The sequence below is a fragment of the Citrobacter sp. MGH105 genome (assembly GCF_001037485.2).
GTDB classification, from domain to species: Bacteria; Pseudomonadota; Gammaproteobacteria; order Enterobacterales; family Enterobacteriaceae; genus Citrobacter; species Citrobacter portucalensis.
Genome location: NZ_CP073048.1, coordinates 913,889 through 970,660 on the forward strand (window position 1 = coordinate 913,889; position 56,772 = coordinate 970,660).

Consider the following 56,772-nt stretch of genomic DNA (forward strand, 5'->3'; position numbering starts at 1 on the left):
ATACTGTCGTTTGTGGGAAAAAATCTTCCGACTGATACTCAATCATTTATATCAATGTCTGAGTATGCTGAAGATAACCTCTTGAAAGATGGTAAAGAGATAAGTGCATTCCGAAGAGCCAAGGTTAAAGATATTAAAAATCGATACTTCCCTGATGGTACGAATTTATTCTTTATTGGTGATGGGAAGCATGAGAGAACATTGTTATCAAAACCTTTGGATTTAAACCTCGATATTTTTGTCGATACTTGTCGGCTTACTGAATGATTCCTTTAGTTAATAGCGAACGCACAAACTTGTGCGTTCGCTATTAATGCTATACATTTGATTTACCATATGTGATCTTGCAAGGAATCTTTCGCCGAGTATCATAGAGCCAGATAGGTAGGGGAACGACTATGATTTTTACAGCATTACAACTCTTCAAAAACCTCTCCGATGAAACCCGTTTGGGCATTGTGTTGCTGCTTAGAGAGATGGGAGAGCTGTGCGTGTGCGACCTTTGTACTGCGCTAGAACAGTCACAGCCCAAGATCTCCCGCCACCTGGCAATGCTCCGGGAAAGTGGTCTATTGCTGGACCGTAAACAGGGCAAGTGGGTTCACTACCGCTTATCCCCGCATATTCCTTCCTGGGCCGCTCAGGTGATTGAGCAGGCCTGGTTAAGCCAACAGGACGACGTACAGGCCATCGCCCGTAAGCTGGCATCGGCAAACTGCTCTGGTAGCGGTAAGACTGTTTGCATCTAAAAAATTTGCCTGAACATATATGATTTTACGAATGTGAGGTATTCAGAATGAAGACGTTAACGGTGTTTGACCCGGCAATGTGCTGCAGTACCGGCGTATGTGGCTCAGATGTCGATCAGGTTCTGGTTGATTTTTCTGCTGATGTGCAGTGGCTGAAAGGACGTGGTGTACAGGTTGAACGTTACAACCTGACGCAGCAGCCCATGAGCTTTGTTCAGAATGAGAAAGCGAAAGCATTCCTCGAAGCATCTGGAGCAGAAGGGCTTCCGTTACTGCTATTGGACGGTGAAACAGTGATGGCAGGGCGATACCCAAAACGCGCTGAGCTGGCTCGCTGGTTCGGTATTCCGCTGGAGAAGGTAGGGTTAGCTCCCACCAGCTGCTGTGGTGGTAATACTTCCTGTTGCTGAATATGTCAGGAGGACATATGAAATTCTTACAGAATATCCCGCCTTACCTGTTTTTTACCGGTAAGGGTGGTGTAGGAAAAACTTCTATTTCCTGCGCGACGGCTATCCGCCTTGCTGAACAGGGTAAGCGAGTTTTGCTGGTCAGTACTGACCCAGCCTCCAATGTCGGTCAGGTGTTCGATCAGGCTATCGGTAATACCATTCGCCCTGTGACAGCAGTTCCTGGGCTTTCTGCTCTGGAGATTGATCCGCAGGAAGCCGCCCAGCAATACCGCGCCAGAATCGTTGAGCCTATCAAAGGTCTTCTGCCTGATGACGTTGTTAACAGTATCAGCGAGCAGCTTTCAGGAGCCTGTACGACTGAGATTGCGGCGTTTGATGAGTTCACCGGCTTATTGACAGACGCTTCCCTGCTGACCCGTTTCGATCACATTATTTTTGATACAGCGCCGACGGGCCACACGATTCGCCTTCTCCAGCTTCCCGGTGCCTGGAGTAGCTTCATTGAAAGTAATCCAGATGGTGCTTCTTGTCTTGGCCCAATGGCCGGACTGGAAAAGCAGCGTGAGCAGTATGCTCATGCGGTAGAGGCGTTATCCGATCCTGAACGTACCCGCCTGGTTCTGGTTGCACGACTGCAAAAATCTACGCTGCAGGAAGTCGCCCGCACCCATGAAGAACTCGCCGCAATTGGCCTGAAAAACCAGTATCTGGTGATTAATGGTGTGCTGCCTAAAGCCGAAGCTGAACATGACGCCCTGGCCGCAGCGATATGGCAACGTGAGCAGGAGGCACTGGCGAATCTTCCTGCCGGTTTATCTGAGCTACCGACAGATACCCTATTACTACAGCCAGTCAATATGGTTGGTGTTTCAGCATTGAAGGGACTGCTGGATACCCATTCTGAGGCATTACCGCTCCCGGTAACGAACATCCTGTACACGCCTGAAAACTTATCGCTCTCTGGCCTGGTCAATGATATCGCTCGCAGTGAACACGGTTTGATTATGCTGATGGGCAAAGGTGGCGTAGGTAAAACCACGATGGCTGCAGCCATCGCTGTCAGGCTGGCGGATATGGGATTTGATGTCCATCTCACCACCTCAGATCCCGCTGCACATCTCAGTACAACGCTGAATGGCAGCCTCAAGAATCTGCAGGTCAGCCGAATCAACCCTCACGATGAAACTGAACGCTATCGTCAGCATGTTCTTGAGACGAAAGGCAGGGATCTGGATGAGGCCGGGAAACGGCTACTGGAAGAGGATTTACGTTCTCCCTGTACTGAAGAAATTGCTGTGTTTCAGGCCTTTTCCCGGGTGATTCGTGAAGCGGGTAAACGGTTTGTTGTCATGGATACCGCCCCTACGGGACACACGCTGTTACTGCTGGATGCGACCGGGGCTTACCACCGAGAGATTGCCAAAAAAATGGGGAGTAAAGGTCATTTTACTACCCCAATGATGCAGCTTCAGGACCCGGATAGAACCAAAGTTCTGCTTGTTACGCTTCCTGAAACCACACCGGTACTGGAAGCGGCAAACCTGCAGGCTGACCTTGAAAGAGCGGGGATTCATCCGTGGGGCTGGATTATCAATAACAGCCTTTCCATTGCGGATACGCGTTCTCCGTTGCTTTGCCAGCGTGCTCATCAGGAACTGCCTCAGATTGAGGCTGTTAAGAATCAGCACGCTGAGCGCATAGCGCTTGTTCCGGTGATGGCGTCAGAGCCCGCCGGTATTGAAAAGCTCAGAGAGTTGATGAGTTAATTTTTTTGCATATACAGGGCGGCAAAGTCGCCCTGTCAGGAGGTTTTATGTTACTGGCAGGCGCTATTTTTGTCCTGACCATTATTTTGGTTATCTGGCAGCCTAAGGGATTAGGGATCGGCTGGAGTGCAATGCTGGGCGCGGGACTGGCTCTGATATCTGGCGTTGTGCATGTGGGAGATATTCCGGTGGTGTGGAATATCGTCTGGAACGCGACGGCGACCTTTATTGCCGTAATTATTATCAGCCTGCTGCTCGATGAATCCGGTTTTTTCGAATGGGCAGCGCTGCACGTTTCCCGCTGGGGTAACGGTCATGGCCGTTTACTCTTTACGTATATCGTTCTGCTCGGTGCAGCGGTGGCGGCACTGTTTGCCAATGATGGTGCGGCACTTATTCTGACGCCGATAGTCATCGCCATGCTGCTGGCATTAGGGTTCAGCAAAGGCACCACGCTGGCATTTGTCATGGCCGCCGGATTTATTGCCGATACGGCCAGCCTGCCGCTTATCGTGTCGAACCTGGTTAACATCGTTTCTGCAGACTTCTTTGGTCTGGGCTTCACTGAGTATGCGTCGGTCATGGTGCCGGTGGATATTGCCGCTATTATCGCCACGCTGGTGATGCTGCATCTGTTCTTTCGCAAAGATATTCCACCGACTTACGACCTGGCTCTCCTGAAAGCACCGGCAAAGGCGATTAAAGATCTGGCAACCTTCAGAACCGGCTGGATTGTGTTGATCCTTCTTCTGGTAGGGTTCTTTGTCCTCGAGCCGCTCGGTATTCCAGTTAGCGCGATTGCGGCTGTTGGCGCTGTGATCCTGTTTGTGGTAGCTAAACGAGGCCATGCCATTAACACCGGTAAAGTGCTGCGTGGGGCACCCTGGCAGATCGTTATTTTCTCGCTGGGGATGTATCTGGTGGTCTACGGTCTGCGCAACGCCGGGCTAACCGAATACCTTTCTGGTGTGCTGAATGTACTGGCGGATAAAGGACTCTGGGCTGCGACGCTGGGTACTGGCTTCCTGACGGCTTTCCTGTCTTCCATAATGAACAACATGCCTACCGTGCTGGTTGGCGCTCTCTCTATTGATGGCAGCACCGCAACAGGCGTTATCAAAGAAGCGATGATTTATGCCAACGTGATTGGCTGCGATCTGGGACCTAAAATTACACCTATTGGTAGCCTGGCAACGCTGCTCTGGCTGCATGTCCTTTCACAGAAGAATATGACCATCACCTGGGGATACTATTTCCGCACCGGGATCGTCATGACTCTGCCTGTGCTGTTTGTAACGCTGGCAGCGCTGGCGCTACGTCTCTCTTTCACTTTGTAATGAGATACTGATATGAGCAATATCACCATTTATCACAACCCGGCCTGCGGCACGTCGCGTAATACGCTGGAGATGATCCGCAACAGCGGTAATGAACCGACCGTTATTCATTATCTTGAAAATCCACCGTCACGCGATGAACTGGTCAAACTTATCGCAGATATGGGGATTACAGTACGGGCGCTGCTGCGTAAAAACGTCGAGCCTTATGAAGAACTGGGGCTTGCGGAAGATAAGTTTACTGACGATCAGTTAATCGATTTTATGCTTCAGCATCCGATCCTGATTAACCGCCCTATTGTGGTGACACCGTTGGGAACGCGTCTGTGCCGCCCTTCCGAAGTGGTACTGGATATTCTTCCGGATGCGCAAAAAGGCGCATTTGCAAAGGAAGACGGCGAGAAAGTCGTTGATGAAACAGGTAAGCGATTGAAATAAACATAAAGGGGGCAGACGCCCCCTTATTCCTGCCTCAGAGCATAAGATCTGAATCTTCTGGCAGAGTACTATTCCCTTCACCAAGTTTCATTTGCAGCAAAACCGTGTCAAGCCAGCGGCCATGTTTGAAACCAATGTCCTTTAATGTGCCTATTTCAGTAAATCCTGCGCGGATATGAAGCGCTACAGAAGCGACGTTAGCGCTGTCACCCACAACAGCAATCATCTGGCGATAGCCTTCGGACTCGGCCCATTTTAATGCATGATCGAGCAGTGCTTTTCCGACGCCCTGTCGCTGATAAGCCGAATCAATATATATCGAATTTTCGACCGTATACCGATAGGCATGGCGTTCGCGGTAACGGGAAATATAACAGTAGCCGATGACCGTATCGCCATGCAGAGCGACATACCAAGGGAATCCCCGAGACTGAATGCTCCTCAGTCGGTTAAGCATTTCCTGCGTATCCGGAGGTTCGGTTTCGAAGCTACCTGTACCATGCAGAACATGGTGAGCATAGATATTGCGTATCGCGGTAATGTGCTGTTCTTCAGCATTAATAATGTGCATCGTGTTACTCCAGTAATGGTGTTTTACAAACTACCGGAATTCGCGACAGCAGGTTAAGTACTTAAACTTATAACCTGTATAAGCAAAAGTTTGGCTACAGAAGATGGGGCCGCAGCCCCATCTGTTAGCCTGCCATTTTTGCCAGCAGAGCCGTACCTACGGGTTCTTCATTTTGCAGTGCCGCTAATGCAATGCGCTTTGCATACTGCTCTGTAACGTCATTTATCAGCGGCAGTTCGCGACTGGCTCGGGTTACGAGGAACGGTGAGGACGGTTTTGCAGCAGCCAGACTGCTATTAATTACCCATGCCCATGGTTCAATTTCAGCCCGACGCAAATCCTGCTGCAGGTTTGCTGCTTCCAGTACCGGTGTCGTTTCGGCAAGCGTCACGATAATCACCTTCGTCTTTTCCGGGTCCTGCAATTGCATCATTGGCGTCATCACATGGTCATGTGTTTGCCCCATCTGACGCACCATTTCCCGGTGATAGGCTCCTGTTGCATCCAGTAGCAGAAGTGTGTGACCCGTTGGCGCGGTGTCCATAATAACAAAATGATCGTCTGCCTCTTTGATGATCCGCGAGAATGCCTGGAAGACGGCGATCTCTTCAGTACATGGCGAGCGGAGGTCTTCCTCCAGCACCGCCAGCCCTTCCGCATCTAACCCTTTCCCCTGATTTTCCAGTACAAAATGGCGATAACGTTCTGTCTCAACTTTCGGGTCGATACGGCTGACCTGAAGATTTGGCAGCGAGCCATCCAGCGTATAAGACAGATGTGCTGCCGGATCGGACGTGGTCAGATGGACTTTATGGCCGCGTTTTGCCAGAGATACCGCCACCGATGCCGCAACAGTCGTTTTGCCCACACCGCCTTTACCCATCGTCATGACCAGCCCTTTGCCTGTCTGGCTGAGTTCATCTACCAGAGAGGCAAGTTTCGGTAAATCCAAAGTATTCAGCGTGGTAGCAGGGAGCGGCAGCGAGGCTTTGTTCTCCGTAAATAACAGACGCAGGGCTTCCAGACCGACCAGATTAAATGGCTTCAGATACAGCTGCGAGCGGGGAAGGTTCGCCAGGTTCTCTGGCATTGCCTGTAATGCTTTTTCTTCTCGAGCCAGAATACTTTGCGCCAGTGGATCATTTTCACCCGCAAACGGCGGCAGCACGCCATTAATGGCAAGGTGTTGATGCTGCAAACCGATAGCAGAAAGCTCATCGTGCGTATGAGAGACTTCTTTCAGTGTTGAAGCTTGGGCTCGGGCAACCAGAACCAAGCGCGTGAGAGCTGCATCAGACAGCGCCTTAACCGCGTCTGAGTACTGGTGCTGTTGTTTCTGCAGCCCCACCAGCGGCCCGAGGTTAGCGGCGGCATCAGGGTTCGCTTCAAGATAACCGCTCCAGGCCCCCGGCAACTCAAGCATACGGATGGTATGACCGGTTGGCGCAGTATCAAATACGATATGGTCATACTTTTCCCGCAACTCATGGTTGGTAAGAAGACCAGTAAACTCATCAAATGCCGCGATTTCCGTAGTGCATGAACCGGAGAGCTGTTCTTCAATGCTGCTGACCACATCAGCTGGCATCAGCCCGCGAACCGGGTCGAGTACTCGGTCACGATATGCCTGTGCTGCAGCCATCGGATCAACTTCCATTGCGGCAAGATTTTCTACGGTACTGATATCTGTGATTCGGTGGCCGATAGTCTGGCTAAAGACTTGGCCGACATTGGAAGCCGGATCGGTACTCACCAGAAGCGTTCTCTTACCCTGATCGGCCAGCCATACCGCAGTAGCACAGGCCAGGGATGTTTTACCCACGCCACCTTTGTCAGTGAAAACGATGAACGGGGGAATGTCTTTTAAAAATGGCATATTCATCAGTGATTGCTCCTCTGGAATTAAGGCATACGTGGAATGCTGCAGCAGCGTGGTTGCGTGCTGTCTTCACTCCAGTCCTGACTAAGCGGAATACCTGCCCAACGGGCGATATCTTCACGAGTCGGGAGTTTGCCTGCCATCACGAGTTTGCCGTCGAGCAAGGTGAAAGGGAGAGACTCCATCCCTGATGTGTTCAGAAACTCTTTAATGACCGGTGAATTCAGGAACTGCTGCGGGTTATTCGCAAGGCTGTAGCGCTGTATATCAACGCCATTCTTTTTCGCCCATTCGGCGCTGGCGTTCCATTTGACGGCTTCGTCACTGACCACAACGCTACTGGTTGCGCAGCAGCCTGCAGCTTCAAAGATCTCAATTTTTGACATGGAGTGTTTACCTCAGTGTTTAGTCATTTGGCTTTACACTGAAGTAAACGAAGGTGGTGGGGAAAAGATGCGCGATTAATTCATTTTTTTGTGGCAGCAGACGGAAGACGTGTCATCCGCCTCGATCTGACAAAGTTCTGTCATCGTCTCTTTCAGGTGTTTTCTGGCCCGAAGTAGTCGGGATTTAAACGCCGTAAGCGTAATTCCCAGTTCATCGGCCAGGGACTGCTGGGGACGCCGGTTAAGGTCGGACTCTTCAATCAACCACCGCTCATCTTCGGGTAAAGCCTGTAATGTTTCAGGCAGGCATATACCCAGCATTGAGATTGCATCAGGGGATGCGTCTGTTAATAGGGCATCTTCTTCCAGCTCAACAAACTTCCTGGTGGTGCGGTACTCATCAATCAGCAGATTCCTCGCCGCCCGATATAGCCAGGCTCGCGGATTCTCCATCTCGCAGAAACTGTCTGAATGAGCGCGGGCACGCAGGAATAGCTCTTGCAGAAGGTCGGCTGCTTTTTCGCTATCACCTGTCTTCGATGTCAGGAAGCGAGAGAGTTCGGCTTCATGTTGCCGCCAGAACACGCTCATGCAGTTGTTGAATGCCGTTATATCACTCATACCAGCCCTCAGATTTTGCTCTGATTAACCCGCCGGGAAAGTTCTTCTGCTGACTCTTTTCGTTCGCTGTAGCGATCAACGAGATAGGCTGAGTTACCTCGGGTCAGCAGAGTAAATTTCACCAGTTCTTCCATCACATCCACGATCCGGTCGTAATAAGACGACGGCTTCATGCGTCCATCTTCATCAAACTCCTGCCAGGCTTTTGCGACAGAGGACTGATTCGGGATGGTGATCATCCGCATCCAGCGGCCAAGAATGCGCATCTGGTTTACTGCATTGAAAGACTGAGAGCCACCGCAGACCTGCATTACGGCCAGCGTCTTACCCTGCGAAGGGCGAACTGCACCTTCTGATAACGGTATCCAATCAATCTGGGCCTTCATGATGCCGGTCATCGCACCATGGCGTTCAGGGGAACACCACACCATCCCTTCGGACCAACGAACCAGCTCGCGCAGTTCCATGACTTTAGGATGCGAGTCAGGTGCATCATCAGGAAGAGGCAAGCCAGAAGGATTGAAGATCCGCACGTCTGCGCCCATTGCGGTCAGTAACCTTGCCGCTTCTTCCGTTGCCAGTCGGCTATAGGAACGTTCGCGCACAGAGCCGTACAACATGAGGATACGTGGAGGATGGGGAACGGCAGGAACACCGAATCTTGCCTCTGTGATTGAGGTGTCGAACAAACCCGAATCAACATTCTTAAGATCACCTGTCATTTTAGTTCTCCGTCTTCTGGGGCATGGTGAGGCAGTCGTCAGTTCCTGAGCAGCATTCTTCGGTCAGGAAGGCAATCAGAGCCTCAAGGTTTTCATATCGAGCATGGCAAAAGAGCGTTCTGCCCTGACGTTCCTGGCGTACCAGAGAGACTGATATCAGCGATGAGAGATGATGGCTCAGCGTAGAGGCAGGGATGTCGAGCCGCTTCTGCAGTTCGCCAACCGGTAACCCTTTATGTCCGGCTTTAACCAGCTCTCTGTACACGCTCAGTCGTGTAGGATGACCCAGCTCTTTCAGGGTGTCTGCTGCTTTTGAAAGCTCCATTTGCATTTTATTTCTATATTTCCGGAATTGTGGAAATAATAACTTATTTTCCCAGGAAACCATAGTCAACATGCCTGAGAGTCAAACTGGAGAAACGACTTAATCTGCAACGGAGGTTCCAGTGGTCACGATGCTTAACCTGAGTTGAAGGGCTGTTCCACTGCTGGTATCGGCAGAGTTAGCCCTTTGGCAGTAGAGCGATGAGGCTTTACTTAACTGCTCAAGCGCTCTCAAACGCCAGCCACGCCGCTCGGCATCACTACATCATCCAGCCAGGCTATCCCGGCAGACCCTAAGCCGGGTGATGTATAAACTGTATTCCGCCACCTTTACCACGATCGTGTTCTCTGGCTGTTTCATTTTTGATTTCCCTTGTTTGACAGGTATGAGAAATACCCGACAGGAGAGCTGCCGGGTATAAATGGAGTTGTGGATTTGCTGATTCACTGCGGTTGGAGCGACAAGCTTCAAGTGTGCTGGTCCGGTCACGACTGCGAGGACATTATTTGTCGCCGTAATAACGGGGTTTGTACAGGTTGCCGAGCCAGTTGCGTAGCCGTAGGATCAGGGGCCTGGCTTACGTGGACGCCCTGCCGCTGAGCGTGGAGGAACGTCATTACAGCCGTATGCACACAAACCTTCTTTTTGTTCTTCCTTAGCCAGATAGCTCAGAACATGACGGATATTGTTAATGCTTTCCGGATCGTTATACCGAACAGGTATATTGATATTTCCAGAATACTGCGGCCGATATTCACATCGGTGCGATACGCCGTCCCGGTGCGTTATTTCCTCCCAAAGTGTATTTGCTGTAAGGGCAAAGGGATAAGAGTGCTGTGTTTTTTGTCTGTCCAGCCAGAATACGACATGCGCATGGTATCTATGTCGTTCAGTCCATTCGACAACCCAGAAATAGCCCACCACACCTTTCTCTTTTGTCATTTTATCCATTAGTTCACGCAAGTCACGTTCAAGTGTTTGGTGATTGAAGCTTGAATACCGGGCACTGTCCTTTTGGTAGAAAAAATCCATACGTAATGCCAAAAGGCATGAGTATCTGTATATCATTTCATCGATGTGTGCATTGAGAAGTGAAGCCAGGAACCAGTCTTCATTAAAAGTTCTATCTGAATTTTTAAGCATGATTATTCCACTGCATATGATGAGAGAGGTCAGTACAAGCACTAATTTAATGATATTTCATGCAAGGCTTTTCTTTAAGCCAATACTGAACTGACACTTAAATTAATTATCACTTTAAAAAGATGATAGTGGTTGTTGAAATATTGTTTACGAGGGGGCTTGAACGGGCTTTGATAGTAAGCGATGAATATAGGAACAAATGAGAGTGAGTATAATTATATTAAAAACCTAAATTAAATTACGTAACCTTCCTGTGTAAAACACCAACATTAAAGGTTCTAACCTCGAGATGCTTGTATTCTATCCAGCATCCATTTTTCCACTTCGCTTTTTAGCCAGCGTGAGCTACGCCCCAGTTTAATTGGTGCAGGGAACGCATTTTCTGAAATTAATCGGTAGAACCATTTATCGGTCATGTTTGTATAGCCAGTGATGAATGTCATATCAACGAGCTGATCATTCAGTAAAGATGTGGTTGTTTGGGTACTGGATGATATCGGATGAGTTTTGTTTGTCATGGTAATGCTCCCGCGATTTAGTGTGAGTTCGGGAGAGGGCCAGTTGCCATCGATAGAGTAACGGGCATCCTTCTCATACCATCAGCTGATAAGTAGAAAATTACATCAGCTAGTTCTCACCAGCTAGTAGTGCTGTCAGGACACAACGTGTCCAGCCCTGTACCCTGATAATAAGAACAGAACTGACGTGAGCTACATTCGCGGTGCGCGTGACAATGTAAAACATAGTGAATGCCTGCCACAAATTTATGTATGCTGTACAAGTTTATGAATGTTCATTTTTACCTGGTAAATCGCCGGAACCCCCTTTATTTTAGAGGTTGGCGTCGATTTTACTCTTACAAAAAACTTACAATTTTCGAGCTATTTTCATTCAAAATAAAAACTTGTTTACTTCATAATCGATTCATTATACATACTGTTTATGGTGGATTTTACTACAGGAGGTAACGGTGAGTGATAGTGATAATGAGAATTATTATCCAAAATGGATTGGTAAACTGGGCGCTGAAGAATTAGCAAGGCCAGAAGAACCTCTCCTTGAGGGAGGGAGCCGCTTTACCAGTCCTGAGAGAGAATTTAGTATCGACTCTTGGCCAGAAGGTGAGTCTGCGCAGGCGGCCGAGGATTCTGATATTGAAGTCAGGACAGGAGAACCGATCTCAAGCCCCCCGGTGTCTGAAAGCAGTAATAACGCCACCAGGGGTGATGAAGCTTTTAAGCGTTTAATGCAAAATATGCAGGCCGGGGAAAAACGCAATGTTAAAACTAAAAGTCTTCATGGTGAAGATTCTTCATGTCTACAAGACGTCGATTTAAAGTGGTTGAAGGGGGCGGTTAATTCACGTGCTATTTTTTGGTTCTGGGCGTATATACGAAAAGCCTCTGCCCGGGAGCTTTATTTACCTGAAGATACGGCTGTGTTAATTCCGGAATGGGATCAAAGAGAGGAAAACTTATACTCTTTTTTCAGACTATCTGGTAATCCAACGAGTTCAGCTGAAAGAAGCCGGGTAATTATTACCTTCATGAATAAACTGTCTTGTTCCCTCAGTCCATATCAAAGTAAGAAAACATTCGATTATATTCGTAGTATCTGGCTTGTTTTTAATAGTCAGGTTCAAAGCCCCAGATGGTTAAAGAAAAATGATAATGAAGGCATTGAGTGGGCATGGTCGTATTTATCAAAGAAAAAGGATATAAAAAGAAATGTTCTGTCCTGGTTTAAACCCGCAGACCTTAATGAGCGATACATTGGTGTAATGGGCGCGATTGATTGCTGGGCCATCCCGAATAAACTGGATGTGGAAAATTACAGAAAATTTCTGGATGATAAAAGTGCACTCCTGAAAAAAATGAGTGATTCTTTTAAGCAACGAAAAAGAAGGTCTGGAAAACATGATTTGACAATCTCTGCCAAAGCCAGCAAGGAATTATCTGAGTTAGCAGTGGCACTTAATAAAAAAGAGATTAAAGTTATTGAAAAACTTATTCATGATGAGTATCTAAGATATAAAAGCAAGCCTTTTGATTACAAAAATCCATCCTAGACAGGCAACGATAACTCCAAAAAATATAACGCCTACATTACTCATGTGAGTCGCCGGGAGAAAAATTTCCCGGCATAGTTTTTTCACAGGAGTAAATCATGCCTCAAATCCCCGATCCGCAGGATACCAGTGATGTGGTGCGTACCTGCCTCAATCTCTTACCCCGGCAGGCTACTGAACGTATTCTGTCCCGCCTCCAGGAGGCGATTAACTATGAACCCGTGATAGGCATCATGGGCAAAAGTGGTGCGGGCAAGAGTTCATTATGCAACGCGCTTTTTCAGCAACCCGTTTGTCTGACCAGTGATTTGTTAGGCTGCACCCGCGAACCCCAGCGTCTGTTACTCACCGTTGGTGAGCACAGCATGACACTGGTGGATTTACCGGGTGTGGGCGAAACACCGGAATACGACGAGGAATATCTGGCGCTCTATAAGGCGTTGCTGGGAGAGCTGGATTTGATTATTTGGGTACTGCGTGCCGATGACCGTGCCCGGGCAACGGATATCACGACATACAGGGCACTGATGGAAGCCGGTGCTGAACCTTCACGTTTCCTGTTTGTACTCACTCAGGCCGACCGTATTCCACCCCTCAGGGATGGTGAGCCCTGGCAGGCATCACCTTCTTCTGAGCAATGCCTTTCACTAGCTTCAGTCAGTGCGCAGGTTGCCGGTCAGTTGCCGTCCTCTTTCCCGGTCATGGCTGTCTCTGCACATACCGGCTATAACCTGCCCGCCCTGGTGGAGTTGATTGTGCATGCCTTGCCCGTACAGGCCAGCAGTACCGTGTATTGCCAGCTGAAACCAGAGCATCAGACCCCGGACACTGATGCCGCTGTACGGCAGCAGTTTGGTGAGGCAGCGGGTAAGGCTTTTGACACGGTGATTAATCCTGACCACCTGCCTTCTGTCTGGACTGCTCTGTTAAGGAGTATCCGACAAAAGTTAGTGCAACTTGCCACGGCATTATGGGACCGAATATTTGGCTGAAATCTGCCGCTTTACCCCTCAATTACCACATTCAAAAAACAGTATATTGATCTGTAAAAACGATCGATAATAGAATATCGATCGTTTTTATCTATTAAAATATCGATGTATAAGCCCCCTATTGATCGCTTTTACCTATCAAAGCAAAGGGATATTTCTTTCTCAAAAGTGTTCATGAGCACGACGAACAGGGACGTTGACGTGATGGTCAGGATACAAAGATGCATCAGGTTCTGTGTACCGCGTCCCCCGTTGCCGCTTCTGATTCATTAATAAGGTGACATATGAAAATTCAGACCGTGATTGCACTTGTTTTGTCAGCCATTTCGGTTTCTGCTCAGGCGGGTAACTGGGCTGTGAAAAACGGCTGGTGCCAGACGCTGACCGAAAATGGTCAGGCACTGGTGATGCTGAAAAACAACACCATTGGCATCTTTGGTCAGTTGCAGGGCTGCCCCAATGGCCCGCAGGAGCTGATGGGGAGTCGCATCAGTGTAAACGGCAATCTGGTACCCACGTCTCAGTTGTGCAACCAGCAAACAGGATTTAAGGCTGTTGAGGTTGAAGGCGGGCAGGCACCTGCAGCCGCCAGAAAGGCAATTGCTTCGATTGCAGGTCAGGAAACATCGACCCTTCAGGTCTTTGGTGCGCAACTGACATTCACCCGTGGGGACATGATGACGGTCTGCCCGAAATACGTATCTGGCCTTGCTGCCAGTGCCGGGAGTCGAGCGCCGGAGATTAACAAAGGCTCAGTCATGAAAGCGGCCAAAGAAGCATACACGAAAGAGTATGACCGTGACACGGCTGAGGCCGCTGATTTTGGCAGCTACAAAGTGGAGGGAAATACTGTGGTTTATGAGGTCTACAATGCCGGGTATCGTATCTACGATAAGGTGGTGGTGACCGTTGGTGCTGATGGTAAGGCCACCGGTGCCAGGGTTGAATATATGGGGCAATAACGTCTTATCCGCCACGCCATTTTTAATGTTAAAGGCCATGTTCCTTCGGGAGCGTGGCCTTTTCTTTTTATACCGATAAACGCACAAAGGAGTGAATTATGCGATTAGCATCCCGCTTTGGTGCGGTGAACCTTGTTCGCCGTGACCGTCCCTTAACCCGTGATGAACTTGCTCACTATGTTCCCAGCGTGTTCGGGAGTGACAAGCATGAATCTCGTTCAGACAGGTACACCTACATCCCGACCATCACCATCCTCGAAAGCCTGCTGCGTGAAGGCTTTGAGCCGTTCTTTGCCTGCCAGACAAAGGTTCGCGACCAGAGCAAGAGGGAGCACACCAAACACATGCTTCGCCTGCGTCGTGCCGGTCAACTGACCGGCCATCAGGTGCCGGAAATCATTCTACTTAATAGCCATGACGGCTCATCAAGCTACCAGATGCTGCCGGGATTATTTCGCGGCGTCTGTACTAATGGCCTGGTCTGCGGTCAGTCATTCGGAGAAGTGCGGGTACCGCATAAAGGGAATGTTGTTGAGAAGGTGATTGAAGGGGCTTACGAAGTGCTCGGGGTCTTTGACCGGGTGGATGAGAAACGCGATGCAATGCAGTCGCTGGCGTTACCAGCCCCGGCCCGTCACGCGCTGGCGAATGCCGCTCTGAAGTATCGCTTTGGTGAAGACCACCAACCGGTCACGGTATCGCAGTTGCTGACCCCACGTCGCCGGGAGGACTACAGCGATGACCTGTGGACAGTATACCAGCGTGTGCAGGAGAACCTGATGAAAGGTGGATTGTCAGGGCGAACCGCTCAGGGGAAAAGCAGTCGCACTCGTGCTGTTACCGGTATTGATGGCGATGTGAAGCTCAATCGCGCCTTGTGGGTTATGGCAGAAAACATGCTCGAGTTTTTCGGGCGTTAAACAACCGCTCCGGCATAAGGAGATAGTTTAATGAATACACAAAACTTTGAGTTCGCTGAGCAGGCAGCAATTACTGCCTCGGTGGTCCCTGACGAGTTACGCATAGGCTTCTGGCCGCAGCACTTTGGCTCCATCCCACAATGGATAACCCTTGAGCCCCGAATCTTTGGCTGGATGAGCCGTCTGTGTGTCGATTACCACGGTGGTATCTGGAACTTTTCGACGCTCAGCAACGGCGGTGCTTTCATGGCTCCTGAGTCAGAGCACGATAAGACGTGGGCATTGTTCAACAGCATGAACGGCAACGGCGCTGAACTTACTGGCGAAGCGGCAGGGATAGTCGCCTGTCTGATGGCATACAGCCACCACGCCTGTCATACCGAATGTGATGCGATGACTGAGCACTATTATCGCTTACGTGACTTCGCGCTACACCATCCAGAGTGCAGCGCCATTATGCATCTCATCGACTGAGGAATGCCTGAAATGAATACCGAATTATCCCCGCTGTCATCTCAGCCTGAACTCTTTCCGCTGGCGGTTATGACCCGGCATGGTTGTCTGCTCCCAGCGACATCCGGATTGACACCTTATGCCCAACGGACCATCCGCCGGGCTATCAATTTGCTTGATAAATATCTGCGCCGGCCTGGAATAGCCTTTACCTCAAGTACTGCTGCCCGTGACTGGCTTCGGCTACAGCTGGCCAGACAGGAACGGGAACTGTTTATGGTGCTCTATCTCGATAACCAGCACTGTTTACTGGAGAGCGAAACGCTGTTTGCCGGTTCGATTAACCATGTCCAGGTCCATCCCCGTGAGGTGGTGAAATCAGCGCTTCGCTTCAATGCTGCAGCTGTCGTACTGGCGCATAACCATCCATCCGGTGACCCGGAGCCCAGCCAGTGCGACCGCAACATTACGGGCAGGCTTAAAGAAGCGCTAGCACTGGTTGATGTGAACACGCTCGATCATCTGGTCATCGGTTCAGAGGGCATTGTGTCGTTCGCAGAGCGAGGCTGGATATGAAAATCATCAGCAAACGCCAGGCAATGACCCTGTACCGGCAACATCCTGGCTCCCGACTGTTTCGCTTCAGTACGAGCAAATATAAATGGTCAGGTAGTATCTGTCATTATGCTGGCCGCGAGGTGGAGGACATACGCGGCGTTCTGGCCGTGTTTGCTGAACGTCGCCAGGACCGCAATGGTCCCTATGTCATTCTTCGAAGCGTTACTCTCAATTAATCCTTCACTTTAATCAGGAACAATAATGAACAATCACTCAGAATCCGGTGCCATACCGGAGAATCCCCCCTGCCAGCAGTGGGGGCTAAAGAGTACGATCACACCCTGTTTTGGAGCACGTCTGGTGCAGGAAGGCGACCGCCTGCATTTTCTCGCTGACCGCGCCGGGTTTAACGGTGCTTTCAGCGACGAGCATGCGTTGCGCCTCGACCAGGCCTTTCCGTTGATACTCAAGCAGCTGGAGCTGATACTCACCAGCGGAGAACTCTCCCCCCGCCATCAGCACTGTGTCACCCTCTATCACAACGGACTCACCTGCGAAGCCGATACGCTTGGTAGTTGTGGCTACGTATACATCGCCATTTATCCCACTCAACGTTAATTACTTTCACGAGAGAAAAAATGAAATTTCTACCTACAACAAATATGCGGGCGGCGAAGCCATGCTTGTCGCCCGTGACTATCTGGCAAATGCTACTTAGTCGTCTGCTGGAACAGCATTATGGCCTGACACTAAACGATACACCTTTCTGTGATGAAACCGTCATACAGGAACATATCGATGCCGGTATCACTCTCGCTAATGCCATTAACTTTCTAGTCGAAAAGTACGAACTGGTTCGTATCGATCGCAGAGGGTTTAGCTGGCAAGAACAAACGCCATATCTCACGATTATTGATATCATGAGGGCCCGTCGCGATCTGGGTTTAATGAATCGTAATTAGTCTGATGCTAACGGTATCGCTGCTTTTGAGTATGCCTGCCATTTGGTATCATCTCGCTTCCTGCTGATTTATCGACAAAGGTAATTGCTTGAATTCAAAGCTTCTGTGCTTTGGGGGTATCTTTGGGGGTATAAGTAAAGTTATAACTTGAAAATTTCATATTTTTCAATTTATTGGAGAGTCTATTCTAATCCCTTCGCCCGCTCCAAGACTCTCTCCCTGTAGTTATTCTTTATAAATGTTAAATAGATACATCGGAATCCGGTGGCAGCGTGCTGTTACCTTCACCCAGATTACGTTGTAGCAATACCGTGTCGAGCCATAGCCCATGTTTGAAGCCAATGTTTTTCAGTGTGCCGATTTGCGTAAATCCGGCCTGCTGATGGACTTTTAACGATCCCTGATTATTGCTGTCGCCGACGATGGCAATCAGTTGCCGATAACCCTGTGCTTCAGCCCAGCCAATCACATGACGCAGTAAGGCTTTTCCTACACCCTGACGCTGAGCCGTTGGAGCAATATAAATCGAATCCTCAAGGGTATAGCGGTAGGCATAGCGCTCGCGGTAGCGGGTGAGGTAGCAATACCCGATGACCTTATCTTCCTACAGAGCGACGACCCACGGCAGCCCGAGGCTGCGGATTTTTTCCAGACGAGCAAGCATCTCGTGTGCATCCGGCGGGTCGGTTTCAAAGCTGCCGGTACCGTGAAGAACATGATGTGCATAGATATCGCGTATGGCGAGGATGTGCTTTTCTTCTGCGTTAACGATTTTCATTGACCGGCTCCCATTGGCGTCTTTGCCCAGATTACCTGAAAGACTGAGGGGAAGGTAAGTGCAAAAAATTATGCTTCTATCAGTTGCTTGTAATGCAAATAGGCTTGCATATTGTAAGGGGAAATAATTGATTGTGGTTGATATTGTCAATAGTACGCAAGGTTGGTAAATATATTAACAGGTAGAGTAATACACAATTATTCACGCACGTATTTGATTGAGTTTCCAAATACCAATTATGGTAGGTTTCGAAAAATGATAAATAAAGTTGTTTGATTTCAACGCATTGTTACTGTATCTAATTCTTCTTGCGCCTGTACCCTTATTTTCATTTCATTGGCCCTGTTTGAGCCCTAAAAATTAAGTTATATTTTGTTGTTAGCAGAGAGCCTATTATCAGATTTTTCTCTATTCACCTCTCAAAATAGTTACCATGCAAACAGTTGCGCGGTGTAGCTATGCTAACCAGCAATAGTAAGCATCGTCACATGATGTCACCGGGCAAACTTTGTTTAAATCCAGAATTCAATTCCAAGAGTATTAGGATTATTTAGTCTAAAATACTTTTTTGCCTAAGACTTTTCTTATTGCGTAGCCACGAACTACATGGAGTGATAAAATTCCCGAGTTTATGCCTCCTGTCCAACGATTAGAGGACGCGGTGCGGGTAGTCAATAAGACGAAAGAATTAATTGCTTCATAACCCTATTACGAAATAAGCGGCAGTGCATCTTACATGGTCGGCAACTGTCAGGGATTGACCGTAACTTATTGAAAACGCTTATTTTTACTCTGGTGTAAGATATAAGGGCAGATATGTTCAGTATGCGTCGACATGCCAACTTCATTAAACGTTTTAAGTCTGTAAGCTGTTTATTTACGGCAAGCATTCTTTTCCCTATGCAAATCTCTGCTGCGGTATCAGATTATGATGCTTTGGTTATTGAAGCGCGGGGGGGGAATAGTGCGCCACTATTGCGCTACCTTGAGGATCAGGGAAAGAAAAGTGCGCTAACGCCAAATCAGGTTGCCGACTGGCTGCAGGTTTCTGGTTGGGTTGAGAACAACGATAAAACAACCATTCAAATCTGGCAGCGGTATCGTGGGCAGATGGATGTGCCTGTGCGCGGCAAAGTCGCCGCTGCACGTGCGTACCGTAACCAGAAAAACTGGAATGATTCATTGGCGGTGTGGGAAAGCGTTTTACAGGAAGAGCCTGATAACGTAGATGTACGCACCGGCTGGATAATGACGTTGGCGGATGCGCGCTACAACCAACAAGCCCTTACTGAAGCGAATAAATGGGCGCAGGCGCATCCGGGCGCAGACTCCGACGCACTGCTTGCCTACGTATATCATTCTCAGGGGAAAAACTGGGATGCACTGTTGGTTGCCAGCCAGGCGGATGATGTTGATCCAGGCAACAAAAATGCAAAATCCACGCTGCTATCTGCGCTGTCGGCGAACCGCGTTTCCGGACCCGCTTTAAATATGGCGGAGGTCGTTCCCACGGCTGATCCAGTGAAGCGCCGTCTTGAGCTTGATGCGGCGGCTGAAATGGTACGCTCCTCCTATACGTCCGCACGTAATGAAGAAGAACGGTTTATCGTGGCCGATAAAGCGCTGGCCCGTTATGACCAGTTGCTGGCGGCCTGGAAAGATGAGCCGTCTGCGCAGAATGATGTCCGTCGGGCGAGAATTGACCGTATGGGTGCCCTGTTGGTGCGTAAGCGTACTGCCGAAGTGATTGATGAGTATGAATCCCTTTCTGCAAGCGGCGAAGTACCAAACTATGCAAAACGCTGGGTGGCATCAGCATGGTTAAGCGAACGCCAGCCGGAAAAAACCGAAGCGATGCTGGCGAGCATCTACTACCCGAATGGACCTATCCCGGTGACGCCGCTCAGTCCTGAGGATCAACAAGATCTGTTCTACGCGCACATTGATAATGAAAACTTCGATGCTGCCAAAAAACAAGTCGATGATTTGATCAAAGAGAGTCCGTATCTGCGGCGTATCTATGGCTCGCCAACGCCGCAGCCTAACGATAACTGGCTGCTCGGACAGTCGCTACTGACGCAATATCATATCGCTGCCAATGAACTGCCAGAGGCAGAAAAGCTCGCAGAGCATCTGGCACGAACAGGCTCTGGTAACCAGGGATTGCGCATATCTTATGCCTCTGTGCTTGAAGCGCGTGGATTGCCGCATGCGGCGGAGAAAGAGCTTAAGCTGGCGGAAGTCATTGAGCCAAGCAACCTGGAGCTGGAACGTCAGCAGGCTTACGTTGCACTGGATCTTCAGGAGTGGAAACAGGCAGATGAACTGACGGATGACGTTATTGCCCGTAGCCCGGATGATGAAGCGACGCTGCGCCTCGCGCGTATTCGTGATGTCCACAAAATGTCGGAAGTGCGCATTAGCGGTACGCAGGGGATCTCGTCCGATAGCCCGGTCAGCGGTAAGAATGACTTCAACATCAACACGGCTATTTACAGTCCGCCGATTAATGACAACTGGCGACTGTTTACCGGATTCAACTTCGCTACCGGTGAATTTGAGGAAGGGAAGGGCATCAGCCGCGATCTGGCGGCGGGGGCAGAATGGACTTCCCGTGATTACTGGGCGGAAATGGAAGTGTCTGGCCGAAATTATGGCGATGGTCAGAAGATTGGCGGGCGTCTATCCGGCTGGCATGACTTCAATGACAACTGGCGCGTTGGTGGGTCGGCCGAGCGTCTTTCGCGCAACACGCCACTGCGCGCGCTGCGTAGCGGCGTGTATGCCAACGGCGGCGATATGTTTGTTCGCTGGTATCAAAACGAACGACGTGAATATCAACTGTCGTTTGCCGCATCACATTTCTCGGACGGTAACGATCGCATCGAATATGGACTCAGCGGAAAAGAGCGCATGTGGACCACGCCGCGCTTCACGCTGGACTTTACACCGGGTATCGGCGGGAGCACCAACACCAAAGAAAATGTTCCGTATTACAACCCGAAGAGTGATTTTTCGGTTGTCCCTGGCCTGAGCGCAGAGCAGGTTCTTTACCGCCACTATGATACCGTCTGGACGCAGCAAGGTCTGGCTGGCGTAGGTGGCTACTGGCAGCAAGGTGAAGATGCAGGCGCTATCGTCCAGGTGGGATACGGCCAACGGCTTAAATGGAACAACGTCGTAGACGGCGGGGTGATGCTGATTTGGGATAAACGCCCCTATGACGGTAAACGTGAGCGGAATATCTCCCTCGCTTTCGATTTAAATGTCAGGTTTTAAGGATTGTTCATGCTGAAAAGATGCCTGTGGCTTAGCGCATTAATCGCTGGCTGGTTGATGATTACCGCGTGCAGCAGCGCGCACAATACAACGCCTCGCTATGTTCCTCCCGCAGAGAGAACGCCGCTGACGGCGGATCATCCGTGGCCGAAAAATAGCTTTCTGGTGCTCGGCTACCATGATGTGGAGGATGGTGCAGCCGACCAGCGCTACCTCTCTGTGCGTACCAGCGCGTTGAGCGACCAAATGGCCTGGCTGCGTGATAATGGCTATCAACCGATCAGCGTGCAGCAAATTCTGGACGCCCATGACGGTAAAATTGTACTGCCGGAAAAAGCGGTACTGCTCACCTTTGACGATGGATATAGCAGTTTTTATACCCGCGTCTGGCCGCTACTGAAAGCCTACAACTGGCCTGCGCTCTGGGCGCCAGTAGGCAGTTGGGTTGATGCGCCAGCCAACAAAAAAGTCGATTTTGGCGGCTTAATGACCGCGCGAGATAAATTTGCCACCTGGAAAATGGTCGAAGAAATGGGTAAATCGCCGTTGGTGGAAGTCGGTGCGCACACCTGGAACTCGCACTTTGGCGCTGAGGCCAACCCGCAGGGGAGTAAAGAGCCCGCTGTGGCGAACCGCCTGTATGATAAGAAAACCGGCACTTACGAAACGGACGAACAGTACACGCGACGTATAAACACGGATATCTCTCTGATCACTAACAAGATCAAAGCGGTGACCGGCAAATCGCCGCGCGCGTGGGTATGGCCTTACGGCGCAGCCAACGGTACAACGTTAAACCTGGCCAAAGAGCATGGCTATAAGATGGCCTTTACGCTTAATGAAGGGTTGGCGAATGCCGCGTTTCTCGATGATATTCCGCGCGTGCTGATTTCTGATAACCCATCCCTCAAGCGCTTTGCCAGCCAGGTCGCTCAGGTCCGTGAACCACAGACGATGCGCGTGATGCATGTCGATCTGGATTACGTGTATGACAAAGACCCTGCTCAGCAGAAGCGAAATATCGATAAGCTGATCCAGCGCGTTTATGACATGCGTATTTCCCATGTCTTCCTGCAGGCGTACGCCGATCCGCAGGGCGACGGGAATATTCGCGAACTCTATTTCCCCAACCGCTGGCTGCCGATGCGTGCCGATCTCTTTAACTATATCTCCTGGCAGTTACAAACGCGGGCAGGGGTGACGGTGTATGCCTGGATGCCGGTTCTGGCTTTCGATCTCGACGCGTCCATTCCACGCGTAACCGCATGGGATCCGAAAACGGGACGCACTGCTATCAATCACGAGAACTATGTTCGTCTCTCGCCCTGGGACAGCGAAGCGCGCAAACGCATCACTGAAATCTATGAAGACCTGGCGAAGCACGCCAGCTTCAAAGGTATTTTGTTCCATGACGATGCTTTCCTGACGGATTTTGAAGATGCGTCACCGGAGGCGTTAGCCGCCTACCGTGCCGCAGGGCTTCCGGGCAGTATCGAGCAAATACGTAATAATCCTCAGGCGTTCGAGCGCTGGACTCGCCTGAAAAGTAAGATGCTGATTGACTTCACCAAACAACTGACCCGGACGGTGCGTAATATTCGCGGTCCACAGGTGCAAACTGCGCGCAATATTTACGCCATGCCGGTACTGGAGCCTGAAAGTGAAGCCTGGTTTGCACAAAACCTGAATGATTTCCTCAATACCTATGACTGGACGGCGCCGATGGCGATGCCATTCATGGAACAGATCCCGGCCAATGATGCCAACGCATGGCTTGACCGACTGGTGAATGCCGTTGCACAAACCCCTGGGGCGCTGGATAAAACCGTGTTTGAACTGCAGGCACGAGACTGGCGTAAATCCGGGGATCAGGCTGAAATCAGCGGAAAACAAATAGCCGAATGGATGCGCCAGCTGAAATTAAGCGGTGCAGGTAACTACGGCTATTACCCGGATGATTTCATCAGCGACAAACCTGAGATGTCAGAGATTCGCTCGACGTTCTCCTCATACTGGTATCCGCAAAAATGACCGATCGCATTATTGCTTTCCTGATACTTTGCCTGATGTTCAGCCTGCCGTTTGGCGTGGCTGTCATCTTTACGGGTGAAGTGATGTTGAACTTCGTCTTCTTCTGGCCATTGTTCATGTCTGCTTTGTGGATAAGCGGCGGGGTCTATTTCTGGTTTTACCGTGAACGTCACTGGAAATGGGGAGATGACACGCCACCACCGACCCTGCCGGGGAATCCACTGGTTTCCATTCTGATCCCCTGTTTTAACGAAGGGATCAACGCGCGTGAAACCATTGAGGCAGCACTGGCACAGCGATATAAGAATATCGAAGTGATCGCCATCAACGATGGCTCGACGGATGACACTCACGACGTGCTGGAACAACTGGCAGTGGAATACCCCAGCCTGCGGGTGATTCATCTGGCTGAAAACCAGGGTAAAGCGCTGGCGCTCAAGACCGGTGCAGCCGCTGCGCGCAGTGATTACCTGGTGTGCATTGATGGCGATGCGTTACTGGATCGTGATGCCGTTGCCTATATTGTGGCTCCGCTGATCCAGTTCCCGCGCGTTGGTGCAGTGACGGGGAACCCGCGTATTCGAACCCGCTCTACGTTAATCGGTCGTGTGCAGGTCGGTGAGTTCTCTTCCATTATCGGCTTAATTAAGCGTACTCAGCGAGTCTATGGGCAGATCTTTACCGTTTCCGGCGTAGTTGCGGCGTTTCGTCGTCGCGCGTTGGCCGAGGTCGGTTACTGGAGCCCGGACATGATCACCGAAGATATCGATATCAGCTGGAAGCTGCAATTGCGCCACTGGTCGGTATTCTTTGAGCCGCGCGCGCTGTGCTGGATCCTGATGCCTGAAACCTTAAAAGGGCTGTGGAAGCAGCGTTTGCGCTGGGCGCAGGGTGGTGCAGAGGTGTTTATCGTTAACATGCGTCGCCTGTGGTCGTGGGAGTTCCGTCGTATGTGGCCGCTGTTTCTTGAGTTCTGTTTTTCTACCGCCTGGTCGTTTGCCTATGCGATCAGTATCGTGCTGTTCCTGTTAGGACTGATGATCCCGATGCCGGACTCGCTGTATGTACAGCATCTTTTCCCGCCAGCCTTTACCGGGCTTATCCTCGGCGTGGTGTGCTTGCTGCAGTTTGCGGTGAGCCTGATGATTGAACGACGCTATGAAAAAGGCATTGGCGCCTCGTTGTTCTGGATTATCTGGTTCCCGGTGGTGTACTGGATGCTAAGCCTGTTCACCACGCTGGTCGCGTTCCCGAAAGTGATGCTCAAACGCAAACGTGGCAGAGCGCGTTGGGTGAGTCCTGACCGCGGTATTGGGAGGATCGAATCATGAACCAGCCACTGATCTTCACAGAGCGGCGTTTGCTGCCGCGCATCATCGATGTGTTGTTGACGGCCATCGCATGGGTTGGATTTATCTATTTGATCTATAAAGGGCTGATCACAGCCCTGGCGCATTCACCGTATATGGGGGTGCGACCCTTTTTCACCACGCTGGATACGGTCACGTTTTATATCCTTGTCGCCCTGGTCAACGGACTGGTGCTGATCGGCTGGGCGAAATACAACCAGTTTCGTTTTCGGGTGGAGCGTCGCAGCCGTAGACCAGGACTGGAACACCATGAGCTGGCAGAAAGTTTGCGTATTACCCGGGAGCTGGTTATGGAACTGAACAAGGCGAGGGTGCTGACGGTCCACCATCATGAGAATGGCGAAATCAGTCATATCGATGTGGACAGGGATATTGCCGATAACCGCCTCCCGCCGCCGACGCCAGCGATGCTGGAGTATTTGCCGCCAGAGCCGCAGCCGTCGATACAGAAAAAGCCTGAATGATATTTCTGCTTTCAGCCGCTTCCTTCAGCCTCGCATAGGTCTATGATTAGACCCAGACAATAAAAAAATGCGAGGCAATGTCGTGGATAAGGAACTACTGGATGCAGGTTACCGGGCCTATACCGGCGAGAAGATTGACGTCTACTTCAACACGGCGATGTGTCAGCATTCGGGCAATTGCGTGCGGGGAAGCGCGAAGCTGTTTAACCTGAAACGTAAACCGTGGATTATTCCGGATGAAGTGGACGTTGCTACGGTCATCAAGGTCATCGATACCTGTCCGAGCGGTGCGCTGAAATATCGCCAAAAATGAGTGAGGGAAGCATGGAAATTCTTGCAGGCCATAACAAGTTTTATGTCAATGATGCTGAGGGCAACCAGGTTGCCGAGATTGTTTTCGTGCCGACGGGCGAGCATCTGAGCATCATTGAACATACCGATGTCGATCCCAGTCTGAAAGGTCAGGGCGTCGGCAAACAGCTGGTGGCGAAAGTGGTAGAGAAGATGCGCGCTGAAAACCGCAAAGTTATTCCGCTGTGCCCGTTTGCCAAACATGAATTTGATAAAACCCGCGAGTACGACGATATCCGCGCCTGATTATCTAATATGCACCGGAAGGTATAACAGCCATCCGGTGCATCACGCCCGATGCAGTAAATCCTGATAAATCCCCGTCAGTATCCCTTGCGGGCCAAACTCTTTTTTAATCCACTGAGTGACACGACCGGTTGCCGAATGCTGGGTTGCCAACAGCATTCGTGAATCCTGACGCGGGTTGTGGATCTGCCGTGTCACCAGCAACGACTTTTCCATCGCCTCGCGCACCATATAGTCTGGCAGAAAACCGATGCCCTCCCCTAGGATCTGGCACTGGCACTTGGTATTAAAATCGGGAACCAGAATCGACTCCTGTCCGTGTAACAGCCAGCCGACCTTCTTATTGATGGTATGTGCGGTGTCTTCCACCATGATGTTCGGGTACAGGCGCAGTTGGCTCTCAGAAATGGGTTCAGGCATAAACGCCAGCGGATGATCCGGGGCAATAGCGAACGACCAACGGATCGCGCCGATCTCGGTGTAATCAATTCCGCCGCCGTCCAGTAATGTATCGGGCGCGCCAATGGCGATATTGGCCTGGTTGTTGATGATCGAATCCCAGACGCCGTTATACACCTCTGTAGTGACGGTTATCTGGCAGGTTGGAAACTGTTTCTTGAGTACCTGCAGCAGCCGCGCCGTATGTTGAGGGGTATACAACAGCTGGTTAATGCAGATGCGCACCCGAGCCTCAATTCCCTGAGCGATGGTATCAATGCTGTGCTTGATTGCGTGGAAATCGTTGAGCAGGTCGGTCGCCTTACGAAACAGATAGCGTCCGGACTCGGTCAGCTCAATGCTGCGAGTACTGCGGGTAAACAGCACCACGTCGAGACCCATTTCCATGCGCTTAATGGTGTAACTAATTGCCGATGTGGTTAAGCCAAGCTCCTCCGCTGCCTTGCTGAAACTGCTATAGCGGGCAGCCATCGTAAATGCCAGTAGGTTTTCCTCGGTAAATATTGAATTCATCTTTCTCCCCTCCGGCGACAATGCGCATCCGCAACACGATGATTGTTGAATGTATTTGTAATCCTTATACAGAGCAATCAGTTTTGAACAGAATTTAACACCAGTTTTACATTTGATTTGAAGGCAATCACACTTCTGTATTTTAATTGCAGGCCGCTATCCGTGCAGCATACCGCCTGATTTCCCGGACTACTGATTAGTGGCTAAAAGGGGCCCAGCCATAAGGGAAAGATTGCACTACAGCACGTTTTGTCCTCATTGTTAAAATTGATTCAATAATCGATGCGCTAACGATGAATGAAATTTAAGCGGATGTTATTCTCTGCACTCTATTGCTATTCTCAGGTTATCGGATATTTAAAAAGTCTAAAAAACTGCAGGAGAGCGATTATGTCAGAGAAAGAACTCATTACTGAATTTTTGCTGGCGGCAGAGCAGGGCAATGCCGATGGATTAAAATCCTGTCTGGCAAAAAATGTGGATATTAACGCCACCAACCGCCAGGGGCGTACTGCCATTATTATTGCCAGCCTGAATAAACATTATGACTGTGTTTCTTTATTGATTGCTGCGGGTGCCGATATTAATAAACAAGATCAAACTTGTTTTAACCCCTTCCTGATTAGCTGCCTGACGAATGATTTAACGCTGTTGCGTACGGTATTACCGGCTAACCCCGACCTCAATTGCCTGAGCCGTTTTGGCGGCGTTGGTATTACACCTGCCAGCGAAAAAGGTCATGTCGAGATCGTGCGCGAACTACTGCTGCGTACCGATATCAATGTCAACCATACTAATTTTGTTGGCTGGACGCCGCTCCTGGAAGCCATCGTGCTAAATGACGGCGGTGCGAAGCAGCAGGAGATCGTTAAGCTGCTGCTCGACCATGGCGCAAACCCGCACATGACGGATAAATACGGTAAAACCCCGCTGGAACTGGCGCGAGAGAAAGGGTACCACGAAATTGCCGAGCTGCTGATTGCGGCCGGAGCCTGACACAGGAGCGCCATTATCGCTACGCCATCACGGCGATGCGTACGGGCGCTAACCGCAGACAGCGCGTTTCTCACTTTCCGGGGAACGGGACGGGTTGAACAGGTTTTTTCTCACGCGGTAAACCTGTTGATACCCGAACAGCAGCGGCTGTTGACGTTACTGAGTGAAGATTGTGATAACGCACCTAACAGCTGTCGGTTGGCGTTGACGCATTGTGAAGACCTGTTTCACCCCGGTGAGCGGGTCAATTTTAGCGGGTCGGGAATAGTTGTTGGCAATGATAAATGGATAGAAACCGCCGGTTGCCTGCTGTGGCGAATACCACGGTGGATATCTGATGCAGCAAGCCTTGCCGCAGTCGGCTGGCAGCATTGGGAAGAGGTTATCCGCCAACAGCTAAAAAGCGACGACACATTATTTCTGTACCAGGGTGACAATCCGTTTTATCAGGAAATCACCCGTCAATTACTCAACCGCCGACAAACATTACTGATGGCGTTGCGTACAGGAGAAAATATTACTACGGCGGTCAGCCATTTAATTGGTTTGGGGATAGGGCTGACGCCCTCATCGGATGATTATTTAGTAGGCTTAAGCACCATTTTATTTATTCCCGGACATCCGCTGAGGAAATATCGAGATGATTTTTTAGCAGCATTGCAACGTGCAGGAAATAATACAACGCTACTTAGCAAAATAACGCTAGAGGAAGCATTTAATCAGCGTTATCGGGAAAGCATCGGCCGGCTGCTGAACCAATTTATTACTGAGCAACAACTCGTTTCTACGCAATATATTACTGACATTAAAAATATCGGTTCAAGTTCTGGCTGCGACATGCTGTATGGCATGGCGGATGCCTGCGCCCTGAGCCACAGGTCCGGAGGGAATTATGTCGATCAGGATAGTTGTTAAAAAGAACACGTATTTTGATTCTGTCTCACTGATGTCTATCTCCACGCGCGCAAATAAGCTCGATGGCGTTGAGCAGGCGTTTGTGGCTATGGCGACAGAGATGAATAAGGGTGTGCTGAAGAATCTCGGCCTGCTGACGCCTGAGCTGGAAGAGGCGAAAAGTGGCGATCTGATGATTGTCATTAAAGGCGCCAGCGAGGCGGCGAACGACCAGACGCTGATGGCGATTGACGATCTGTTTACGCATAAAGAGCAGGGTGGCCAGCATGAATCGCGCTATGCCACGCTTGCCAGCGCGAAGAAGCATGTTCCTGAGAGCAATCTGGCGGTGATCTCAGTCAATGGCCTGTTTGCCGCGCGTGAAGCGCGCCAGGCTCTGCAAAATAACCTCAATGTGATGCTGTTCTCTGACAACGTCTCTCTTGAGGACGAGCTGGCGCTTAAGCAACTGGCGCATGAAAAAGGGCTGTTGATGATGGGACCAGATTGTGGAACCGCCATTATTAACGGCGCGGCGCTGTGTTTTGGCAACGCGGTGCGTCGCGGCAACATCGGCATTATTGGTGCCTCCGGTACCGGTAGCCAGGAACTGAGCGTACGCATTCACGAGTTTGGCGGCGGGATTTCCCAGCTGATTGGCACAGGTGGACGCGATCTGAGCGAAAAGATTGGTGGTCTGATGATGCTTGACGCGATTGGCATGCTGGAGGCCGATCCGCAAACCGAGATCATCGCGCTTATCTCCAAACCGCCTGCGCCAGCGGTGGCGCGCAAGGTGCTGGAACGTGCGCGCGCCTGTCATAAGCCCGTGGTGGTGTGTTTCCTCGGACGTGAAGCCGCGCCTGCGGATGAAAAAGGCCTACAGTTTGCCCGCGGTACTAAAGAGGCGGCGTTGAAAGCGGTACTGCTGACCGGCGTGAAAAAAGAGAGTCTGGATCTGCATCCGCTCAACTGGCCGCTGATTGAAGAGGTTCGCGCCCGTCTGACTCCACAGCAAAAGTACATCCGTGGCTTGTTCTGCGGCGGCACGTTGTGCGATGAGGCGATGTTTGCTGCCATGGAAAAACATGCCGAAGTTTACAGCAACATTCATCCGGATCCGGCGTTCCGCCTGAAAGATCTCAACCGCAGCGTGGCGCATACCTTCCTCGATTTCGGTGATGACGATTTTACCAATGGCAAACCGCACCCGATGATCGATCCCACCAACCGCATTAGTCGTCTGTTACAGGAAGCGCGCGATCCTGAAGTTGGCGTGATCGTGATGGACTTCGTCCTTGGATTTGGATCGCATGAAGATCCGGTTGGCGTGATGCTCGATGCGATCGTTGAAGCCAAAGCGATCGCCGTCGCAGACGGTCGTCCGCTTGAGATCCTCGGCTATGTGCTGGGAACCGATCTTGATACGCCGTCGCTGGAAAAACAGTGTCAGATGCTGACCGACGCCGGGGTTATCTGGGCGAGCAGTAGCACCAACACAGGATTGCTGGCGCGTGAATTTATCTGTAAAGGGGAGGAAGCCTGATGAGCCAGACACTGTTTAACCAGCCGCTGAACGTGATTAACGTTGGCATAGCAATGTTCAGCGATGACCTGAAAAAGCAGAACGTACCGGTGACTCAGCTCGATTGGACGCCGCCGGGCCAGGGCAACATGCAGGTGGTAGCGGCACTGGATGACATTGCCGATTCGCCGCTGGCAGACAAAATCGCGGCCGCTAACCAGCAGGCGCTGGAACGCATTATCCAGTCGCATCCGGTGCTGATTGGCTATGACCAGGCGATCAACGTCGTGCCGGGCATGACCCGTAACACCATCCTGCACGCCGGGCCGCCAATCCGCTGGGAAAAAATGTGCGGCGCAATGAAGGGGGCGGTAACCGGGGCGCTGGTCTTTGAAGGGCTGGCGAAAGATCTGGATGAAGCCGCCGAACTGGCCGCCTCGGGTGAAATCATCTTCTCTCCGTGCCACGAGCATGACTGTGTCGGCTCGATGGCGGGCGTGACGTCGGCATCGATGTTTATGCACATCGTCGAGAACAAAACCTATGGCAACCGCGCATATACCAATATGAGCGAGCAGATGGCGAAGATCCTGCGTATGGGCGCGAACGATCAGAGCGTTATCGATCGTTTGAACTGGATGCGCGATGTGCTGGGACCGATGCTGCGCGATGCTATGAAGCTGGCGGGCGAAATCGATCTGCGCCTGATGCTGGCGCAGGCATTGCACATGGGTGATGAGTGCCATAACCGCAACAACGCCGGGACGGCGCTGCTGATTCAGGCGCTGACGCCGTGGATTATTCAGACCGGCTATCCGGTTGAGCAGCAACGTGAGGTGTTCGAGTTCGTCCTTAGTAGTGATTACTTCTCCGGACCGACCTGGATGGCGATGTGTAAAGCCGCAATGGACGCTGCACACGGTATTGAATACAGCACCGTGGTGACGACGATGGCGCGCAACGGCGTTGAGTTCGGTCTGCGCATTAGCGGCTTACCGGGCCAGTGGTTTACCGGTCCGGCGCAGCAGGTGATTGGGCCGATGTTTGCGGGCTATAAGCCGGAAGATTCCGGACGTGATATCGGCGATAGCGCGATCACCGAAACCTACGGCATTGGCGGTTTCGCGATGGCGACGGCACCGGCCATCGTAGCGCTGGTGGGCGGTACGGTCGAAGAGGCCGTTGATTTCTCTCGCCAGATGCGAGAAATCACTCTCGGCGAAAACCCCAACGTCACCATTCCACTGCTTGGTTTTATGGGCGTACCGACCGCTATCGATATTACGCGTGTAGGCAGCACCGGCATTCTGCCGGTGATCAACACCGCTATTGCGCACAAAGACGCGGGGATCGGCATGATCGGCGCCGGAATAGTTCACCCGCCGTTCGCCTGTTTTGAAAAGGCGATCCTCAACTGGCGCGACCGCTACTGCCAATAACAATAACCGGGGCTAACGCGGTTAGCCCCACAGTAGCGAAGCGAAAAACGTTGCTTACCTGCAGGGCTGGGCGATCTCCGCGATCGCAAACGATGCTTAACCTGTTAAGGATATTCCATGAACAGCATAAAACTAGAATGGAAACGTGGTGACTGGGCGGCTTACTTTGGGCTGATGACCAACAACCTGACTAACCTGCTGACAATGATGGGACTACTCATTTTTGTCGTCGGGATCCCTACCGAAATTGTCTATGGTCGCATTGCGCCTGCCTTTGGTCTGGCGGTGCTGGTGGCCAGCGTCTGCTACGCCTGGTTTGGCCTGCAGATGGCAAAGCACACCGGGCGTAACGACGTAACGGCGCTGCCGTCCGGACCGAGTGCACCGTCAATCTTCACCGTGACCTTCCTGGTGCTGATGCCGGTTTATCAGCAAACCAAAGATGCCAACTTCGCTATCCAGATAGCCCTGGTGTGGTGCTTTGTCGAAGCGTTGATCCTGGTCGGTGGCTCCTTCCTGGGCGAGACCATCCGCAAGATGATCCCACGTACGGTACTGCTTTCTTGTCTGTCCGGCCTGGGGCTGTTGCTGCTGGCGATGAACCCGATGCTGCAGGCATTCGAAGCGCCGACCGTCTCTTTCATCGTCCTGTTGCTGATCTTCATTAACTGGTTCGGTAAGAAGCCGATTTTTGCTCGTATTCCTACCGGTTTGCTGCTGCTGATTGCCGGTACGGCCCTGGCATGGATCTCCGGTTTACAAAGCCCGGAAGCCATTAAAGCGTCGATGTCTTCCTTTGGCTTCAACCCGCCGGAAATTCATGTCGACAGCTTCCTGCAAGGTTTACCGCACGCACTACCGTATCTGGCTTCTGCAGTTCCTTTGGGCCTGGCGAACTATATTTTTGACCTTGAGAACATTGAAAGTGCGCACGCGGCGGGCGATGAGTACAACACCCGTAAGGTCATGATGGCGAACGGCTTTGCCTCCATGCTCGGCTGCATGCTGGGTAACCCGTTCCCGGTGACCGTATATGTTGGGCATGCGGGCTGGAAAGCGATGGGGGCCAGCATCGGCTATACCCTCGCTTCAGGCATCACCATGTTCCTGGTGCCGCTGTTTGGGCTGGGGGCGTTTATGCTCGCTATTATTCCGATGACCGCGATAGTGCCGATTCTGGTGTTTATCGGCGTGGTGACCGCCAACCAGGTGGTGCGAGAAACGCCCAAAGTCGAGGTTCCCGTCATCTTCATCTGTCTTTTCCCGTGGATTGCCAACTGGGCATTGACCATCGTCAACAGCGTGATGGGCGCTGCCGGAACATCCGCGGGGAAACTGGGTAGCGACTTGCTGCACAGCAAAGGTGTCTATTACGACGGACTGGTGCATCTGGGAAGCGGCGCGCCGCTGGCCAGCATGCTGTGGGGCTGCGTCGCTATCTTCGCCATTATGAATAAGCCGCTGCGCGGGGCGATTGCCGCAGCCTTTGGCGCGCTGTTATCGCTGTTTGGCGTGATTCACTCCCCTGCGGTTGGCTTTGCGGAAGGCAGCTCGATGATGTTTGTTGTGGCCTACCTGATGATGAGCGGCATGTTTGTCCTCAAGCATGTTCTTGATAGCCGTGAAGCGGTGACTGCGCCTGAGCAGGAACCGACGAAAACGACCTGAATTGCCTGCAAGCGGAAGATAACACTATGAAAGAACTTGTGGTCGTTGCCATTGGCGGCAACAGCATTATCAAAGATAACGCCAGCCAGTCGATTGAACACCAGGCTGAAGCGGTGAAAGCGGTAGCGGATACGGTGCTGGAGATGCTGGCATCGGACTACAACATTGTGCTGACGCACGGTAACGGGCCACAGGTAGGGCTGGATCTGCGGCGTGCGGAAATCGCGCACGAGCGTGAAGGGCTGCCGCTTACCCCGCTGGCAAACTGCGTTGCCGATACGCAGGGCGGTATCGGTTATCTGATCCAACAGGCGCTGAATAACCGTCTGGCGCGGCGCGGTGAGCAGAGGGCAGTTACGGTGGTCACGCAGGTGGAGGTCGACAAAAACGATCCGGGCTTCGCTAATCCGACCAAGCCCATTGGAGCGTTCTTTAGCGAAGTGCAGCGTGATGAACTGCAGCGGGTCAATCCGGGCTGGCGCTTTGTTGAGGATTCGGGGCGCGGCTACCGTCGGGTAGTCGCCTCTCCACAACCGAAGCGCATTGTCGAGGCGGAGGCGATCAAAACGCTGACCCAGCAAGGCTTTGTGGTTATTGGCGCGGGCGGCGGCGGGATCCCGGTGGTGCGTAGCGATCAAGGGGATTACCAGAGCGTGGACGCGGTGATTGATAAAGATCTCTCCACGGCGCTACTGGCGCAGGAGATCCGCGCCGACATTTTGGTGATCACCACCGGCGTCGAGCAGGTCTGTATTCATTTTGGCAAACCCAACCAGCAGGCGCTGGATACGGTGGATGTCGCAACGATGACCCGTTACATGCAGGAGGGACATTTCCCGCCTGGCAGCATGTTACCCAAGATCGTTGCCAGCCTGGCGTTTCTGGAGCGTGGCGGTAAACGAGTGATCATCACCACGCCGGAATGCCTGCCTGCCGCACTGCGCGGCGAAACGGGCACCCATATTGTCCATTCCTGAGAGGAGACGTGAATGAAGGAAAGTAACAGCCGCCGTGAATTTTTAAGCCAGAGCGGAAAAATGGTGACCGCTGCCGCGCTGTTTGGCGCGGTCGCTCCGGTCGCGTATGCTGCTAATCCTGTCGGGAACACCTGCGGGTCGAAGAGCACAATGACGATTAACGATAAACACTATTACCTGGATAACGTCCTGCTGGAAGCGGGCTTTGATTACGAAAACTCGGTGGTGGTGCACACCCGTACCGCGTTGCAAACCGTTGAAATCCAGGACGGAAAAATCGTTGCGCTGCGCGAGAATAAGCAGCATCCGGATGCGACGCTGCCGCACTACGATGCGGGTGGAAAGCTGATGCTGCCCGCCATGCGCGACATGCACATCCATCTGGATAAAACCTTTTACGGCGGTCCCTGGCGTTCGCTGAACCGTCCGGCTGGCACCACTATTCAGGATATGATCCGCCTGGAACAAAAGCTGCTGCCTGAACTCCAGCCTTATACGCAGGAGCGCGCAGAAAAGCTGATCGATCTGCTGCAATCAAAAGGCACCTCGATCGCCCGCAGCCACTGCAACATAGAACCGGTTTCCGGGCTGAAAAATCTCGAAAACCTGCAGGCGGTACTGGCGCGTCGTCAGCCGGGTTTTGCCTGTGAAATCGTGGCATTTCCGCAGCATGGCCTGCTGTTATCAAAATCTGAACCGCTGATGCGTGAAGCGATGCAGGCGGGAGCGCATTACGTCGGCGGTCTGGACCCAACCAGCGTCGATGGGTCGATGGAAAAATCCCTCGACACCATGTTCCAGATTGCGCTGGATTACGATAAAGGCGTAGATATCCATCTGCATGAAACCAGTCCGGCGGGTGTGGCGGCGGTGAATTACATGGTGGAAACGGTGGAGAAAACGCCGCAATTAAAGGGCAAATTGACCATCAGCCACGCGTTTGCGCTGGCAACGCTGAACGAACAGCAGGTGGATGCGCTGGCGAGCCGCATGGCGGCACAGCAGATTACCATTGCCTCGACGGTGCCGATCGGCACCTTGCACATGCCGCTCAAGCAGTTGCGCGATAAAGGCGTGGAAGTGATTACCGGAACCGACAGCGTAATTGATCACTGGTCGCCGTACGGGCTGGGCGACATGCTGGAAAAGGCAAATCTGTACGCGCAGCTCTATATTCGCCCCAACGAACTCAACCTGTCGCGGGCGTTGTTCCTCGCCACCGGCGATGTGTTGCCGCTTAACGATAAAGGTGAGCGCGTGTGGCCGAAAGCGCAGGATGAAGCCAGTTTTGTGCTGGTGGATGCCTCTTGTTCGGCAGAAGCGGTCGCGCGAATTTCTCCACGCACCGCGACCTTCCATAAAGGGCAACTGGTGTGGGGGAATGTCGCAAGCTAGCCAGGTTTTACGCGCAGCGGCAAGCGCTGCTGCGCTCTCTTGGTGTTAACCGACGATCCCCATATAGCCGTGAATCCCCATATATAAGCCGACCATAGCAATGAGCACACTGGAAAAATAGGGTGCTTTGCGGGCCATCGTGTTAAATCCGCTCCAGCGTTTGGCCGCCTGCTGCACGCTGATTGCTGCACCCACGCCCACCGTTACCAGCGTCAGCGCCAGTCCGAGGCTGAAGCACAGCACCATAGTCGCGCCCAGCGTGAAGGCTTTGAGCTGGATGCAAATCAGCAGCACCGTAATGGCGGCAGGGCAGGGGATTAACCCGCCGGTCAGACCGAACAATAATATTTGGCCGTTGGTGACCTCTTTGCCCGCAAAGCGGCGCTGAATATCGGTGGCATGCGCCCGTTCGTGGGCATCCTGATACTCTTTCGATCCTTCGGTGAGTCCTGCCAGTGCGGCATGGTCGTGATTATGCTCGTGTTCGTGATGATGATGGTGATGATCGTCATCGTGGTCATGATGATGGTCATCATGATCATGGTGGTGGTGATGGTCGTGATTGTGGTCGCGATGCGTCTGGGCCAGCCAGTTCTGCTCTCCCTGCCAGGTTCGCCAGAACATCCAGAATGCGGTCCCGAGAATAATAATCGCCGAGACAAACTGCAGCCAGGGCTCAACGGCCTGGGCAGTAAACGCTTTGCTGATATACATCCCGCCGAGCGCAATCAGCCATACCACGGCGGTATGCGACAGCGTTGCTGCCAGCCCCAGCATCACCGCCTGTTTGATGGTCCCCTTAATGGCAATAATAAAGGCCGCCATCATCGTCTTGGAATGCCCCGGCTCCAGGCCGTGTAACACACCCAATAGAATCGCGCTGGGAATGAAAAACCAGGCGTTACCTTGCTGAAGAAGCGTAGAAAACTCACCCATGAGAATGATTCTTAGTTGTTTAATTTCGCCTGATTCTACTCCCCCCCAGTATCAAATACTACCCCCCAGTAGAATGTCGATGGTATTGTCCCTACAGCCAGACGTTAAAAAGGTAAAGTTATGTCACATACGATCCGCGACAAACAAAAGCTGAAAGCCCGAACCAGCAAGATTCAGGGGCAGGTAGCGGCGTTGAAAACCATGCTGGATGAACCGCATGAATGCGCGGCAGTATTGCAGCAAATAGCGGCGATCCGCGGGGCAGTAAACGGATTAATGCGTGAAGTGATTAAAGGTCATCTGACCGAGCACATTGTGCATCAGGGTGATGAAATTAAGCGCGAAGAGGATTTGGATGTGGTCCTGAAAGTGCTGGATTCGTACATCAAATAAGTCAGTTTAACGGCCCATCCGCTTACTGGAATGAGCCGCTAAACAACACGTTCTAGCCAAAAAACATCACAGATACGCACAGCAGACCGACAATCAGGGTGATCAGATTACCCACTGAACGGTACGGCTTCAGCGCCGGGATCAGATAGGTAGACAATGTCGGCATGATAAACAGAATCATGGCAATCAGCGGGCCGCTTATCGCGTAAATCATTGAAATAGCATTAGGATTAATGCAGCAGATGATAAACGTGATAGCCGAGACCAGCATGATGGACAGAGCGCGGTTAAAGGCCCGGCTTTTCTTCACACCCACCTGATGCAACGATGTTTTTACTACCTCCGTTGCCCCTTCAATCACGCCAAAGTAGGTGCCAAGGAACGATTTTGACATCGCTACGACGGCAACGATGATCCCGGAAATCGACAGCCATGCCGGTGCGTTCGGCATCATCGACAGCGCGGAAAGAATCGTCACGCCTTCATTTTTCGCGTCTTCGATATAGTTTGTCGGAATCGAAAGCAAGCAGCTGAAGACGAAAAACAGTACGCTCAGGCAGATGATAACGTAGGCTACCTTCATGATTTTTTTGCATTTACCCATGGCCTGCTCGCCGTATTTCTCTCGTCTGTCGATGGCGAACGTAGAGATAATTGGCGTATGGCTAAAAGCGAAAACCATCACGGGAATAGATATCCAAACCTGATGAAGCGTGTGCTGATCGAAAGACATCTGGCCGGTGAGTAGCGTTGGCTGCCAGCTTCCGGTCAGGTAGAGCGAAAGGAACAAAAAGTACGCGATGAGGGGGAACACCAAAAAGCCCATGACCCGAATAGTGGCTTGCCGGCCCATCAGAAAAATCAGGTTCAGCACCAGCACCACGCCAAGGCTGACCAACATGCGGATCCGCAGATCGATAGTGATATGTTTTGCCAGCTGTTCAGTGAGTGAATTGGTTATCGCTACGGCGTAGATCAGCACCACCACAAAGAAGGCAATAAAATAGAGGGTGGTGATCAGGCTGCCAATCTTCTTACCGTAGTAGTGGGTAACCGCGCCAGTGATCCCTTCACCAGCCGACGTTTTTGAGGACAGGATAAACTGGCATAGCGCCTTGTGCGGCCAGTAGGTTAAAGGCCAGGCGACGAGTGCGGTGATAAACAACACCACCGCGCCTGCAGAACCCAGCTGTATGGGTAGGAATAGGGTTCCTGCGCCGACGGCAGTCCCATATAGTGCGAAGCTCCAGAGAGTCTCTTCTTTTGACCAAAATTTCGACATTATTTGAACGTATCAACTATAAAATAAACAAAAAGAAGCGCAATTTACCACAAATGGCAGGGGCTGGGGGAGGTGTGAACAAGAGGGCGAGTGAATGGGACAATAGCCGGAACCGAGAAGATTCCGACTATTATTTTAATTATCAGGCAGTAACGCGCTGCTGGCGGCGCTTCATAACGCGCTCGCGTAACGTGTCATAAGCCCAGTTATAGAACATGGTGTACGGCAGGAAGAACAGGAAGAAACCTATTTCCAGCGTGAATGCCTGAACCAGGCTGACGTTCAGCACATACGCCACGATGCTCACCCCGATCACAATAAAACCGCTCTCGAAGCCTAACGCGTGAAATGCTCGCACTTTCGCCGTACGTTTTACCAGGTGCGACGGCCACAAACGGTCAAACAGGGCGTTATAAATGATATTCCAGATCATCGCAGTGGTGGCGAGAAGAATGGTCAGTCCGCCCATTTCCAGTACCGAGCGCTGCATCAACCATGCGGTGGTTGGTGCGAGGATCGCGGTGGCAATGCCTTCAAAGCAGACGGCATGAAAAATACGCTCAACTAACGAGCGGCGTTGGACAGTATCGTGTTGCATAACCTAAAACCTTCTTTGATGCCCGGATAACGGAATGGTGGCAATTTTATCGTTTTATGTGATATCTAAAAGATAGTATCCATCGATAAAGTAGATAGTTCATGCGTTATTCTCCTTAAGCATTAACGGCATTTGTGGAGACCGTTTCCTGCGGTTCATTTTCTGCGGCGGGCCGGCGGTTGCGTAAAAGCCAGTCCACTATCAGTACGGCCATTGCGCATCTGGAAGCCGATCTTGGTTTTGCGCTGTTTGACCGTTCATCCCGCCAGCCAACGCTGACCGAGGAAGGTAAGCGGGTGTTGGGCTATGTGCAGGCTATTCTGACGGCCAGCGAACGTCTCGATGAGGCGGCGATCTCGCTGTCGGGTGAAACTGAGGCGCGTCTGACCTTTGTGCTGTCTGACACGCTGCATCCGGATGTGCTGGAAGAGTTGATGGTGCAGTTTGATCGCAAGTTTCCCCATACCGAGTTTGAATGCCTGATTGGTGAAGATGAAGACGTGATCGATCTGCTGCAAAAAGGACGTGCTCAGGTGGGGTTGATCGAGGCGCGGGAGGATTACCCGACCGACATGGGCGTTACGCGTCTGCCAATGCAAACCTGGATGGGATTATACGTTGCAGCGTCGCATCCGCTCGCGGCTCAAGAAAAACTGCAGTGGGAGCAGCTACACACCTGGCGCGAGCTGCGCTTGAATACCTATCTGGAAAGCGGCACCAACGTGGCGCGCGGTCCCGTCTGGTCTGCTCCTAACTACCTGTTATTGCTAAGTATGGCTGTTCAGGGATTCGGCTGGTGCGCGCTCCCTTGTGCGCTGGTGGAGGAGTTTGCGGCAGAAAAACCACTGGTGCAATTAAAGATGCCAGGCTGGCCAAAGGCTATCTCTATCGATCTGTTGTGGAATAAGAAATCACCGCCTGGTGTGGCAGGAAGTTGGCTGCGTGACCATTTACAGCAGAGTGGCGTTCAGATGACCAATAAGTGATACGAATTTCCTTTGTGATAAAAATCACCGTTTTTAAACAACCTTGATAACTATTTTTAACAATCATCTACTATTGCGGTGTTATTTTGCGCTGAGGTAGTGATGAAAGAGGTTGTGATCGTCGGGGCATTAAGGACACCGATTGGCTGCTTCCAGGGGACGCTGGCGCGCCACTCTGCCGTTGAGTTAGGCAGCATGGTGGTCAAGGCGTTACTGGAACGCACGGGCGTGGACGTTCACGCTGTGGATGAAGTGATCCTCGGACAGGTGCTTACCGCAGGTGCCGGGCAGAACCCTGCGCGTCAGTCTGCCATCAATGGTGGGCTACCCAATACCGTTTCCGCCATCACCATTAACGATGTCTGTGGCTCGGGTCTGAAAGCGCTGCATCTGGCGACCCAGGCTATCCAGTGTGGCGAAGCCGACATTGTGATTGCGGGCGGGCAAGAGAATATGAGCCGTGCACCGCATGTCCTTACCGATAGCCGCACTGGCGCACAGCTGGGGAACAGCCAACTGGTCGACAGCCTGGTACATGACGGTCTGTGGGATGCCTTCAACGATTATCACATGGGCGTTACCGCGGAAAACCTGGCGCGAGAATACGGAATCAGCCGCGAATTGCAGGATGCCTACGCGCTGCACTCGCAGCACAAAGCGCGGATGGCAATTGATGCCGGACGCTTTAAAGATGAAATCGTGCCGGTGGTAACACAGCGTAATGGGCAATCGTTCGTGGTGGACACCGACGAACAACCGCGTACCGATGCCAGCGCCGAAGGGCTGGCGCGTCTGGATCCTACCTTTGACAGACTCGGTTCGGTAACGGCGGGTAACGCGTCATCCATCAACGACGGTGCTGCTGCGGTGATGATGATGAGCGAGGCCAAGGCGCAGGAACTTAACTTACCTGTGTTGGCCCGTATTCGCGCCTTTGCCAGCGTCGGGGTCGATCCCGCGCTCATGGGGATTGCGCCAGTGTATGCAACGCGCCGCTGCCTTGAGCGCGTGGGCTGGCAACTGGCTGATGTTGATCTTATCGAAGCTAATGAAGCCTTCGCCGCGCAGGCATTATCCGTTGGGAAAATGCTGGAGTGGGATGAACGGCGGGTGAATGTGAACGGCGGGGCCATTGCGCTCGGCCATCCGATTGGCGCTTCTGGCTGTCGTATTCTGGTTTCGCTGGTACATGAAATGGTGAAACGTCGGGCGCACAAGGGCCTGGCAACACTGTGTATTGGTGGTGGTCAGGGGGTGGCGCTCGCTATCGAACGAGACTAATCCCCGTCATACTTCAAGCTGCATGTGCGTTGGCTTTACTCGCTCACCCCAGTCACGTACTTATGTACGCTCCGGGGAATTCGCTGCGTCGCCGCCTTCCTGCAACTCGAATTATTTAGGGTATATATTTTTCTTCTCGAACAGTTTTCTGCCGTGTTATCTCTTCCTCTATAAAAAAGCCCTCCAGCAGGAGGGCAAGGCCAGTTACAGAAACATACACTCTAAACCCTGCCAACATATCAAAACGTTGTTTCATTTCATGTGATTGATAGCGCACTTTGTTAGAAAAGGTGTGTGAATGACGTATGAGCCTGGCTGTATTTTCAATATCTTATCCCTGCCACTAATGATCTACTCTTTTGTGTTTTTATCTATCTAATTGTTTTAAATGATTTTATTGAAATCATTTTTGCGATTTATATGCGCTAGCGTGATCGCACTTACACTTTTGATAATAAGATGCGGAAAAAGTGAAACATCGTTTTAGTTATAATTGAAAACACATTCAGGGAGGGATATCATGAGCGCATAAGATAAAACGGAACAGCGTTTTGCTATTCGTTTAAGCATTCACGGTCAATTTATCACTGGAGGTAAATGTGGACGTAAGACAAAGCATCCATAGTGCGCATGCGAAAACCCTGGACACTCAGGGGCTGCGTAATGAGTTTTTGGTCGAAGAAGTGTTTGTCGCAGATGAATACACCATGGTCTACAGCCACATCGACCGCATCATTGTTGGCGGCATTATGCCAGTGGCCAAAACCGTCTCTGTGGGTGGCGAAGTCGGCAAACAGCTGGGCGTAACCTATTTCCTCGAACGTCGTGAGCTGGGGGTGATCAACATCGGTGGCCCGGGCACGATTACCGTTGACGGCCAGTGCTATGAAATTGGCCATCGCGACGCGCTGTACGTCGGAAAAGGGGCAAAAGAAGTGGTATTCGCCAGTATTGATACGGCGAAACCGGCGAAGTTTTACTACAACTGCGCGCCGGCACACACGACTTACCCAACTAAGAAAGTCACGCCTGCGGACGTTGCGCCAGTGACGCTGGGTGATGACCTCACCAGTAACCGTCGTACCATCAACAAATACTTTGTGCCGGATGTTCTGGAAACCTGCCAGTTGAGCATGGGTCTGACTGAGCTGGCTCCGGGTAACCTGTGGAACACCATGCCGTGTCATACCCATGAACGTCGTATGGAAGTCTATTTCTATTTCAATATGGAAGAAGACACCTGCGTCTTCCACATGATGGGTCAGCCTCAGGAAACGCGTCATATTGTGATGCACAACGAGCAGGCGGTGATTTCTCCAAGCTGGTCTATTCATTCCGGTGTCGGCACAAAAGCTTATACGTTCATTTGGGGCATGGTCGGCGAAAACCAGGTCTTTGATGATATGGACCATGTTGCAGTAAAAGATCTGCGCTAGTTGCGGGCGACAGCCGTGCCTGCTGCGGCGGGCATTATAAAAAATTAAGGATTTACAATGATTTTGAATGCATTCTCTCTTGAAGGTAAAGTCGCCGTTGTGACCGGTTGTGACACAGGTTTGGGTCAGGGTATGGCGCTGGGCCTGGCTGAAGCGGGCTGCGATATCGTCGGTATCAATATTGTTGAACCGACAGAAACCATCGAACGCGTGACCGCACTGGGCCGCCGTTTTTTAAGCCTGACCGCCGATCTGCGTCAAATCGATGGTATTCCGGCACTGCTGGAGCGCGCAGTGTCAGAATTCGGCCATATCGATATTCTGGTCAACAACGCGGGTCTTATCCGTCGTGACGATGCGATCGACTTCAGCGAAAAAGACTGGGATGACGTGATGAACCTGAACATTAAGAGCGTGTTCTTTATGTCTCAGGCTGCGGCGAAGCACTTTATCGCTCAGGGTAACGGCGGCAAAATTATCAATATCGCCTCTATGCTTTCCTTCCAGGGCGGGATCCGCGTGCCGTCTTACACCGCGTCTAAAAGCGGCGTAATGGGTGTTACCCGTCTGATGGCGAACGAGTGGGCAAAACATAACATCAACGTCAACGCGATTGCACCGGGTTACATGGCGACGAATAACACTCAACAGCTGCGTGCTGATGAGCAACGTAGCGCAGAGATCCTCGATCGTATCCCGGCGGGTCGTTGGGGTCTGCCGAGCGATCTGATGGGGCCTGTCGTGTTCCTGGCGTCCAGCGCATCTGACTACATCAACGGCTATACTGTTGCAGTAGATGGCGGCTGGCTGGCACGTTAATTCGCTTTCCAGAACCGTTAAACCCTGCCCTCTGGCAGGGTTTTTTTATATTCGGATCATTAAAATCCATATTGTGGTTATAAATTATTCCATATTAAATTTCATACGTATAAATTTATTGTTTTAATATTCTTTAATATCAATGAATTAAATTTAATTGAGTGATTGTCGGTAAATTTTAAAATTGGAATATCCATCACATAACCATGTGGTGTAGCTATTTAATCCATGTTTTTGCCGTTTCCCGCCTGACGCTTCCTGCAAGGGATCCCTTACTTTCAATGGCATGGTTACTCTGTATCTGGCAGGAAAAAATGGTCTCAATAAATAATGATGCTGCTTTAGCGCCGCGCCCAGTGCGCGATACGCGACGTATGAATATGTTTGTTTCTATCTCTGCGGCTGTCGCAGGGTTGTTATTCGGCCTGGATATTGGCGTGATTGCTGGCGCGTTGCCTTTTATCACCGATCACTTTGTGTTGACCAGCCGCCTGCAGGAGTGGGTGGTAAGCAGCATGATGCTGGGTGCGGCAATTGGTGCGCTGTTTAACGGTTGGTTGTCATTCCGCCTGGGGCGCAAATACAGCCTGATGGCGGGCGCGATCCTTTTCGTCGTCGGATCTCTGGGCTCGGCGTTTGCCTCCAGCGTAGAAATGCTCATTTTTGCCCGCGTGGTGCTGGGCGTTGCGGTGGGGATCGCGTCTTACACCGCACCGCTCTATCTCTCCGAAATGGCCAGCGAAAACGTGCGTGGCAAGATGATCAGTATGTATCAGCTGATGGTGACGCTGGGCATCGTTCTGGCCTTTTTGTCCGATACCGCGTTCAGCTATAGCGGTAACTGGCGCGCTATGCTTGGCGTGCTGGCGCTTCCGGCTGTATTGCTGATTATTCTGGTTGTTTTCTTGCCCAACAGCCCGCGCTGGCTGGCGGAGAAAGGTCGCCACATCGAAGCTGAAGAAGTACTGCGCATGTTGCGCGATACGTCAGAAAAAGCCCGCGATGAGCTGAACGAAATCCGTGAAAGCCTGAAGCTAAAGCAGGGGGGTTGGGCGCTGTTTAAAATTAACCGTAACGTGCGTCGCGCGGTTTTCCTCGGAATGTTACTGCAGGCGATGCAGCAGTTCACCGGGATGAACATTATCATGTACTACGCGCCGCGCATTTTTAAAATGGCGGGTTTTACTACCACAGAGCAGCAGATGATTGCCACGCTGGTAGTTGGCTTAACGTTTATGTTCGCCACTTTTATTGCCGTCTTCACGGTCGACAAAGCAGGACGTAAACCGGCGCTGAAAATTGGTTTCAGCGTAATGGCCATCGGGACGCTGGTGCTCGGATATTGCCTGATGCAGTTTGATAATGGCACGGCTTCCAGTGGACTATCCTGGCTGTCAGTTGGCATGACGATGATGTGTATTGCAGGCTATGCAATGAGCGCCGCGCCGGTGGTGTGGATTCTGTGTTCGGAAATTCAGCCACTGAAATGCCGTGATTTTGGTATTACCTGCTCCACCACCACCAACTGGGTGTCGAACATGATCATTGGCGCAACGTTCCTGACCCTGCTCGACAGCATTGGCGCCGCCGGTACGTTCTGGCTCTATACTGCGCTGAACGTCGTATTTATTGGTATTACGTTCTGGCTGATTCCAGAAACCAAAAACGTCACGCTGGAGCATATCGAACGTAAGCTGATGGCAGGCGAAAAGTTAAGAGATATTGGGGTGTAAGTCAGACAAGCATGCCGGATAGCGATTCAGCCTTATCCGGCCTGCGAGTGGAGTCTCTTACAGGCCGGGAAAGCGTCAACGCGACCCGGCTTTTTTATTTAGCACCTTACCCGTGCAGAAAATCTTCGCGAATTGGGGTAAAGGTATCCAACAGCGTTCCCGGTTTTAAGCAGACGCAGCCATGCATAATGTTGGGCTGTTTATACAGGGTATCGCCCGCCCTAACGATATGTTTCTCTTCGTCGATGGTAAATTCAAACTCACCGGACAACACGTAAGTCAGCTGCTCGTGCGGATGATTGTGCATCGGGCCGATTGCGCCTTGCTCGAAGTTCACCTCAACCGCCATCATGTTACCGCCGTGAGCAAGAATGCGCCGGGTAACGCCATTGCCCAGATCGTCAAGTGTGGTCTCTTTATGAAAAATAAACATCCGGCCTTCCTGTAATTAATTAAAACAATGTTTCATTAAACCTATATCAGAAAATTAAAAAAAGAAATGCACGCCAACAGATGTGGAAAGTTGATCACATCTTTGGTTCACTGGAGAGACAACAACGAGTCAGGGGAAATGATGAAAACGATCGGTCTGTTAGGCGGTATGAGCTGGGAATCTACCATTCCTTATTATCGACTCATTAATGAAGGCGTAAAACAGCGTCTGGGCGGCCTGCATTCTGCGCAGATTCTGTTGCACAGCGTGGATTTTCACGAGATTGAAGTCTGCCAGTCAAGCGGTGACTGGCAGCGAGCCGGTGAGATCCTCGCGCAGGCCGCCACAGGGCTACAGCAAGCCGGGGCGCAAGGAATTGTGCTGTGTACCAACACCATGCACAAAGTTGCTGAGGCGATTGAAAGCGCCTGTGATGTGCCGTTTCTGCATATTGCCGACGCGACGGGGCGGGCGATACAAAAGCAGCAGATGAACAACGTGGCGCTACTGGGTACGCGTTACACCATGGAGCAGGATTTTTACCGCGGGCGTTTACAGACTGAATTCGGCATTAGCACGCTGATCCCTGAAGCTGATGATCGTCAGAAAATAAACCAGATTATTTTCGATGAGCTGTGTCTCGGTGAATTCAGCGAGGCTTCCCGCGATTATTACCTGAGCGTCATCGACCAACTGGCGAAACAGGGGGCGCAAGGGGTTATCTTTGGCTGTACCGAGATTGGTCTGCTGGTTCCCACCGAGCTAAGCCCACTACCGGTTTTCGACACTGCGGCAATCCATGCGCAAGATGCGGTGGCGTTTATGCTTTCGGCTGCGGATGCAAAATAGCCTCCAGTGGGTCAATAAGCCTCGGTAGATGGGCCTGCAGATGCGCCGTAAAAGCATCAACCAGCGCCGAGGCGGGGCGATGAAGCGGGTGAATCAGGCTGACTGTAAAGGGGACCGAAATACTGAAGCGGCGGATAACGACTCCGTTGCTGGCGTAATCCAGCGCGGTCAGTGGGTTCACCACCGAGATCCCCACACCTGCCCGTACCATTGCACAAATTGAAGCGGCGCTATGGGTTTCAATCACCATGCGGCGCTTCACCTGGTGCTCATTAAACAGGGTATCCAGTAGCTGACGGTAGCTGTCGGTGCGCGACAGGCTGATGTAGTTTTCTCCCTGAAAATCCTGCGGCGTTAACACCGCTTTCTTAGTCAGCGGATGGCCCTGCGGCAGCACGCACACTTCATCCAGCGCCAGCAATTCGGTGCGTTTCGTTCCGGCAGGCGTATGCAGCGTTTCCGTTAACCCCAGATCGTGGCGCTGCGCCGACAGCCACTCTTCCAGCAGCGGTGACTCCTGCGGCACTATCTGAATATTGACCTGTGGATAGCGAGCGAGGAATGGCTGCAGCAGCGGCGGTAAAAAAGACTGTGAGAATACCGGCAGGCAAACAATCGACAATTCGCCCTGGCGAAACTCGCGCAGGCTTTCGGCGGCGCTCACAATTCTGTCCAGGCCATACCACGAACGTTGCACCTCTTCAAACAGACGTAACCCTTGCACGGTTGGGTGCAGTCGGCCACGCGTACGTTCAAACAGCGTTAATCCCAGCACTTTCTCGAATCGGGCCAGTTCCCGGCTGACGGTGGGCTGCGAGGTATGTAGCATGCGCGCGGCTTCTGTCAGATTGCCTGCCGTCATGATGGCGTGAAAAATTTCGATGTGTCGCAGGTTAACGGCGGGCATGGGCAATCCTCGAATGAATCAATCCATATCATTTTTGCATAGACTCACGATAAAACGATATTTTTTATTCTTTTCGGGCTGTGGCGTAATCATAAAAAAGCCAATACCGGAGCACACCATGCCACGCCCACTCAATAGTACTGACACTGACCTGACCGCCGACAACCTGCTGCGCCTGCCTGCCGAATTCGGCTGCCCGGTGTGGGTCTATGATGCTCAGATTATCCGCGGGCAGATTGCCAAATTGAGTCAGTTTGACGTGGTGCGTTTCGCCCAAAAGGCATGTTCGAATATTCATATTTTGCGCCTGATGCGCGAGCAGGGCGTGAAGGTTGATTCCGTCTCGCTTGGCGAAATTGAACGTGCGCTGGCGGCAGGCTTCGTACCGGGGAAAGATGAAATCGTCTTTACCGCCGATATGATTGATGAAGCGACGCTCGCGCGGGTGCATGAATTGCGCATTCCGGTAAATGCCGGGTCGGTGGATATGCTGGAACAACTGGGCCAGGTCTCGCCGGGCCATCGCGTGTGGCTACGCGTAAACCCTGGCTTTGGGCATGGGCACAGTCAGAAAACCAATACCGGCGGCGAAAACAGCAAGCACGGGATTTGGTATAGCGATCTTCCCGCGGCGCTGGAGGTGATTCAGCGATATAAGCTGAAGCTAGTGGGGATTCATATGCATATCGGCTCCGGCGTGGACTATGCGCATCTGGAGCAGGTGTGCGGTGCGATGGTGCGCCAGGTGGTTGAATTTGGCCAGGATCTGGAGGCGATCTCCGCAGGTGGTGGTTTATCAATCCCGTATCGCGAAGGCGAAGAGGCGATCGATACCGATCACTACTTTGGATTGTGGAACGCTGCGCGTGAACAGATTGCTAAACACCTGGGTCACCCGATCGCGCTTGAGATCGAGCCGGGTCGTTTTCTGGTCGCGGAAGCTGGCGTGTTAGTGGCGCAGGTACGTAGCGTAAAAGAGATGGGTAGCCGTCACTTTGTGCTGATCGATGCGGGCTTCAACGATCTAATGCGCCCGGCCATGTACGGTAGCTATCACCATATCTCAGCGCTGTCAGGAGATGGTCGCTCTCTGGAACACACCCCACAACGGGAAACCGTGGTAGCCGGGCCGCTGTGCGAATCTGGTGACGTGTTTACCCAGCAGGAAGGCGGAAATGTGGAAACCCGTCTGTTGCCTGCGGTGGTGCCGGGCGATTATCTTGTGCTGCATGATACCGGGGCGTACGGCGCGTCAATGTCGTCAAACTACAATAGCCGTCCGCTGTTGCCGGAAGTTTTGTTCGATAACGGCGTGGCGCGACTGATTCGCCGTCGCCAGACCATTGATGAGCTGTTAGCGCTGGAATTAATCTGATTACAGCGTTGTGAAATGCCGGATGGCGCTACGCTTATCCGGCCTACAAGATTAACTGCGCCGCCATCCGGCATTTGATTACTTAAAGTATGGCCCGAGCGTTACTGAGTCACGTAGTACCAGTTTGCCGGTGAACGGTGGGATTGGCTCGACGCTCTCGCCGTTGGCCAGCCGGATAGCCTGGTCGATTGCCGTGGTTATCATGGTATCAATCGGTAGATAAACGGTAGACAGCCCCGGCTCCAGCCATTTGGCGCTGGGCGCATCATCAAAACCAAACAGTGAGACGTCCGTTGGGATCCTTAGCCCGGCCTGATGTAACGCTTTTGATGCGCCTAATGCCATGTCATCGTTACAGGCGAACAGGGCGCTAAATTTCACCCCTTCCTCCAGCAGTTCACGGCAGGCCTCATAGCCTCGCGTCATCGTGGAGTCGCCGTATTTGACCTTATCGGGATCCCAGGGAATACCGTTTTTTTCCAGCGCTTTACGATACCCCATCAGGCGTGATTTACCGGTAGGCGTATGGCCAGGCACAGTGATACAAGCAATATCGCTATGGCCCTGCGAGATCAGATAATTGACCGCCTGATAGGCCGCGTCTTCCTGTTCAAAGAAAATTGCGCGATCGCGGGCCTGGCTGACATCACGGTTGATGACCAGCAAGGGCATAGCAATGCTGTTCATCAACGACATAATCGCCTTTTCACTCATATAGCGGGTATAGAGAATAATGGCGTCGCACTGCCTGTCCGCCAGCATTTGCACGGCTTCCTGCTCACGCTCTGGTGTGTCGTGGCCGTCGGTGACGATCAACTGCTTGCCGTGAGATTCCGTCTGGCGTGAAGCCTGTTGCAGCAGGCGGCCAAAGTAGAATCCATCAAATGTGGAAACTACCAGACCAATGCTGTTGCTGGTGCGGTTTGCCAAAGAGCGCGCTAAAAAATTAGGCCGATAATCAAGTGCCTGCATGGCCTTAAACACTTTCTGGCGCGTGCTCTCTTTTACCTGACCCGTGCCATTCAGTACGCGCGAAACGGTCGCTTTTGAGACGCCTGCGTGTCGTGAAACGTCCAACATCGTAGTCATAACGCTATCCTGGTTATTCGTTTGACGATGAATTCCCCGGCTCTGTCAGCGTCGAAACGGAATGGCGACGCACCAGAGTTGGGTTAAAAACGTGGGTAATTTCAGGCACGGGACGCTTCTCCGCCAGCGCGAGCGCCAGTTCGGCAGCCTGGGTTGCCATCGTCACGATCGGGTAGCGCACCGTGGTCAGACGCGGGCGCACGTAGCGGGAAACCAGCACATCATCAAAACCAATCAGCGAGATTTCTCCCGGCACATCAATGCCGTTATCATTCAATACGCCCATGGCACCAGCCGCCATTGAGTCGTTGTAGCAGGCTACCGCAGTGAAGTTTTTGCCACGGCCAAGTAACTCGGTCATAGCCTGTTCACCGCCGCTTTCATCCGGTTCACCAAACGTTACCAGTCGATCGCTGACAGGAATATTGCTCTCTGCCAGCGCGTCGTAATAGCCTTGCAGACGATCTTCCGCATCTGAAATCGTGTGATTGGAGCACAGATAACCAATGCGCGTATGGCCCTGCTGAATGAGGTGTCGGGTCGCGAGCCAGGCGCCGAAACGGTCATCAAGGGCAACGCAGCGTTGTTCGAATCCCGGCAGAATTCGGTTAATCAATACCATGCCGGGGATTTGCTTCATGAGTGATGCCAGCTCAGCATCCGGGATAATTTTCGCGTGGACAACAAGGGCTGCGCAGCGGTGGCGAATGAGCTGTTCAATCGCCTGTCGTTCCTTCTGTTCGTTATGGTAGCCGTTACCAATCAGTAAAAAATTACCGGTGTTATACGCCACCTGCTCGACAGCTTTAACCATTGCCCCAAAAAATGGATCGGACACATCTCCAACCACCAGACCGATGGTTTCAGTGGATTGTTGTGCCAGCGCACGCGCATTGGCGTTGGGGTGGTAGCTGAGTGATTCCATTGCACTCGTTACGGCCAGGCGCGATGCTTCGCTGGCTTTAGGAGAATCATTAATCACTCGAGAAACGGTGGCGACTGATACACCAGCTAGTCGGGCTACATCCTTTATGGTCGCCATGATAGTACCTGTTGTGGGTAAACGCTTACATTCCGTCAGTGTTACGGAAAATGGCTGGCTGTTCAAGCAGATTGCCCGTCAGAACGTCGCAAATGTGAGCGCAAACGAGCGAAGTAAGACAGAAAATAGAAAATGCTAATTTTTGCTTACACTTTGCGATGTGCTGTTGCGATTGTTCGCTGGTGAGAGAACTGAGCAGATTGCTAGAGTTGAGATCCCAGAGGTATTGATAGGTGAAATCAACTTTCGGGTTGATCACTAGAATTACACCAGCCTGCGCAGATGCGCAGGTTTTTTTTTACCTTCAGTCTATCTGTAACAGTAACCGATAATTTACACAACTCGTTGCATTTGGGTTCATTCCTTTGCGTTTTCGCACTGGCGTATCTGGCTGCTGACGACCACAATCAAGATCCCAGAGGTATTGATTGGTGAGATTATTCGGTACGCACTTCGTACCTGTCTCTTGCACCAACCTGCGCGGATGCGCAGGTTTTTTTTCGGATTGTATTTACCAGTTACCTGTCGCGCCAATTCCCCAACTCGTATACTCTCCCACCATTGATGTTTATATAATTAATGGCACAGGGAGTTGAGATGCTATTTGGCTTTTTTCGTAATCTGTTTCGCGTGCTTTTCCGCGTTCGCGTCACGGGCGATGTCAGCGCGCTACAGGGAGAACGCGTTCTAATCACTCCCAACCATGTCTCATTTATAGACGGCATCCTGTTGGCGCTCTTTTTACCGATTCGTCCCGTCTTCGCTGTTTACACCTCGATCAGCCAGCAATGGTATATGCGCTGGCTAACCCCGCTGATTGATTTTGTACCGTTAGATCCAACCAAACCGATGTCGATTAAACATCTGGTTCGTCTGGTCGAACAGGGCCGTCCGGTGGTTATTTTCCCGGAAGGACGTATTTCGACCTCCGGCTCGTTAATGAAAATTTATGACGGCGCGGGGTTTGTTGCCGCTAAGTCGGGGGCGACGGTGGTTCCTGTGCGCATTGAAGGCGCGGAGCTTTCCCGCTTTAGCCGCCTGAAAGGTTTGGTTAAACAGCGATTCTTCCCGCGCATCCGCTTACACATCCTACCGCCCACACAACTGCCGATGCCGGAAGCTCCGCGTGCTCGCGATCGCCGCAAAATTGCCGGAGAGATGCTGCATCAAATTATGATGGAAGCACGCATGGCGGTTCGTCCGCGTGAAACGCTATACGAGTCGCTGCTGGCGGCGAAATACCGTTTTGGCGCAGGCAAAAACTGCATTGAAGATGTTAACTTTACCCCGGACAGCTACCGCAAGCTGCTGACAAAGACGCTCTTTGTGGCCCGTATTCTGGAAAAATACAGCGTCGAAGGTGAAAAAATCGGCCTGATGCTGCCAAACGCGGGGATCAGCGCAGCGGTCATTTTTGGTGCCATTGCGCGCCGACGCATTCCGGCCATGATGAACTACACCGCGGGCGTGAAAGGATTAACCAGCGCCATTACTGCGTCTGAAATTAAAACGATCTTCACATCCCGACAGTTTCTCGATAAAGGCAAACTCTGGCATTTACCGGAACAGCTCACCCAGGTGCGTTGGGTTTATCTGGAAGACTTAAAAGCTGATGTGACCTTTAGCGATAAGCTGTGGATTTTCTCACATCTGCTGGCACCGCATCTGGCGCAGGTGAAGCAGCAGCCGGAAGACGCTGCGGTGATCCTCTTTACTTCTGGTTCAGAAGGCCATCCGAAAGGTGTGGTTCACAGTCATAAAAGCATTCTGGCGAACGTTGAGCAGATCAAAACGATTGCCGATTTCACCGCCGATGACCGTTTTATGTCGGCGCTGCCGCTGTTCCACTCCTTTGGCCTGACGGTGGGATTATTCACGCCGCTACTGACTGGCGCAGAAGTGTTTCTTTATCCCAGCCCGCTGCATTACCGCATTGTGCCAGAGCTGGTATATGACCGGAACTGCACCGTGTTGTTTGGTACTTCAACGTTCCTCGGCAACTACGCGCGTTTTGCGCATCCGTACGATTTCCACCGCCTGCGCTATGTGGTGGCGGGAGCGGAAAAACTTCAGGACAGCACAAAGCAGCTGTGGCAGGAGAAATTTGGCCTGCGCGTTCTTGAAGGCTATGGCGTGACGGAATGTGCGCCGGTTGTGTCGATTAACGTACCAATGGCGGCAAAATCGGGAACGGTAGGGCGCATCTTGCCTGGTATGGATGCTCGACTGTTGGCCGTTCCGGGAATTGAGGACGGTGGGCGTTTACAGCTGAAAGGTCCTAATATTATGAGCGGCTATTTGCGCGTCGAAAAACCTGGCGTGTTGGAAGTGCCGACGGCAGAAAATGCGCAAGGTGAGATTGAGCGCGGCTGGTATGACACCGGAGACATCGTGCGCTTTGATGAAAACGGCTTTGTACAGATTCAGGGGCGCGCTAAGCGTTTCGCTAAAATTGCCGGAGAGATGGTCTCGCTGGAAATGGTTGAGCAACTGGCGTTGGCGGTATCCGCAGACAAAATGCACGCCACGGCGATCAAGAGTGATGCCAGCAAAGGTGAGGCGCTGGTGCTGTTCACTACCGACAGCGAGCTGACACGTGAAAAACTACAGCAGTATGCGCGGGCGCACGGTGTACCTGAACTCGCCGTACCGCGTGATATTCGCCATCTGAAGCAACTCCCCTTACTCGGCAGCGGTAAGCCGGATTTTGTTACGCTGAAAAGCTGGGTTGATGAGCCGGAAAAACAACATGAGTGAGTCAGTGCACACTAACACTTCAATCTGGTCCAAAGGGATGATGTCCGTTATCGCCGCGCAGTTTTTATCGGCGTTTGGCGATAATGCGTTGCTGTTTGCTACGCTGGCGTTGCTGAAAGAACAATTCTATCCGGACTGGAGTCAGCCAATCCTGCAAATGGTGTTTGTGGGCGCTTACATTCTGTTTGCTCCCTTTGTGGGACAGGTGGCGGATAGCTTTGCCAAAGGCAGAGTGATGATGTTCGCGAACGCTCTGAAACTGCTGGGTGCGGCGAGTATTTGCTTCGGCATTAATCCGTTTCTTGGGTATACGCTGGTGGGAATCGGCGCGGCGGCATATTCACCGGCCAAGTACGGCATTCTCGGTGAACTGACTACCGGTGACAAACTGGTGAAGGCTAACGGCCTGATGGAAGCCTCCACCATTGCCGCGATTTTGCTCGGTTCTGTCGCCGGCGGCGTTCTGGCCGACTGGCACGTGATGGCCGCGCTTTCTGCCTGTGCCCTGGCCTATGCTGGCGCCGTGGTGGCTAACCTGTATATCCCGAAACTGGCCGCGGCTCGTCCTGGCCAGTCCTGGCATCTGGGGAAAATGACGCGCAGTTTCTTCTGTGCCGCCTCCTCGCTGTGGCGCAACGGTGAAACACGCTTCTCGCTGGTGGGAACCAGCCTTTTTTGGGGCGCGGGCGTTACGCTGCGTTTTCTGCTGGTGCTGTGGGTCCCGGTGGCGCTCGGCATCACCGATAACGCCACCCCGACCTACCTCAATGCCATGGTAGCAATCGGGATTGTGGTCGGTGCGGGTGCGGCCGCGAAGCTGGTAACGCTGGAAACCGTGTCGCGCTGTATGCCTGCGGGGATCCTGATTGGCATCGTGGTGCTGATTTTCTCTCTTCAACATTCGCTGCTTCCGGCCTACGCATTGCTGATGCTTATCGGCGTGTCGGGTGGCTTCTTTGTGGTGCCGTTGAATGCGTTGCTGCAGGAACGGGGTAAGAAAAGCGTCGGCGCGGGTAATGCGATAGCGGTGCAAAACCTGGGTGAAAACAGCGCGATGCTGTTGATGCTCGGGATTTACTCACTGGCGGTGCTGGTAGGGATCCCGGCAGTTGCGATTGGTATTGGATTTGGTGCGCTGTTTGCGCTGGCGATTGCGGCGCTGTGGATTTGGCAGCGCCGCCAATAGTCTGTTGTATGCTGTTGCCGGATGGCGGCGTTGCCTTATCCGGCCTACAGGATGCTCACTTTGTAGGCCTGATAAGCGTAGCGCCATCAGGCGCTAATCGTCACGGTGCGAGATGAGTATGCTATGAATGTGCCGGATGGCTGCGTTGCCTTATCCGGCCTACAGGATGCTCACTTTGTAGGCCTGATAAGCGTAGCGCCATCAGGCGCTAATCGTCACGGTGCGAGATGAGTATGCTATGAATGTGCCGGATGGCTGCGTTGCCTTATCCGGCCTACAGGATGCTCACTTTGTAGGCCTGATAAGCGTAGCGCCATCAGGCGCTAATCGTCACGGTGCGAGATGAGTATGCTATGAATGTGTCGGATGGCGGCGTTACCGTATACGGCCTACAGGGCGTTCACTTTGTAGGCCTGATAAGCGTAGCGCCATCAGGCGCTAACTGTTACGGTGCAGGATAGGTATACACCTGATGCACCGCTTCAATCTCTGCCAGTACTTCTTCGCTCAACTCCAGATGCAGGCTTTCAACGTTGGTTTTTAGCTGCTCCATCGTCGTGGCGCCCAGCAAAGTGCTGGCGACAAACGGCTGACGACGCACGAATGCCAGCGCCATTTGCGCAGGATCCAGATTATGGCGTTTCGCGATATCCACATAGGCCGCAACGGCTTTCTGCGTCTGCTCGCCGCTGTAGCGCGTGAAACGGCTAAACAACGTATTGCGTGCACCGGCAGGTTTCGCGCCGTTCAGGTATTTCCCGGTTAACGTACCGAAACCCAGGCAAGAGTAAGCCAGCAGCTCAACGCCTTCATACTGGCTCACTTCAGCCAGTCCAACCTCAAAGCTGCGGTTCAGCAGGCTGTAGGGGTTCTGGATGGTGGCGATGCGTGGCAGATCGTGTTTGTCCGCCAGGTGCAGATAGCGCATCACGCCAAACGCGGTTTCATTAGAAACGCCGATGTAGCGAATTTTCCCGGCGCGCTGAAACTCGGCCAGAGCGTCCAGCGTATCGAGAAGGGAAACGACCGGCGCGGAGTCTGTCCAACTGTAGCCTAACTTACCAAAACAGTTGGTCGGGCGCTGCGGCCAGTGAACCTGATACAGATCCAGATAATCGGTTTTCAGTCTTTTCAGGCTGTCGTGCAGTGCTTCACGGATATTTTTACGGTCCAGCGCCTGATTCGGTCGAATGCCGCTGTCGTTGTTACGTGATGGTCCGCTGACCTTAGACGCAACGATCAGCTTTTCGCGGCTGCCGTGTTTGGCGAGCCAGTTACCTACGTAGGTTTCGGTGAGACCCTGGGTTTCAGGACGCGGCGGTACCGGATACATCTCGGCAACGTCGATCAAATTAATGCCCTGTGCTACTGCATAATCGAGCTGTGCATGTGCGTCGGCTTCGCTGTTTTGTTCACCAAACGTCATTGTGCCCAGCCCCAGTGTACTGACTTCCAGCGAGCTGTGGGGTATACGGTGATATTGCATAGCCGTTTCCTTTTTATAATCACGACATAAGGATTATAAAAATGGCTGAGGGAAGAGAAAAAGGGAAGTAAAATTGTTAAGGCCAGCGCGCTGCTGACCTCAACCATCAGCGTTCAATGATTTGAGACACATCATCACGGTTAATCTGCATAGCATTGCCCTGCTGGTCGTGATAGCTCACCAGACCAGTATCATCGTCAATTTCTGGTTTTCCATCGGTCAGGATCATTCGACCATCTTTTGTCGCCATAACATAATCGCTGCTGCATCCGGAAACGGCAAAAGCCAGTCCTACGGCGGAAATCAAAACTGCCCATTTTTTCATCTGCTTATCCTCACATGGCCTGCGTCTGACAATAGTTTAGTAATAACGCGAAGTTGTGCAGGGTGAAAGCAGTAAAATCTTAAACTGTGAGAAGGGGTAGGTGTGGCTGGCATTCGCTCCCCTTGCGGGGAGCGATGGATTTCATCAGAGCGGATTTTTTTTATTACGCCACAGGTTCAGGGTCTCTACCGCGATAGAGAAGAACATGG

At 51.9% G+C, this 56,772-nt stretch carries 57 protein-coding genes and 1 pseudogene (2 of these 58 only partly in view); 38 read left to right on the top strand and 20 right to left on the bottom strand.

What is annotated here, in order from left to right:
- The 6 genes from SK35_RS04400 to arsC all read left to right on the top strand — a co-directional run.
- Positions 1–267: the 3' portion of a hypothetical protein gene (locus SK35_RS04400; protein ID WP_048215594.1), read on the top strand. The gene continues 1,497 nt to the left of window position 1, outside the view; only the last 267 of its 1,764 coding nucleotides appear in the window; the start codon falls outside the window, past its left edge; it ends in the stop codon at positions 265–267.
- Between the two features lie 131 nt (positions 268–398).
- The gene (gene arsR, locus SK35_RS04405) at positions 399–749 is read left to right on the top strand and encodes an As(III)-sensing metalloregulatory transcriptional repressor ArsR (RefSeq protein ID WP_048215595.1); all 351 of its coding nucleotides are present in this window, start codon (positions 399–401) and stop codon (positions 747–749) included.
- Between the two features lie 47 nt (positions 750–796).
- Positions 797–1,159 carry an arsenite efflux transporter metallochaperone ArsD gene (arsD, locus tag SK35_RS04410; RefSeq protein ID WP_048215596.1) on the top strand — a complete coding sequence of 121 codons (363 nt, stop codon included), beginning with the start codon at positions 797–799 and terminating at the stop codon, positions 1,157–1,159.
- A gap of 17 nt (positions 1,160–1,176) precedes the next feature.
- On the top strand, positions 1,177–2,928 hold the full coding sequence (gene arsA, locus SK35_RS04415) for an arsenite efflux transporter ATPase subunit ArsA (protein ID WP_048215597.1): 1,752 nt from the start codon (positions 1,177–1,179) through the stop codon (positions 2,926–2,928).
- A 47-nt stretch (positions 2,929–2,975) separates the two neighbouring features.
- A complete protein-coding gene (arsB, locus tag SK35_RS04420) occupies positions 2,976–4,265 on the top strand; it encodes an arsenite efflux transporter membrane subunit ArsB (RefSeq protein WP_048215598.1) in 1,290 nt (429 codons plus the stop codon).
- A 12-nt stretch (positions 4,266–4,277) separates the two neighbouring features.
- Positions 4,278–4,703 carry a glutaredoxin-dependent arsenate reductase gene (gene arsC / locus SK35_RS04425; protein ID WP_017880248.1) on the top strand — a complete coding sequence of 142 codons (426 nt, stop codon included), beginning with the start codon at positions 4,278–4,280 and terminating at the stop codon, positions 4,701–4,703.
- A gap of 34 nt (positions 4,704–4,737) precedes the next feature.
- Here arsC and SK35_RS04430 read toward each other — a convergent pair whose 3' ends face one another.
- The 8 genes from SK35_RS04430 to SK35_RS04465 form a co-directional block, all read right to left on the bottom strand.
- Positions 4,738–5,274, bottom strand: a complete 537-nt coding sequence (locus tag SK35_RS04430) for a GNAT family N-acetyltransferase (protein WP_048215599.1) — start codon at positions 5,272–5,274, stop codon at positions 4,738–4,740.
- A 124-nt stretch (positions 5,275–5,398) separates the two neighbouring features.
- Positions 5,399–7,156 (bottom strand): arsenical pump-driving ATPase, encoded by a 1,758-nt coding sequence (gene arsA, locus SK35_RS04435; protein ID WP_048215600.1) that lies wholly within the window; start codon positions 7,154–7,156, stop codon positions 5,399–5,401.
- A gap of 20 nt (positions 7,157–7,176) precedes the next feature.
- Complete coding sequence (locus SK35_RS04440) at positions 7,177–7,539, bottom strand: arsenic metallochaperone ArsD family protein (protein WP_048215601.1); 363 nt, start codon at positions 7,537–7,539, stop codon at positions 7,177–7,179.
- Positions 7,540–7,614: 75 nt separating this feature from the next.
- Positions 7,615–8,160, bottom strand: a complete 546-nt coding sequence (locus SK35_RS04445; protein ID WP_048215602.1) for a sigma-70 family RNA polymerase sigma factor — start codon at positions 8,158–8,160, stop codon at positions 7,615–7,617.
- Between the two features lie 8 nt (positions 8,161–8,168).
- A complete protein-coding gene (gene arsH / locus SK35_RS04450) occupies positions 8,169–8,882 on the bottom strand; it encodes an arsenical resistance protein ArsH (RefSeq protein WP_032410135.1) in 714 nt (237 codons plus the stop codon).
- Between the two features lies 1 nt (position 8,883).
- On the bottom strand, positions 8,884–9,207 hold the full coding sequence (locus SK35_RS04455) for an ArsR/SmtB family transcription factor (RefSeq protein ID WP_038423487.1): 324 nt from the start codon (positions 9,205–9,207) through the stop codon (positions 8,884–8,886).
- A 564-nt stretch (positions 9,208–9,771) separates the two neighbouring features.
- The gene (locus SK35_RS04460; protein ID WP_048215603.1) at positions 9,772–10,350 is read right to left on the bottom strand and encodes a rolling circle replication-associated protein; all 579 of its coding nucleotides are present in this window, start codon (positions 10,348–10,350) and stop codon (positions 9,772–9,774) included.
- A 278-nt stretch (positions 10,351–10,628) separates the two neighbouring features.
- Positions 10,629–10,868 (bottom strand): helix-turn-helix transcriptional regulator, encoded by a 240-nt coding sequence (locus SK35_RS04465; protein WP_048215604.1) that lies wholly within the window; start codon positions 10,866–10,868, stop codon positions 10,629–10,631.
- Between the two features lie 452 nt (positions 10,869–11,320).
- Here SK35_RS04465 and SK35_RS04470 point away from each other — a divergent pair, with 452 nt between their 5' ends.
- The 9 genes from SK35_RS04470 (at position 11,321) to SK35_RS04510 (ending at position 17,265) form a co-directional block, all read left to right on the top strand.
- Complete coding sequence (locus SK35_RS04470; RefSeq protein WP_048215605.1) at positions 11,321–12,418, top strand: hypothetical protein; 1,098 nt, start codon at positions 11,321–11,323, stop codon at positions 12,416–12,418.
- A gap of 98 nt (positions 12,419–12,516) precedes the next feature.
- A complete protein-coding gene (locus SK35_RS04475; RefSeq protein ID WP_048215606.1) occupies positions 12,517–13,410 on the top strand; it encodes a GTPase family protein in 894 nt (297 codons plus the stop codon).
- A 284-nt stretch (positions 13,411–13,694) separates the two neighbouring features.
- Positions 13,695–14,372, top strand: a complete 678-nt coding sequence (locus SK35_RS04480; protein WP_048215607.1) for a hypothetical protein — start codon at positions 13,695–13,697, stop codon at positions 14,370–14,372.
- Positions 14,373–14,470: 98 nt separating this feature from the next.
- Entirely contained in the window at positions 14,471–15,292 is an 822-nt protein-coding gene (locus SK35_RS04485) for a DUF932 domain-containing protein (protein WP_048215608.1), read from the top strand.
- Between the two features lie 30 nt (positions 15,293–15,322).
- Complete coding sequence (locus SK35_RS04490) at positions 15,323–15,766, top strand: antirestriction protein (RefSeq protein ID WP_048215609.1); 444 nt, start codon at positions 15,323–15,325, stop codon at positions 15,764–15,766.
- 12 nt (positions 15,767–15,778) lie between these two features.
- On the top strand, positions 15,779–16,321 hold the full coding sequence (gene radC / locus SK35_RS04495; RefSeq protein ID WP_048215610.1) for a RadC family protein: 543 nt from the start codon (positions 15,779–15,781) through the stop codon (positions 16,319–16,321).
- Complete coding sequence (locus SK35_RS04500) at positions 16,318–16,539, top strand: DUF987 family protein (protein ID WP_047644100.1); 222 nt, start codon at positions 16,318–16,320, stop codon at positions 16,537–16,539. The genes radC and SK35_RS04500 overlap by 4 nt, the downstream gene beginning before the upstream one ends.
- Positions 16,540–16,564: 25 nt before the next feature.
- Positions 16,565–16,921 (top strand): type IV toxin-antitoxin system YeeU family antitoxin, encoded by a 357-nt coding sequence (locus SK35_RS04505; RefSeq protein ID WP_049116113.1) that lies wholly within the window; start codon positions 16,565–16,567, stop codon positions 16,919–16,921.
- 20 nt (positions 16,922–16,941) lie between these two features.
- Complete coding sequence (locus tag SK35_RS04510; protein ID WP_001546951.1) at positions 16,942–17,265, top strand: TA system toxin CbtA family protein; 324 nt, start codon at positions 16,942–16,944, stop codon at positions 17,263–17,265.
- Between the two features lie 241 nt (positions 17,266–17,506).
- On the opposite strand, the pseudogene SK35_RS04515 reads toward SK35_RS04510, so the two are convergent.
- Positions 17,507–18,043 (bottom strand): annotated as a pseudogene (locus tag SK35_RS04515) (GNAT family N-acetyltransferase).
- An 816-nt stretch (positions 18,044–18,859) separates the two neighbouring features.
- Here SK35_RS04515 and pgaA point away from each other — a divergent pair.
- The 6 genes from pgaA (at position 18,860) to SK35_RS04545 (ending at position 25,784) form a co-directional block, all read left to right on the top strand.
- A complete protein-coding gene (gene pgaA, locus SK35_RS04520) occupies positions 18,860–21,322 on the top strand; it encodes a poly-beta-1,6 N-acetyl-D-glucosamine export porin PgaA (RefSeq protein WP_048215611.1) in 2,463 nt (820 codons plus the stop codon).
- Between the two features lie 9 nt (positions 21,323–21,331).
- A complete protein-coding gene (gene pgaB / locus SK35_RS04525; protein WP_048215612.1) occupies positions 21,332–23,353 on the top strand; it encodes a poly-beta-1,6-N-acetyl-D-glucosamine N-deacetylase PgaB in 2,022 nt (673 codons plus the stop codon).
- Entirely contained in the window at positions 23,350–24,684 is a 1,335-nt protein-coding gene (gene pgaC, locus SK35_RS04530) for a poly-beta-1,6-N-acetyl-D-glucosamine synthase (RefSeq protein WP_003033859.1), read from the top strand. The genes pgaB and pgaC overlap by 4 nt, the downstream gene beginning before the upstream one ends.
- Positions 24,681–25,187 (top strand): poly-beta-1,6-N-acetyl-D-glucosamine biosynthesis protein PgaD, encoded by a 507-nt coding sequence (gene pgaD, locus SK35_RS04535; RefSeq protein ID WP_048215613.1) that lies wholly within the window; start codon positions 24,681–24,683, stop codon positions 25,185–25,187. The genes pgaC and pgaD overlap by 4 nt, the downstream gene beginning before the upstream one ends.
- A gap of 82 nt (positions 25,188–25,269) precedes the next feature.
- Positions 25,270–25,500, top strand: coding sequence for a 4Fe-4S mono-cluster protein YjdI (gene yjdI / locus SK35_RS04540; RefSeq protein ID WP_003825544.1), 231 nt, complete (start codon positions 25,270–25,272; stop codon positions 25,498–25,500).
- A gap of 11 nt (positions 25,501–25,511) precedes the next feature.
- Complete coding sequence (locus SK35_RS04545; protein ID WP_003033869.1) at positions 25,512–25,784, top strand: GNAT family N-acetyltransferase; 273 nt, start codon at positions 25,512–25,514, stop codon at positions 25,782–25,784.
- 42 nt (positions 25,785–25,826) lie between these two features.
- Here the strand turns inward: SK35_RS04545 and SK35_RS04550 are convergent, their stop codons facing one another.
- Positions 25,827–26,756, bottom strand: a complete 930-nt coding sequence (locus SK35_RS04550) for a LysR substrate-binding domain-containing protein (RefSeq protein WP_048215614.1) — start codon at positions 26,754–26,756, stop codon at positions 25,827–25,829.
- Between the two features lie 390 nt (positions 26,757–27,146).
- Here SK35_RS04550 and SK35_RS04555 point away from each other — a divergent pair, with 390 nt between their 5' ends.
- From SK35_RS04555 to SK35_RS04585, 7 genes are all read left to right on the top strand, one after another.
- Complete coding sequence (locus tag SK35_RS04555; protein WP_038633392.1) at positions 27,147–27,752, top strand: ankyrin repeat domain-containing protein; 606 nt, start codon at positions 27,147–27,149, stop codon at positions 27,750–27,752.
- 126 nt (positions 27,753–27,878) lie between these two features.
- Positions 27,879–28,667 carry a DUF2877 domain-containing protein gene (locus SK35_RS04560; RefSeq protein WP_048215615.1) on the top strand — a complete coding sequence of 263 codons (789 nt, stop codon included), beginning with the start codon at positions 27,879–27,881 and terminating at the stop codon, positions 28,665–28,667.
- Entirely contained in the window at positions 28,645–30,192 is a 1,548-nt protein-coding gene (fdrA, locus tag SK35_RS04565; protein ID WP_048215616.1) for an acyl-CoA synthetase FdrA, read from the top strand. The genes SK35_RS04560 and fdrA overlap by 23 nt, the downstream gene beginning before the upstream one ends.
- Positions 30,192–31,610, top strand: a complete 1,419-nt coding sequence (locus tag SK35_RS04570; protein ID WP_008785728.1) for a DUF1116 domain-containing protein — start codon at positions 30,192–30,194, stop codon at positions 31,608–31,610. Before fdrA ends, SK35_RS04570 begins: the two co-directional genes overlap by 1 nt.
- 117 nt (positions 31,611–31,727) lie before the next feature.
- A complete protein-coding gene (locus SK35_RS04575; protein WP_003825560.1) occupies positions 31,728–33,278 on the top strand; it encodes a hypothetical protein in 1,551 nt (516 codons plus the stop codon).
- A gap of 26 nt (positions 33,279–33,304) precedes the next feature.
- Positions 33,305–34,255, top strand: coding sequence for a carbamate kinase family protein (locus SK35_RS04580; protein WP_008785727.1), 951 nt, complete (start codon positions 33,305–33,307; stop codon positions 34,253–34,255).
- A 12-nt stretch (positions 34,256–34,267) separates the two neighbouring features.
- Positions 34,268–35,650 carry an amidohydrolase family protein gene (locus SK35_RS04585; RefSeq protein ID WP_048215617.1) on the top strand — a complete coding sequence of 461 codons (1,383 nt, stop codon included), beginning with the start codon at positions 34,268–34,270 and terminating at the stop codon, positions 35,648–35,650.
- A gap of 45 nt (positions 35,651–35,695) precedes the next feature.
- Here the strand turns inward: SK35_RS04585 and SK35_RS04590 are convergent, their stop codons facing one another.
- Positions 35,696–36,586, bottom strand: a complete 891-nt coding sequence (locus SK35_RS04590; protein WP_048215618.1) for a nickel/cobalt efflux protein RcnA — start codon at positions 36,584–36,586, stop codon at positions 35,696–35,698.
- Positions 36,587–36,706: 120 nt separating this feature from the next.
- Here SK35_RS04590 and rcnR point away from each other — a divergent pair, with 120 nt between their 5' ends.
- On the top strand, positions 36,707–36,979 hold the full coding sequence (gene rcnR, locus SK35_RS04595) for a Ni(II)/Co(II)-binding transcriptional repressor RcnR (protein WP_003825567.1): 273 nt from the start codon (positions 36,707–36,709) through the stop codon (positions 36,977–36,979).
- A 52-nt stretch (positions 36,980–37,031) separates the two neighbouring features.
- Here the strand turns inward: rcnR and SK35_RS04600 are convergent, their stop codons facing one another.
- Complete coding sequence (locus SK35_RS04600; protein ID WP_008785724.1) at positions 37,032–38,261, bottom strand: amino acid permease; 1,230 nt, start codon at positions 38,259–38,261, stop codon at positions 37,032–37,034.
- Positions 38,262–38,403: 142 nt separating this feature from the next.
- Complete coding sequence (locus tag SK35_RS04605) at positions 38,404–38,859, bottom strand: multidrug/biocide efflux PACE transporter (RefSeq protein WP_008785723.1); 456 nt, start codon at positions 38,857–38,859, stop codon at positions 38,404–38,406.
- 134 nt (positions 38,860–38,993) lie between these two features.
- Between SK35_RS04605 and SK35_RS04610 the strand changes: the two genes are divergently transcribed.
- The 5 genes from SK35_RS04610 (at position 38,994) to araE (ending at position 45,114) form a co-directional block, all read left to right on the top strand.
- Positions 38,994–39,845: a LysR family transcriptional regulator gene (locus SK35_RS04610; protein WP_187426977.1), complete on the top strand. Its 852-nt coding sequence runs from the start codon at positions 38,994–38,996 to the stop codon at positions 39,843–39,845.
- Between the two features lie 102 nt (positions 39,846–39,947).
- Positions 39,948–41,126, top strand: coding sequence for an acetyl-CoA C-acetyltransferase (locus tag SK35_RS04615; RefSeq protein WP_032944867.1), 1,179 nt, complete (start codon positions 39,948–39,950; stop codon positions 41,124–41,126).
- 599 nt (positions 41,127–41,725) lie between these two features.
- Positions 41,726–42,562, top strand: a complete 837-nt coding sequence (kduI, locus tag SK35_RS04620) for a 5-dehydro-4-deoxy-D-glucuronate isomerase (RefSeq protein WP_048215619.1) — start codon at positions 41,726–41,728, stop codon at positions 42,560–42,562.
- 57 nt (positions 42,563–42,619) lie between these two features.
- Positions 42,620–43,381: a 2-dehydro-3-deoxy-D-gluconate 5-dehydrogenase KduD gene (gene kduD / locus SK35_RS04625; protein WP_048215620.1), complete on the top strand. Its 762-nt coding sequence runs from the start codon at positions 42,620–42,622 to the stop codon at positions 43,379–43,381.
- 314 nt (positions 43,382–43,695) lie between these two features.
- Positions 43,696–45,114: an arabinose-proton symporter AraE gene (gene araE / locus SK35_RS04630; RefSeq protein WP_003033926.1), complete on the top strand. Its 1,419-nt coding sequence runs from the start codon at positions 43,696–43,698 to the stop codon at positions 45,112–45,114.
- A 106-nt stretch (positions 45,115–45,220) separates the two neighbouring features.
- Here araE and SK35_RS04635 read toward each other — a convergent pair whose 3' ends face one another.
- On the bottom strand, positions 45,221–45,547 hold the full coding sequence (locus SK35_RS04635; protein ID WP_048215621.1) for a cupin domain-containing protein: 327 nt from the start codon (positions 45,545–45,547) through the stop codon (positions 45,221–45,223).
- A gap of 141 nt (positions 45,548–45,688) precedes the next feature.
- Between SK35_RS04635 and SK35_RS04640 the strand changes: the two genes are divergently transcribed.
- Entirely contained in the window at positions 45,689–46,396 is a 708-nt protein-coding gene (locus SK35_RS04640; RefSeq protein ID WP_048215622.1) for an aspartate/glutamate racemase, read from the top strand.
- On the opposite strand, the gene SK35_RS04645 is transcribed toward SK35_RS04640, so the two are convergent.
- A complete protein-coding gene (locus SK35_RS04645) occupies positions 46,368–47,303 on the bottom strand; it encodes a LysR family transcriptional regulator (RefSeq protein WP_048215623.1) in 936 nt (311 codons plus the stop codon). The genes SK35_RS04640 and SK35_RS04645 overlap by 29 nt on opposite strands.
- Before the next feature lie 118 nt (positions 47,304–47,421).
- Between SK35_RS04645 and lysA the strand changes: the two genes are divergently transcribed.
- On the top strand, positions 47,422–48,678 hold the full coding sequence (gene lysA, locus SK35_RS04650; RefSeq protein WP_048215624.1) for a diaminopimelate decarboxylase: 1,257 nt from the start codon (positions 47,422–47,424) through the stop codon (positions 48,676–48,678).
- A gap of 78 nt (positions 48,679–48,756) precedes the next feature.
- Here the strand turns inward: lysA and SK35_RS04655 are convergent, their stop codons facing one another.
- Both SK35_RS04655 and galR read right to left on the bottom strand, forming a co-directional pair.
- Positions 48,757–49,767, bottom strand: coding sequence for a LacI family DNA-binding transcriptional regulator (locus SK35_RS04655; RefSeq protein WP_008785715.1), 1,011 nt, complete (start codon positions 49,765–49,767; stop codon positions 48,757–48,759).
- Positions 49,768–49,780: 13 nt separating this feature from the next.
- Positions 49,781–50,809: an HTH-type transcriptional regulator GalR gene (gene galR, locus SK35_RS04660; RefSeq protein ID WP_048215625.1), complete on the bottom strand. Its 1,029-nt coding sequence runs from the start codon at positions 50,807–50,809 to the stop codon at positions 49,781–49,783.
- Positions 50,810–51,406: 597 nt separating this feature from the next.
- Between galR and aas the strand changes: the two genes are divergently transcribed.
- Positions 51,407–53,566 (top strand): bifunctional acyl-ACP--phospholipid O-acyltransferase/long-chain-fatty-acid--ACP ligase, encoded by a 2,160-nt coding sequence (aas, locus tag SK35_RS04665; protein WP_003825593.1) that lies wholly within the window; start codon positions 51,407–51,409, stop codon positions 53,564–53,566.
- On the top strand, positions 53,559–54,752 hold the full coding sequence (lplT, locus tag SK35_RS04670) for a lysophospholipid transporter LplT (protein WP_048215626.1): 1,194 nt from the start codon (positions 53,559–53,561) through the stop codon (positions 54,750–54,752). The genes aas and lplT overlap by 8 nt, the downstream gene beginning before the upstream one ends.
- Before the next feature lie 445 nt (positions 54,753–55,197).
- Here the strand turns inward: lplT and SK35_RS04675 are convergent, their stop codons facing one another.
- The 3 genes from SK35_RS04675 to SK35_RS04685 all read right to left on the bottom strand — a co-directional run.
- A complete protein-coding gene (locus SK35_RS04675; RefSeq protein ID WP_003825597.1) occupies positions 55,198–56,238 on the bottom strand; it encodes an NADP(H)-dependent aldo-keto reductase in 1,041 nt (346 codons plus the stop codon).
- A 106-nt stretch (positions 56,239–56,344) separates the two neighbouring features.
- Positions 56,345–56,563 carry a lipoprotein YgdR gene (gene ygdR / locus SK35_RS04680; RefSeq protein ID WP_000758660.1) on the bottom strand — a complete coding sequence of 73 codons (219 nt, stop codon included), beginning with the start codon at positions 56,561–56,563 and terminating at the stop codon, positions 56,345–56,347.
- A gap of 144 nt (positions 56,564–56,707) precedes the next feature.
- Positions 56,708–56,772, bottom strand: partial view of a TerC family protein gene (locus SK35_RS04685; protein ID WP_003033961.1) — the 3' end only. Its footprint extends 649 nt past the window's final position; 65 of the gene's 714 nt are visible here — the last part of the coding sequence; the start codon falls outside the window, past its right edge; it ends in the stop codon at positions 56,708–56,710.

Excerpts from the sequence above, each read along its gene's own strand:
- arsR (WP_048215595.1), top strand. The coding sequence starts at position 399 with ATGATTTTTACAGCATTACAACTCTTCAAAAACCTCTCCGATGAAACC.
- arsD (WP_048215596.1), top strand. The coding sequence starts at position 797 with ATGAAGACGTTAACGGTGTTTGACCCGGCAATGTGCTGCAGTACCGGC.
- arsA (WP_048215597.1), top strand. The coding sequence starts at position 1,177 with ATGAAATTCTTACAGAATATCCCGCCTTACCTGTTTTTTACCGGTAAG.
- arsB (WP_048215598.1), top strand. The coding sequence starts at position 2,976 with ATGTTACTGGCAGGCGCTATTTTTGTCCTGACCATTATTTTGGTTATC.
- arsC (WP_017880248.1), top strand. The coding sequence starts at position 4,278 with ATGAGCAATATCACCATTTATCACAACCCGGCCTGCGGCACGTCGCGT.
- SK35_RS04430 (WP_048215599.1), bottom strand. The coding sequence starts at position 5,274 with ATGCACATTATTAATGCTGAAGAACAGCACATTACCGCGATACGCAAT.
- arsA (WP_048215600.1), bottom strand. The coding sequence starts at position 7,156 with ATGAATATGCCATTTTTAAAAGACATTCCCCCGTTCATCGTTTTCACT.
- SK35_RS04440 (WP_048215601.1), bottom strand. The coding sequence starts at position 7,539 with ATGTCAAAAATTGAGATCTTTGAAGCTGCAGGCTGCTGCGCAACCAGT.
- SK35_RS04445 (WP_048215602.1), bottom strand. The coding sequence starts at position 8,160 with ATGAGTGATATAACGGCATTCAACAACTGCATGAGCGTGTTCTGGCGG.
- arsH (WP_032410135.1), bottom strand. The coding sequence starts at position 8,882 with ATGACAGGTGATCTTAAGAATGTTGATTCGGGTTTGTTCGACACCTCA.
- SK35_RS04455 (WP_038423487.1), bottom strand. The coding sequence starts at position 9,207 with ATGGAGCTTTCAAAAGCAGCAGACACCCTGAAAGAGCTGGGTCATCCT.
- SK35_RS04460 (WP_048215603.1), bottom strand. The coding sequence starts at position 10,350 with ATGCTTAAAAATTCAGATAGAACTTTTAATGAAGACTGGTTCCTGGCT.
- SK35_RS04465 (WP_048215604.1), bottom strand. The coding sequence starts at position 10,868 with ATGACAAACAAAACTCATCCGATATCATCCAGTACCCAAACAACCACA.
- SK35_RS04475 (WP_048215606.1), top strand. The coding sequence starts at position 12,517 with ATGCCTCAAATCCCCGATCCGCAGGATACCAGTGATGTGGTGCGTACC.
- SK35_RS04480 (WP_048215607.1), top strand. The coding sequence starts at position 13,695 with ATGAAAATTCAGACCGTGATTGCACTTGTTTTGTCAGCCATTTCGGTT.
- SK35_RS04485 (WP_048215608.1), top strand. The coding sequence starts at position 14,471 with ATGCGATTAGCATCCCGCTTTGGTGCGGTGAACCTTGTTCGCCGTGAC.
- SK35_RS04490 (WP_048215609.1), top strand. The coding sequence starts at position 15,323 with ATGAATACACAAAACTTTGAGTTCGCTGAGCAGGCAGCAATTACTGCC.
- radC (WP_048215610.1), top strand. The coding sequence starts at position 15,779 with ATGAATACCGAATTATCCCCGCTGTCATCTCAGCCTGAACTCTTTCCG.
- SK35_RS04500 (WP_047644100.1), top strand. The coding sequence starts at position 16,318 with ATGAAAATCATCAGCAAACGCCAGGCAATGACCCTGTACCGGCAACAT.
- SK35_RS04505 (WP_049116113.1), top strand. The coding sequence starts at position 16,565 with ATGAACAATCACTCAGAATCCGGTGCCATACCGGAGAATCCCCCCTGC.
- SK35_RS04510 (WP_001546951.1), top strand. The coding sequence starts at position 16,942 with ATGAAATTTCTACCTACAACAAATATGCGGGCGGCGAAGCCATGCTTG.
- pgaA (WP_048215611.1), top strand. The coding sequence starts at position 18,860 with ATGTTCAGTATGCGTCGACATGCCAACTTCATTAAACGTTTTAAGTCT.
- pgaB (WP_048215612.1), top strand. The coding sequence starts at position 21,332 with ATGCTGAAAAGATGCCTGTGGCTTAGCGCATTAATCGCTGGCTGGTTG.
- pgaC (WP_003033859.1), top strand. The coding sequence starts at position 23,350 with ATGACCGATCGCATTATTGCTTTCCTGATACTTTGCCTGATGTTCAGC.
- pgaD (WP_048215613.1), top strand. The coding sequence starts at position 24,681 with ATGAACCAGCCACTGATCTTCACAGAGCGGCGTTTGCTGCCGCGCATC.
- SK35_RS04545 (WP_003033869.1), top strand. The coding sequence starts at position 25,512 with ATGGAAATTCTTGCAGGCCATAACAAGTTTTATGTCAATGATGCTGAG.
- SK35_RS04550 (WP_048215614.1), bottom strand. The coding sequence starts at position 26,756 with ATGAATTCAATATTTACCGAGGAAAACCTACTGGCATTTACGATGGCT.
- SK35_RS04555 (WP_038633392.1), top strand. The coding sequence starts at position 27,147 with ATGTCAGAGAAAGAACTCATTACTGAATTTTTGCTGGCGGCAGAGCAG.
- fdrA (WP_048215616.1), top strand. The coding sequence starts at position 28,645 with ATGTCGATCAGGATAGTTGTTAAAAAGAACACGTATTTTGATTCTGTC.
- SK35_RS04570 (WP_008785728.1), top strand. The coding sequence starts at position 30,192 with ATGAGCCAGACACTGTTTAACCAGCCGCTGAACGTGATTAACGTTGGC.
- SK35_RS04575 (WP_003825560.1), top strand. The coding sequence starts at position 31,728 with ATGAACAGCATAAAACTAGAATGGAAACGTGGTGACTGGGCGGCTTAC.
- SK35_RS04580 (WP_008785727.1), top strand. The coding sequence starts at position 33,305 with ATGAAAGAACTTGTGGTCGTTGCCATTGGCGGCAACAGCATTATCAAA.
- SK35_RS04585 (WP_048215617.1), top strand. The coding sequence starts at position 34,268 with ATGAAGGAAAGTAACAGCCGCCGTGAATTTTTAAGCCAGAGCGGAAAA.
- SK35_RS04590 (WP_048215618.1), bottom strand. The coding sequence starts at position 36,586 with ATGGGTGAGTTTTCTACGCTTCTTCAGCAAGGTAACGCCTGGTTTTTC.
- rcnR (WP_003825567.1), top strand. The coding sequence starts at position 36,707 with ATGTCACATACGATCCGCGACAAACAAAAGCTGAAAGCCCGAACCAGC.
- SK35_RS04600 (WP_008785724.1), bottom strand. The coding sequence starts at position 38,261 with ATGTCGAAATTTTGGTCAAAAGAAGAGACTCTCTGGAGCTTCGCACTA.
- SK35_RS04605 (WP_008785723.1), bottom strand. The coding sequence starts at position 38,859 with ATGCAACACGATACTGTCCAACGCCGCTCGTTAGTTGAGCGTATTTTT.
- SK35_RS04615 (WP_032944867.1), top strand. The coding sequence starts at position 39,948 with ATGAAAGAGGTTGTGATCGTCGGGGCATTAAGGACACCGATTGGCTGC.
- kduD (WP_048215620.1), top strand. The coding sequence starts at position 42,620 with ATGATTTTGAATGCATTCTCTCTTGAAGGTAAAGTCGCCGTTGTGACC.
- araE (WP_003033926.1), top strand. The coding sequence starts at position 43,696 with ATGGTCTCAATAAATAATGATGCTGCTTTAGCGCCGCGCCCAGTGCGC.
- SK35_RS04635 (WP_048215621.1), bottom strand. The coding sequence starts at position 45,547 with ATGTTTATTTTTCATAAAGAGACCACACTTGACGATCTGGGCAATGGC.
- SK35_RS04640 (WP_048215622.1), top strand. The coding sequence starts at position 45,689 with ATGAAAACGATCGGTCTGTTAGGCGGTATGAGCTGGGAATCTACCATT.
- SK35_RS04645 (WP_048215623.1), bottom strand. The coding sequence starts at position 47,303 with ATGCCCGCCGTTAACCTGCGACACATCGAAATTTTTCACGCCATCATG.
- lysA (WP_048215624.1), top strand. The coding sequence starts at position 47,422 with ATGCCACGCCCACTCAATAGTACTGACACTGACCTGACCGCCGACAAC.
- SK35_RS04655 (WP_008785715.1), bottom strand. The coding sequence starts at position 49,767 with ATGACTACGATGTTGGACGTTTCACGACACGCAGGCGTCTCAAAAGCG.
- galR (WP_048215625.1), bottom strand. The coding sequence starts at position 50,809 with ATGGCGACCATAAAGGATGTAGCCCGACTAGCTGGTGTATCAGTCGCC.
- aas (WP_003825593.1), top strand. The coding sequence starts at position 51,407 with ATGCTATTTGGCTTTTTTCGTAATCTGTTTCGCGTGCTTTTCCGCGTT.
- lplT (WP_048215626.1), top strand. The coding sequence starts at position 53,559 with ATGAGTGAGTCAGTGCACACTAACACTTCAATCTGGTCCAAAGGGATG.
- SK35_RS04675 (WP_003825597.1), bottom strand. The coding sequence starts at position 56,238 with ATGCAATATCACCGTATACCCCACAGCTCGCTGGAAGTCAGTACACTG.
- ygdR (WP_000758660.1), bottom strand. The coding sequence starts at position 56,563 with ATGAAAAAATGGGCAGTTTTGATTTCCGCCGTAGGACTGGCTTTTGCC.